Origin of the sequence: Caulobacter sp., from assembly GCF_049283275.1 — a bacterium.
In the GTDB taxonomy this organism is placed as follows: Bacteria; Pseudomonadota; Alphaproteobacteria; order Caulobacterales; family Caulobacteraceae; genus Caulobacter.
In genome coordinates, this window is sequence record NZ_JBAPVS010000142.1 from 57,672 (window position 1) to 104,427 (window position 46,756).

Annotated in this window: 40 protein-coding genes and 1 tRNA gene (1 of these 41 running past the window's edge); 15 read left to right on the forward strand and 26 right to left on the reverse strand. The window is 66.7% G+C overall.

Annotation, left to right across the window (positions count from 1 at the left end):
• Together WAL33_RS07180 and WAL33_RS07185 are read right to left on the reverse strand one after the other, a co-directional pair.
• Positions 1-3,883: the 5' portion of a translocation/assembly module TamB domain-containing protein gene (locus tag WAL33_RS07180; RefSeq protein ID WP_422179899.1), read on the reverse strand. Its footprint begins 308 nt before the window's first position; only the first 3,883 of its 4,191 coding nucleotides appear in the window; it begins with the start codon at positions 3,881-3,883; its stop codon lies off the left edge, out of view.
• Positions 3,880-5,640, reverse strand: a complete 1,761-nt coding sequence (locus tag WAL33_RS07185) for an autotransporter assembly complex protein TamA (RefSeq protein WP_422179901.1) — start codon at positions 5,638-5,640, stop codon at positions 3,880-3,882. Before WAL33_RS07185 ends, WAL33_RS07180 begins: the two co-directional genes overlap by 4 nt.
• Before the next feature lie 329 nt (positions 5,641-5,969).
• On the opposite strand from WAL33_RS07185, the gene WAL33_RS07190 reads away from it, so the two are divergent.
• The 4 genes from WAL33_RS07190 to WAL33_RS07205 all read left to right on the forward strand — a co-directional run bounded on the left by WAL33_RS07190 (position 5,970) and on the right by WAL33_RS07205 (position 10,643).
• Entirely contained in the window at positions 5,970-7,460 is a 1,491-nt protein-coding gene (locus WAL33_RS07190) for a circularly permuted type 2 ATP-grasp protein (protein WP_422179974.1), read from the forward strand.
• Positions 7,457-8,392 (forward strand): alpha-E domain-containing protein, encoded by a 936-nt coding sequence (locus WAL33_RS07195; RefSeq protein WP_422179903.1) that lies wholly within the window; start codon positions 7,457-7,459, stop codon positions 8,390-8,392. Before WAL33_RS07190 ends, WAL33_RS07195 begins: the two co-directional genes overlap by 4 nt.
• 24 nt (positions 8,393-8,416) lie before the next feature.
• Positions 8,417-9,403: a transglutaminase family protein gene (locus WAL33_RS07200; protein WP_422179905.1), complete on the forward strand. Its 987-nt coding sequence runs from the start codon at positions 8,417-8,419 to the stop codon at positions 9,401-9,403.
• A gap of 61 nt (positions 9,404-9,464) precedes the next feature.
• Positions 9,465-10,643 (forward strand): DUF418 domain-containing protein, encoded by a 1,179-nt coding sequence (locus WAL33_RS07205; RefSeq protein ID WP_422179907.1) that lies wholly within the window; start codon positions 9,465-9,467, stop codon positions 10,641-10,643.
• A gap of 3 nt (positions 10,644-10,646) precedes the next feature.
• Here the strand turns inward: WAL33_RS07205 and WAL33_RS07210 are convergent, their stop codons facing one another.
• The 6 genes from WAL33_RS07210 to queA all read right to left on the reverse strand — a co-directional run bounded on the left by WAL33_RS07210 (position 10,647) and on the right by queA (position 16,160).
• Entirely contained in the window at positions 10,647-11,666 is a 1,020-nt protein-coding gene (locus tag WAL33_RS07210; RefSeq protein WP_422179909.1) for a sulfate/molybdate ABC transporter ATP-binding protein, read from the reverse strand.
• Positions 11,667-11,684: 18 nt separating this feature from the next.
• Positions 11,685-12,545, reverse strand: a complete 861-nt coding sequence (cysW, locus tag WAL33_RS07215) for a sulfate ABC transporter permease subunit CysW (RefSeq protein WP_422179911.1) — start codon at positions 12,543-12,545, stop codon at positions 11,685-11,687.
• Positions 12,545-13,411 carry a sulfate ABC transporter permease subunit CysT gene (cysT, locus tag WAL33_RS07220; RefSeq protein ID WP_422179976.1) on the reverse strand — a complete coding sequence of 289 codons (867 nt, stop codon included), beginning with the start codon at positions 13,409-13,411 and terminating at the stop codon, positions 12,545-12,547. Before cysT ends, cysW begins: the two co-directional genes overlap by 1 nt.
• Positions 13,412-13,756: 345 nt before the next feature.
• Positions 13,757-13,831, reverse strand: a tRNA-Lys gene (locus tag WAL33_RS07225).
• 107 nt (positions 13,832-13,938) lie between these two features.
• The gene (gene tgt / locus WAL33_RS07230) at positions 13,939-15,054 is read right to left on the reverse strand and encodes a tRNA guanosine(34) transglycosylase Tgt (protein WP_422179913.1); all 1,116 of its coding nucleotides are present in this window, start codon (positions 15,052-15,054) and stop codon (positions 13,939-13,941) included.
• A complete protein-coding gene (queA, locus tag WAL33_RS07235) occupies positions 15,054-16,160 on the reverse strand; it encodes a tRNA preQ1(34) S-adenosylmethionine ribosyltransferase-isomerase QueA (protein WP_422179915.1) in 1,107 nt (368 codons plus the stop codon). Before queA ends, tgt begins: the two co-directional genes overlap by 1 nt.
• 229 nt (positions 16,161-16,389) lie before the next feature.
• Here queA and WAL33_RS07240 point away from each other — a divergent pair, with 229 nt between their 5' ends.
• A complete protein-coding gene (locus WAL33_RS07240; protein WP_422179917.1) occupies positions 16,390-17,367 on the forward strand; it encodes an endonuclease/exonuclease/phosphatase family protein in 978 nt (325 codons plus the stop codon).
• Positions 17,368-17,413: 46 nt separating this feature from the next.
• Here the strand turns inward: WAL33_RS07240 and WAL33_RS07245 are convergent, their stop codons facing one another.
• The 3 genes from WAL33_RS07245 to WAL33_RS07255 all read right to left on the reverse strand — a co-directional run bounded on the left by WAL33_RS07245 (position 17,414) and on the right by WAL33_RS07255 (position 19,685).
• Positions 17,414-17,881 (reverse strand): peptidylprolyl isomerase, encoded by a 468-nt coding sequence (locus WAL33_RS07245; protein ID WP_422179919.1) that lies wholly within the window; start codon positions 17,879-17,881, stop codon positions 17,414-17,416.
• 126 nt (positions 17,882-18,007) lie between these two features.
• Positions 18,008-18,856, reverse strand: coding sequence for a peptidylprolyl isomerase (locus WAL33_RS07250; RefSeq protein WP_422179921.1), 849 nt, complete (start codon positions 18,854-18,856; stop codon positions 18,008-18,010).
• Positions 18,857-18,869: 13 nt separating this feature from the next.
• A complete protein-coding gene (locus WAL33_RS07255) occupies positions 18,870-19,685 on the reverse strand; it encodes a peptidylprolyl isomerase (RefSeq protein ID WP_422179923.1) in 816 nt (271 codons plus the stop codon).
• A 193-nt stretch (positions 19,686-19,878) separates the two neighbouring features.
• Between WAL33_RS07255 and WAL33_RS07260 the strand changes: the two genes are divergently transcribed.
• On the forward strand, positions 19,879-20,877 hold the full coding sequence (locus WAL33_RS07260; protein WP_422179925.1) for a glycoside hydrolase family 43 protein: 999 nt from the start codon (positions 19,879-19,881) through the stop codon (positions 20,875-20,877).
• A 24-nt stretch (positions 20,878-20,901) separates the two neighbouring features.
• Here WAL33_RS07260 and coaD read toward each other — a convergent pair whose 3' ends face one another.
• Both coaD and gyrA read right to left on the reverse strand, forming a co-directional pair.
• On the reverse strand, positions 20,902-21,390 hold the full coding sequence (gene coaD, locus WAL33_RS07265; protein WP_422179926.1) for a pantetheine-phosphate adenylyltransferase: 489 nt from the start codon (positions 21,388-21,390) through the stop codon (positions 20,902-20,904).
• Between the two features lie 51 nt (positions 21,391-21,441).
• Entirely contained in the window at positions 21,442-24,210 is a 2,769-nt protein-coding gene (gene gyrA / locus WAL33_RS07270) for a DNA gyrase subunit A (RefSeq protein WP_422179928.1), read from the reverse strand.
• A gap of 122 nt (positions 24,211-24,332) precedes the next feature.
• On the opposite strand from gyrA, the gene sodC reads away from it, so the two are divergent.
• Positions 24,333-24,851: a superoxide dismutase[Cu-Zn] gene (gene sodC / locus WAL33_RS07275; RefSeq protein WP_422179930.1), complete on the forward strand. Its 519-nt coding sequence runs from the start codon at positions 24,333-24,335 to the stop codon at positions 24,849-24,851.
• 111 nt (positions 24,852-24,962) lie between these two features.
• Here sodC and WAL33_RS07280 read toward each other — a convergent pair whose 3' ends face one another.
• On the reverse strand, positions 24,963-25,859 hold the full coding sequence (locus WAL33_RS07280; protein WP_422179932.1) for a DMT family transporter: 897 nt from the start codon (positions 25,857-25,859) through the stop codon (positions 24,963-24,965).
• A gap of 13 nt (positions 25,860-25,872) precedes the next feature.
• Entirely contained in the window at positions 25,873-27,165 is a 1,293-nt protein-coding gene (locus tag WAL33_RS07285; protein WP_422179934.1) for an adenosylmethionine--8-amino-7-oxononanoate transaminase, read from the reverse strand.
• Positions 27,166-27,239: 74 nt separating this feature from the next.
• Between WAL33_RS07285 and bioF the strand changes: the two genes are divergently transcribed.
• From bioF to WAL33_RS07300, 3 genes are read left to right on the forward strand one after another with little or no spacing between them, the layout of a single operon-like run.
• The gene (bioF, locus tag WAL33_RS07290; RefSeq protein WP_422179936.1) at positions 27,240-28,394 is read left to right on the forward strand and encodes an 8-amino-7-oxononanoate synthase; all 1,155 of its coding nucleotides are present in this window, start codon (positions 27,240-27,242) and stop codon (positions 28,392-28,394) included.
• Positions 28,394-29,068 (forward strand): dethiobiotin synthase, encoded by a 675-nt coding sequence (gene bioD / locus WAL33_RS07295; protein WP_422179938.1) that lies wholly within the window; start codon positions 28,394-28,396, stop codon positions 29,066-29,068. Before bioF ends, bioD begins: the two co-directional genes overlap by 1 nt.
• The gene (locus WAL33_RS07300; RefSeq protein ID WP_422179940.1) at positions 29,065-29,958 is read left to right on the forward strand and encodes a Gfo/Idh/MocA family protein; all 894 of its coding nucleotides are present in this window, start codon (positions 29,065-29,067) and stop codon (positions 29,956-29,958) included. The genes bioD and WAL33_RS07300 overlap by 4 nt, the downstream gene beginning before the upstream one ends.
• Here WAL33_RS07300 and WAL33_RS07305 read toward each other — a convergent pair.
• The gene (locus WAL33_RS07305) at positions 29,955-30,767 is read right to left on the reverse strand and encodes a helix-turn-helix transcriptional regulator (RefSeq protein WP_422179942.1); all 813 of its coding nucleotides are present in this window, start codon (positions 30,765-30,767) and stop codon (positions 29,955-29,957) included. The genes WAL33_RS07300 and WAL33_RS07305 overlap by 4 nt on opposite strands.
• Before the next feature lie 117 nt (positions 30,768-30,884).
• Here WAL33_RS07305 and WAL33_RS07310 point away from each other — a divergent pair, with 117 nt between their 5' ends.
• Positions 30,885-31,652, forward strand: coding sequence for a DoxX family membrane protein (locus WAL33_RS07310; protein WP_422179944.1), 768 nt, complete (start codon positions 30,885-30,887; stop codon positions 31,650-31,652).
• Here WAL33_RS07310 and WAL33_RS07315 read toward each other — a convergent pair.
• Complete coding sequence (locus WAL33_RS07315; protein ID WP_422179946.1) at positions 31,611-32,687, reverse strand: fatty acid desaturase family protein; 1,077 nt, start codon at positions 32,685-32,687, stop codon at positions 31,611-31,613. The genes WAL33_RS07310 and WAL33_RS07315 overlap by 42 nt on opposite strands.
• Before the next feature lie 408 nt (positions 32,688-33,095).
• On the opposite strand from WAL33_RS07315, the gene WAL33_RS07320 reads away from it, so the two are divergent.
• Together WAL33_RS07320 and WAL33_RS07325 are read left to right on the forward strand one after the other, a co-directional pair.
• Positions 33,096-33,863 (forward strand): GntR family transcriptional regulator, encoded by a 768-nt coding sequence (locus tag WAL33_RS07320; protein ID WP_422179948.1) that lies wholly within the window; start codon positions 33,096-33,098, stop codon positions 33,861-33,863.
• Positions 33,863-34,909 carry a serine hydrolase domain-containing protein gene (locus tag WAL33_RS07325; protein ID WP_422179950.1) on the forward strand — a complete coding sequence of 349 codons (1,047 nt, stop codon included), beginning with the start codon at positions 33,863-33,865 and terminating at the stop codon, positions 34,907-34,909. Before WAL33_RS07320 ends, WAL33_RS07325 begins: the two co-directional genes overlap by 1 nt.
• Positions 34,910-35,069: 160 nt before the next feature.
• Here the strand turns inward: WAL33_RS07325 and bktB are convergent, their stop codons facing one another.
• A complete protein-coding gene (gene bktB / locus WAL33_RS07330; RefSeq protein WP_422179952.1) occupies positions 35,070-36,251 on the reverse strand; it encodes a beta-ketothiolase BktB in 1,182 nt (393 codons plus the stop codon).
• Positions 36,252-36,695: 444 nt separating this feature from the next.
• Between bktB and WAL33_RS07335 the strand changes: the two genes are divergently transcribed.
• Positions 36,696-38,243 (forward strand): MFS transporter, encoded by a 1,548-nt coding sequence (locus tag WAL33_RS07335; protein WP_422179954.1) that lies wholly within the window; start codon positions 36,696-36,698, stop codon positions 38,241-38,243.
• Between the two features lie 45 nt (positions 38,244-38,288).
• Positions 38,289-39,587, forward strand: a complete 1,299-nt coding sequence (locus WAL33_RS07340; protein WP_422179956.1) for a hypothetical protein — start codon at positions 38,289-38,291, stop codon at positions 39,585-39,587.
• A 130-nt stretch (positions 39,588-39,717) separates the two neighbouring features.
• On the opposite strand, the gene ssb is transcribed toward WAL33_RS07340, so the two are convergent.
• From ssb to WAL33_RS07380, 8 genes are all read right to left on the reverse strand, one after another.
• A complete protein-coding gene (gene ssb / locus WAL33_RS07345; RefSeq protein ID WP_422179958.1) occupies positions 39,718-40,212 on the reverse strand; it encodes a single-stranded DNA-binding protein in 495 nt (164 codons plus the stop codon).
• 141 nt (positions 40,213-40,353) lie between these two features.
• Positions 40,354-40,737, reverse strand: a complete 384-nt coding sequence (locus WAL33_RS07350; protein ID WP_422179960.1) for a hypothetical protein — start codon at positions 40,735-40,737, stop codon at positions 40,354-40,356.
• A 15-nt stretch (positions 40,738-40,752) separates the two neighbouring features.
• Complete coding sequence (locus tag WAL33_RS07355) at positions 40,753-41,421, reverse strand: hypothetical protein (RefSeq protein WP_422179962.1); 669 nt, start codon at positions 41,419-41,421, stop codon at positions 40,753-40,755.
• Between the two features lie 76 nt (positions 41,422-41,497).
• A complete protein-coding gene (locus WAL33_RS07360; protein WP_422179964.1) occupies positions 41,498-44,218 on the reverse strand; it encodes a hypothetical protein in 2,721 nt (906 codons plus the stop codon).
• 221 nt (positions 44,219-44,439) lie between these two features.
• Positions 44,440-44,994: a UDP-4-amino-4,6-dideoxy-N-acetyl-beta-L-altrosamine N-acetyltransferase gene (gene pseH / locus WAL33_RS07365; RefSeq protein WP_422179966.1), complete on the reverse strand. Its 555-nt coding sequence runs from the start codon at positions 44,992-44,994 to the stop codon at positions 44,440-44,442.
• Between the two features lie 173 nt (positions 44,995-45,167).
• A complete protein-coding gene (locus tag WAL33_RS07370) occupies positions 45,168-46,013 on the reverse strand; it encodes a flagellin (RefSeq protein WP_422179968.1) in 846 nt (281 codons plus the stop codon).
• A 170-nt stretch (positions 46,014-46,183) separates the two neighbouring features.
• The gene (locus WAL33_RS07375; RefSeq protein ID WP_422179970.1) at positions 46,184-46,339 is read right to left on the reverse strand and encodes a hypothetical protein; all 156 of its coding nucleotides are present in this window, start codon (positions 46,337-46,339) and stop codon (positions 46,184-46,186) included.
• Between the two features lie 265 nt (positions 46,340-46,604).
• Positions 46,605-46,756, reverse strand: a 152-nt coding sequence (locus WAL33_RS07380; RefSeq protein ID WP_422179978.1) for a flagellin, incomplete at its 5' end; no start/stop codon positions are given.

Here is a 46,756-nt window from a genome sequence, read left to right on the forward strand (position 1 = left end):
TCGGGGTCAGATTGGCGGCCGACGAGCCGAACAGCACCTGGGAAAGCACCTCGTCCTGAGGCAGTTCGGGTTTGGAGGTCAGGGTGATCTCTGGCTTGGCGGCGGTGCCCCCCACCTTGACCACCGCGGTCAAGGCCGAATCCTCGCGCACGGCGGTCAGGTCCAGCCGGATGCGATCCAGCTGGGTGGCCAGACGCACCGTGCCGGTCTCCTCGAACTCGAAGCGCTTGCCGGCGAAGTCGTATTCGCCGCGCACCATTCGCGCCTCGCCGTCGAGGGTCGGACTGTTGGTCGAACCACCGACATGGGCGTTGAGCGACAGCTCAACGTCCAGGCCCCGGCCGCGAACGAAGATCCGCCGAGGGGCGGTCAAGGTGACGTCCAGCAACATGCCGCTGCCGGGTTCGACCTTGCGGGCCTCGATGCCCTGGTCCAGTTCGTCCGGACGATTGCGCTCGATGACGTCCAGCGAAACCACACCGGCGGGGGTCTTGGTCTGGGCCGAGACGTCGGCGCGGTCGATGGTCAGGGCGCCGACCATCTTGACCTTGCCGTCGCTGCCACGATTGACCGTGGTCTGGCCGCTGGCCGTGGCCGTGGCCAACTCGTTGTCGATCACCCGGAAACCCTTCAGGTCCAGCTTGAAGCTGCCGAGCCCGCCGCGCGCCAGACTGATCCTGCCCGAACCCGACATCGAGCCGCCCTGGCCGTCGCCGGCCGAGACCTGGCTGACGTCGATGGCGTTGTCGGCCAGGGCCACGCGGACGATCACGTCGCGCAGGCTGAAGCCGGTTTGACCGTCGTCGACTCGGCCGCCCTCCAAGCTGGCGCGGCCGGTCAGGCGTGGATCGGCCAGGGTGCCGGCCAGATCGCCCTCTGCGTCGATCCTGCCCGACACACTGCGTTCCGAGCTGCCCAGCAGGTCCCACAGCGGCTTGATCTCGCCCTGAGCCGCGAACTGGCCGCGCACCGGACGCCGACGATCGATGGCCAGGCGGAAGGGCTTGGCCGAGGCCTCGGTCGGCAGCGTCACTTCAGCCCTGGCCTGCAGGCCCTGGCTGTTGGAGCTGCTGGCGTTGATCGTCATCAGGTTGTCGCGCAGCACGCCGCGGATTTCGGCGTTCAGCGAGAGGTCGGCTCGAGAGCCGCGCTCACGGGCTCCGATCAGGTTGGCGTCGAACTCGCCGGTCAGGGTCGTCCCCGAACCGCTGAGCGTCACGTGGGCGTCGACCTTGCCGGCCATGTCGGGATTAAGCGCGGTCAGGCTGACCCCCGTCAGCTGTGCTCGGAGCATGGCCAGATCGCCGCCGACGTCGGCGTCAAGATCAGCCGCGCCGTCGCCGACCGACAGCCGCAAGCGGGCGCCTGTGCGCGGACCGCCGAAACGGATCTGAGCGGTCTCGCGGGTCTTGATCTCGGTGCGGGCCATTGCCCCAGCGGCGTCCAGCGCCAGCAGGTATTCAGGGCCCGATTGGGTCAGCACGCCCGAACCGCTCAGATTCCAGCGACCGGCGGGCGCTTCGCCCCGCGCCTCGACCGTCAGGGGCAGACGCGTCATCGGTCCCGCCGCCTTGACCGCCGCGTGTCGAACCTTCCAGGCGCCACCGACGATATCGTCGGCGGTCAGGTCCAGCTGCGCCATAGGGCCGGCCGCCCCGTCGGTAATCTTGGCTGTGCCGCTGACTCGGCCCCGGGTGAGGAAGGCGCCGGGCCCGATCGCCACCGTCAGATCGGCCGTGGCCGGACGACCGTTGCGAAGGGACACCGCGCCCTTGGCCTTGGCCCCGCCTGCGTCGACGTCCAGGTTGGAAAGCTCCAGCCCTCCCGGCGCGAAATTGAAGGCCGCGCGTCCCTTGGCCGGGCCATACTGGCTGCCGGCTTCGATCGAGGCGACGCCGTCGGCGCCGTCGGGACGCTTGGCGAAGGACAGCATCATATGGGCGTTCTTGAGCGGCAGGCGCGGCACGTCGATGGAGTCGAAATCGGCGACCAAGTCGGCCTTTGGCGACGACAGGGTTCCGATGACCGCCCCTGTGCCGGCGGCCTTGCCGGCGACTTCGATCGGACCGGCGATGAACGGTCCCGTGGCGGTCCAATCCAGTTTGAACGCCAGCGCCGCGCCCGGACCGAGCACGCCGGAGGTCCGCACCGAGGCGGCCGTTCCGTCGAGCTTCGCCTCGGCGACCGACAGGCGGTCACCGGCCCAGGAAGCGCGGGCGTCCAGGCGTGGGGTCTTGCCTAGCAGGCGGTCCAGCTCCGGCAGACCCGTGGCGAAATTGGCGCCGCGCGCATCCACGGTCAGCATCCAGGGCTTGCCCGCGCCCTGACTGGCCGACCATTTCGCGGTGGCCTGCCCCCCCATCCCGGCATGAACCGGGGCCAGGGAGGCCACCTTCGCCTCGCCCTTGAAGGACAGGCCGCCCAGAATGCCGCGCTCGCCTTCAGCTGTAATGGTCAGGTTTGGAGCCTGGACCTTGGCCGAGCGGATCAGGAAGCGGCCGTCCTTCAACCGCAGTCCTTCGAATTGGGCCGAGGGAGAACGGCCAAGCACCGCCAGCAGCCCCTGCCCCCCGCCGCCCTCGGTCGTCGCTTCGGCCTTGATGGTCAGCTCGCCACGCTTCCAGCCGACAGTTGCCGGCCCCCTGGCCCGCGCCAGGCGATAGCCCAGCCAGGAAAGGTCACGGACGTCGACACGGCTGTCGACCAGGAAGCCGTCGCCGGTCAGATGGAAGACCCCGTCCGCGACGCCGGCCCCCATGGGCGGCAGCGGCGTGACCCGGGAGAGATTGCCGATCTTGGCGGTGAAGGTCAGACCCGCGGGAGCGGTCAGGCGCTTGCCCAGGTCGGCCGGGCCATGGGCGACCAAGTTTAGATTCTGACTGTCGATCTTGAGGTCGAGAATGCTGAACGCGCCGGCCTTGCGGCCGACGATCGAGAAGCGGGCGTCGGCCCCGAACATCCGCTCCTCGCGGTCGGTCAGGGTGGAGGCTGTCAGGTCGATATGGCCGGCGGCCGAACCGCCCTGCGGCGTCCAGGCTCCCCCCGCCTTCAGCGGCGTGGCGTCGCCGGAGCGCGCCAGGATGGTGAAGGCGCCCTGGCTGACGGCGCCATGGGCCTTGGCGTTGAGGTCGAAAGGCCTATCGGGCGACAGACCCAAGGCCCCTGCCAAGGCGCCGCCGTTGGCCTCACGCGCCTCGGCGTCGAGCAGCAGGGTCTTGTCGCGCCCAAGATCGAAGACCAGCTTCAGGTGATCGCCGGCATGCAGGCGGCTGAGCACCCGCAGATTGCCCTTCTGCCCGCCCAACCTCTGGGACTCGTAGTCGCCGCTGAGGTCAAAATCGCCGGCCCGGCGACTGAATTCGGGCCGCGTGATCAGGCGCAGGGCGACACGGTCCAGATCCACCGATAGCGGCGCGGCGCTGGACTTGCCCTTGGGGGTCAGGGTCGGGCGGCGCAGCACCACGACCTGACGGGCGGAGATGGTGTCGGCGTGGAAGCGGCGGTAGAACAGCTCGGTCGGGCGCCAGTCGACATAGAGGTCGGCGGCCTCGAGCCAGACACCCTTTTCGTCGCTGATCGTCAGGCGCCGGACGCCGAAGGCGTTCCAGATGTCGCCGGTCAGGCCTTCGATCTTCAAACGCCCGATGCGGCCCAACTTCAGGCCGCTGGTGCGCGCCTCCATGAACGCGCGTCCTTGGGGCGTGATGGCTCCAAAACGCAAACCGCCCAACAGCACGGCGACCAGCACCACAAGGCTCACCGAAACGATGATGATCAGACCGGGCCAGCCGATCTTGCGCGCGACCTTGGTCGCCGCCTCGGCTACGACTTCGGGAATGTCCTCAGGCGGTGGACCGCCAGGTGGTTGCTGGGCTTCGGTCAAAAGGCCTGCCCGATGCTGATATAGACTTGGAACGACGGATCGCCGTCGCGCTTGCTGATCGGCATGGCGATGTCGGCTCGGATCGGTCCGAAGCCCAGGTCGTAGCGCACGCCGACCCCGACGCCCACGCCGAAATCGTCGCGGCCAGGCCACTTGTCGACGCCCACGCCGCCGGCGTCGACAAAGGCCACCGCGCCCCATCTGTCGGTGAACCTGTGGCGCAGCTCGATTGAGGTTTCCAACAGCGAGAGACCGCCTTGCGGCGTGGTGGTGTCGCCAATCCGGGGACCAATCGCCTGATAGGAATAGCCGCGCACCGAACCGCCGCCGCCGGCGTATAGACGCTTGGAAGCCGGCACGTCGGGCATGTTTGCGCCGACGATCTGTCCGGCCTTGAAACGCCCGGCCAACACTGTTCGCGCGCCCGCGCCGAACGGCAGATAGGCCGTGGTCTGGGCCTGCATCTTCAGGAAGGCCATGGTCAGGTCGCCAGTGATGGCGGTGGGTTCGGCCCGCACGTCGAGCCGCCAGCCCTTGGTCGGGTCCAGCACGTTGTCGGACCTGTCCCAGGCCTGGGCGCCCAACAGCGTAAGCGTAGCGAATTTCCGCTGCACTTCAGTGGTCACGTCGTCCACGGTGATGGGAGAATCGACCTGAGATAGGTCCAACGAGGCCCCATAGGTCCGATAGACCGTCGTTTGCAGGCGTCGGGTCAGATCCGCGCCGATGTGACCGCCGGTTTCGACATAGGCGTCGGTGTCATTGTGGTAGATGGCGGTGTTGAGCTTCAGGGTCTGCTGGCTGCGTCGCCAATGCGGCAACGCCAGCTCGGCTTCCAGGCGGCTGTCGACCCTGGCCAGCCGCGCCGTCAGGGTCGTGGTGTCGGCTCGATGAAACCGATTGTAGTGGATCCATTTGGCGTCCGCGCCGGGTCCGTCAGTGGTCGAATAGTTCGCCGCCAACTCCACCGTCCTGGCCTTACGGTCGTTCAGGGTCACGATCACCGGTCGTCGGCCGTCGGCCAGTGTCTTGTCCTTGGGTGCCAGCGAGACCGAGACGGTGTCGTAGACCCCGGTGTCCCGCAGTCGACGCTCCAGCTCCGCGATGTCGTCGGGTTGATAGACGTCTCCCGGCGCCCACGGCGCCAGATGTCTGACCCAGAGAGGATTCGATCGGCCCTGGGTCACGACCTGAATCCCATCGACGTGGGTCAGGTCGCCCGCCGCGATATGGAACACCGGACGCAGCGTGTGGTCTGCATGATCAACGAAGACCTCGCGCGGCTCGGCCGCGGCGTCCGCATAGCCCATCTGCTGCACTTGGGAGACGACGCGTCCTTCCGCCGCCAGGACGTCGACAGCCCTCCCGGGAGCGCCCGGCGTCAGATGAATGACGCTCTGGGCTCGCTTGACGACGCCCTCGTCCGGCGCAGCCCCGCTCCAGGCCAGCTTGGGGTCGGCGATCACGAAGATCGGACCAGGCGTGATCTTGAGAATCGCGCGCGGAGGTTCGGCTTCGGAAACCTCGGGCTCCACCACATAGGCGTAGTAGCCTTCCGACCGCAGCACGGCGACGGCGTCGTCGCCGGCGTCCCTGGCGCGGCGGCGGGCTTCCGAGCGGCTGCGCGGCGGCTGCTTGGCTTCAGTCATGGCGCGCTGAATCGCTTCGCGCAGCGCCTTGTCCTCGACGCCGGTGATGCTGGCCGCGGGCTCGGCCGCAATGGCAGGGCCGGCGGCCAGCACGACCGCCGTGGTCATGCCAAGGGCAAATCTCTTACGCACCAAGCCGTCCAAATCCCCGCGCGGAGCGCCCCCGGAACCCCTGTAATCGCCCCCCCGCCCCCTGTCACGCGGTGAAATTTCCGGAACCGCTTCAACGCCCAGCCCTTATGACCACCAGAACGGCGCCCAAATATTGAGCACTCCCGCGCATCGGGTGTTTGCGAAGCGAAAAGCACCGCTTCCGGACTTCACGCGTTCTAGGCTGGATCGGGACGCGCCACCTCAATGCGGTGCGCAGGGCGGACAAAGTGGACACGGGCGTGGCGGCGAAAATTCAGGACATCGACAATAGCCCCACCTTGCCAATGACGGGGGCCGCATACCTGCCCGGCGCGCCCTATGACGAGATGATCGCCCAGGGCGGCGACGTTCGCGCTCACTATGCGGCTCTGCAGAGCCGCATCTCCACGCTCGGGGCCAGCGAGCTGGCGGACCGGCAACGGATGCTCGAGCGCTCTTTCCTGCTGCAAGGCATCACCTTCACCGTCTACGGGGCCGACAGCGCCACCGAACGGATCATCCCGACCGATCTGTTCCCCCGCATCCTGCCGGCTCAGGAATGGGCCAAGATCGAGGCCGGCCTGACTCAGCGCCTGCAAGCGCTGAACATGTTCCTGGCCGACATCTACGGCGAACAACAGATTCTGATGGACGGGGTGGTGCCGCGCGAACTGGTGCTAGGCGCCCCCTCGTACCGTCGCGAAATGCAGAACCTCTATGTGCCGCACAAGGCCTACGCCAATGTCTGCGGCAGCGACCTGATCCGCGGCGAAGACGGCGAATTCGCCGTGCTGGAGGACAATCTGCGGGTGCCGTCCGGCGTGTCCTACATGCTGGCCAACCGCGACGCCTCCAAGCGCACTTTCCCCAGCGCCTATCGCGACGCGGGCGTGCGGCCGGTCGAGCGCTATCCCGACCTGCTGCTGGCCACGCTCAAGAGCATGAGCGCCGACTGGCGCCCGAACCCCCAGGTCGTGGTCCTGACGCCCGGCGTCTACAACTCAGCCTATTACGAGCACGCCTATCTGGCGCGGCTGATGGGCGTGCCGCTGGTCGAAGGCCGCGACCTCGTGGTCCATGACAACATGGTCTACATGCGCACCACGACCGGCCTGCGCCGGGTGGACGTGATCTATCGCCGGGTCGACGACGACTTCATCGACCCCCTCACCTTCCGGCGCGATTCCTCGCTGGGCGCGGCGGGGCTGTTCAACGCCTATCGAGCCGGCAACGTGGTGATGTGCAACGCCCCGGGCACCGGGGTGGCCGACGACAAGGCGGTCTACGCCTTCGTGCCCGACATCATCCGCTATTATCTCGGCCAGGATCCGATCCTGCCCAATATCGAGACTTTCCTGTGCCGCGAGCCGGCCCAGCTGAGCCACGTGCTCGACAACCTGGACAAGCTGGTGGTCAAGGCGGTGGGCGCGTCGGGCGGCTACGGCATGCTGGTCGGACCGCACGCCTCGGCCAGGGAACGGTCCGAGTTCGCCGACGCCCTGAAGGCCGATCCGGCCAACTACATCGCCCAACCGACGATCCAGCTGTCGACCGCGCCCTGCCTTGTCGACGGCCGCATCGAGCCGCGCCACGTCGATCTGCGCCCCTTCATCCTGTCGGGCGAGAAGACCGTCGTCACGCCCGGCGCCCTGACCCGCGTGGCGCTGAAGCGCGGCTCGCTGGTGGTCAATTCCAGCCAGGGGGGCGGCTCCAAGGACACCTGGGTGCTTGCCGAAGAGAACAGCCACAATGGCAACGGCAATGGTCACGGTAGTGAGAAAGGCGCCAGCTCATGATGCTCGCTCGCGTTGCCGACAGCCTCTACTGGCTGGGCCGTTACATTGAACGGGCCGAGCACCTGTCGCGCCTGTCGACGGTGATGCTGAACGCCACCCTCGACCAGACCGACGCTGGCGTGGAGGCCGTGCGGATCGCCCTGTCAGCGGTCGGCGAGACCGAATTGACGGCTGGCGCCTTCGAGGCGGCCAACGGACTGGTCCTGGACCGTTCGGACTCCAATTCGGTGGTCTCGTCCCTGTCGCGGGCCCGGGAGAACGCCCGCCAGGTCCGCGATCAGATCACGACCGAGACCTGGGAACGCCTGAACCTGCTATATCTGAAGGTCATCGACCCCAACGCCGGACGCGAGTTCGCTGACAACTCGGTGACCTTCCTGCACGACATCATCGCGGACGTACACCTGTTCAAGGGCGCGGCCGACACCACCATGAGCCATGGCGAGAGCTGGCGATTCTTGATGGTGGGCATGTATCTGGAGCGGGCCCAGTTGATCGCCAGCCTGCTGGAGGCCTGCTTCGCCGAGGACAGCCCCACGGTCAACGACCACCTGGCCTTGGTCAGCGTTCTCCGGATGGGTTGCGCCCTGGAGCCCTATCTGCGGGTCTACACCGCCGAGATCGAACCGCGGCACATCCTGGAGTTCATGGTCTTCGACGAGGACTTCCCGCGCTCGATCCGCTTCGCAACCAGCCAAATCGAAAGGCACCTCAGCGAGCTGGCCCGGCACGTCGAGGCCACCGGCCGCGCGGCGCCCGAGCGGCTGGCCGGCCGACTCAAGGCCCGGCTGGAATTCGCCGACGTCGGCGAGCTGGAGAGCCAGGGCGCCGGCGAGCTGCTGACCACCGTGGCCAACGAATGCGCCCGCATCCATCAGGCCATCTACGAAACCTTCGTCGCCTATCCCCTGGAGATGCGCCTTCCCGCCTAGGGACGACGCTTAGGAATGCCGCCCGTGTTGCTCGAGATCCGCCACGTCACCCAATACCACTACGAGCGGCCCGTCCGCGAAAGCCTGATGGAGTTGTGGATGCAGCCCCAGAAGGGCGCGCGTCAGCGGCTAGTCAGCTTCGAGCTGGACATCGAGCCCGCCGCCCAGGTGTTCTCCTACGCCGACAGCTTCGGCAACGCCGTCTACCATTTCGACGTGCCCCAACCGCATGACGGCCTGACGATCATCGCCCGCTCGGCCGTCGAGACCGAGCCGGTGCACGAATGGCCCCTGCCGCTGGACATGGGCGAATGGGAAAGACTGAAGAGCGCTTTCGTGCGCGGCGAATGCTTCGACTATTTGCAGCCTCACGGCTTCGTCCAGATGACTCCCGCCCTTGAGACCTTCATCCTCGAGCACGACATCGACGCGCTGCGCCGCCGCGATCCATATTCGGCGGTTCAGGCCCTGTGCGACACGATCTACAGGGCCTTCGAGTACCAGCCCGGGGTCACCGACGCCGACAGCCCGATCGATCTGGCGCTGAGCGCCGGTCGTGGGGTCTGCCAGGACTTCGCCCATATCATGTTGGCCGTTTGCCGCGCCTGGGGCATCCCCGCCCGTTATGTCTCGGGCTATCTGTTCACAGACCGAGAGGCCGGCGACCGCTCCGACCCCGACGCCACCCACGCCTGGGTCGAGGTGTTTCTGCCCAGCTATCGCTGGGTGGGCTTTGATCCGACCAATAATGTCATGACCGGCGAGCGCCACGTGGCCGTTGCCGTGGGCCGCGACTACAGCGACGTCACCCCTTCGCGCGGCGTCTACAAGGGTGATGCCGAAAGCCACCTGGCGGTCGGCGTCTCGGTGCGCCGAGCCCGGGCGGCGGTGGCCGAGCCCGAGTTCCTGCGCCTGCCCCGCCCCGCGGCCCCCTTTGGCTCGGCCAACCGCCGCAGAGCCAGCGCCGACGCCATCCGCGAACAACAGCAGCGCCAACAACAGCAACAGTAGACCTCTCGCCGCGACGCATCCTAGGTTAGCGCTAACAAAGCGACGACCTGGGAGGGCGCGAATGTCAGTAGAGCCGAACGGGGCGTCACCGCGCCTTGCGATCGTGGACGCCTTGCGGGGCTACGCCCTGATGGGCCTGTTCCTGGTCCACATGCTGGAATATTTCGAGCTTTACTGGTCCAACCCGACTTCACATCCGGTGACCACGGCTGTCTTCACCCTGTTCATGGGCAAGACGTTCTCGCTGCTGGCCCTCTGTTTCGGCTTCAGCTTCTTCGTGATGATGGACAGCGCCGCGCGCCGGGGCGAGCCGTTCGCGGGTCGGTTCGCCTGGCGCCTGATCTTGCTGGCCTTGATCGGCGTGCTGCACGGCCTGGTCTATCGCGGCGACATCATCATCGTGCTGGCCCTGACCGGCTTCGTCCTGATCCCCTTCGACAAGGTCCGATCCAACCGCGTGCTGCTGGCCGTGGCGACGCTCTGCTTTCTGCAGCCCTACATCCTGCTGTGGATCGCGGCCGGCGCCGCCGGCGCTCCCTGGGCGCTGGGCAAGCCGCACTTCACCAACGATCCCGCGATGGCGGTCTATCTGACGGGCGACATCGGCCAGGTGTTCAGGGCCAACCTCTGGGAGGGCCAGGTCAACAAGTGGTGGTTCTTCATCGAGACCGGCCGCTGCGTGCAGGTGCTCGGCCTGTTCCTGGTCGGGCTGGTGCTGGGCCGGATCGGCTTCTTCGCGGATCCGGGACGCTTCCGCCGGGGCCGCGTGATGGCCCTGGTCTCCGTCGTCCTGTTCGCCGCCGTCTGCCATGTGATCAAGGCCAAGACCGCCGGGCCGAGCAGCGGTCCGGTGTTCTGGACCAACATGCTGGCCGGCGGCTGGTTCACCCTGTCGTGCATGGCCGCCTCGGTGTTGATCTTCGTCTGGCTGTGGCGAGCCGGCGGCGAGCGGGCGCTGGGCGCCCTGGTTCCAGTGGGGCGGATGACCCTGACCCTCTATGTCGCCCAGTCGCTGGTCTTCATCCCGCTGTTCTATCCGCTGGGCCTGGGACTGTATGAGCGGATGACCCCGCCCCTCGCCTTGGGGATCGGCCTTGTCGCCGTGGCGGTGCAGCTGCTGCTGGCCGCGGTCTGGTTTAAGGCCTTCCACTATGGTCCGCTGGAGTGGCTGTGGCGGTGCGGGACGCGACTGTCGTTCGACATTCCGTTCCGGCGCAAGCCCGAGCCCCGGGCGGCCTAGTCCCTAGAGCGGATAGACGTGGCTCCGACGGGCCGCGATCCTGATCGTGCCGGTGAACTTGGCCGCCTCGGCGCGCGAGGCGCTGATCTCGAGGTGACGGCCGTCAGCGCTGGTGGCCGACACGGCGGTCAGAGCGCCCTGGACGTGGACCCGGGCGACAGTGACCTCGAAGCCGCCGTCGTCCAGCGCGAAGTCGTGCGGCCGCACGAACGCCACGGCTCCGCCGTCGGCGGCGCCGGGGGCCGCGAACGACACCGCGCCCGAGGTGAAGCGCCCTGCCGAAACCACACCCTCGAAGCGGTTGGCCTCGCCCACGAAGCCGCAGACGAACGGCGTGGCGGGATTGTCGTGCACCTCGTCCGGCGTGCCGATCTGTTCGATGCGGCCGGCGTTGAGAATGGCCACGCGGTCAGCCAGGCCCAGGGCCTCTTCCTGGTCGTGGGTGACGAAGATGGTGGTCACGCCCGTGGCGTCATGCACGCGACGCAGCTCCTTGCGCAGCGACTTGCGGACGGTGGCGTCCAAGGCGCCGAAGGGCTCATCCAGCAGCAGCACGCTGGGCTGCACCGCCAGGGCGCGCGACAGAGCCACCCGCTGACGCTGGCCGCCCGACAGCTGCGAGGGGTAACGTTTGCCCAGACCTTCCAGCTCGACCAGCTTCAAGAGCTCCTCGACGCGGCGGGCGATCTCGGCTTTCGGCGGCTTGTCCTTGCCTTTGCGCACGTCCAGGCCGAACGCGATGTTGCGGGCCACGGTCATGTGCTTGAACAGCGCGTACTGTTGGAACACGAAACCGACGCGGCGCGCGGCCGCCGAGGCGAAGGTCACGTCCTGGCCTTCGAACAGCACCTGGCCGGCGTCGGGGAACTCCAGGCCCGCAATGGTGCGCAGCAGGGTCGTCTTGCCCGAGCCCGACGGGCCCAGCAGAGCCACGAGCTCGCCGTCGGCGATCTCCAGATCGACGTGATTCAGAGCCGGATAGCGCCCGAACTTCTTTTCGACGGAACGGATGGAGATGGTCATGGGTCTATTCGTTCCGGTCTAGTGTCCGCCGCCGCGCTTGACGTCGGGTTGGGCGATCTCGAGCAGACTCTTGAGCACCAGGGTCACGATCGCCAACAGGCAAAGCAAAGCGGCGACGGCGAAGGCGGCGACGAAGTCGTACTCGTTGTACAGAATCTCGACGTGCAGCGGCATGGTGTTGGTCAAGCCGCGGATGTGGCCGCTGACCACCGAGACGGCGCCGAATTCGCCCATGGCCCGGGCGTTGCACAGCAGCACCCCGTACAGCAGGCCCCAGCGCACGTTCGGCGCGGTCACCCGCCAGAAGGTGTAGAGGCCCGAGGCGCCCATCGAGACGGCCGCCTCTTCCTCCGACACGCCCTGTTCCTGCATCAGCGGGATCAGCTCGCGGGCGATGAACGGGAAGGTCACGAAGATCGTGGCCAGCACGATGCCCGGGATGGCGAAGATGATCTTGATGTCGTGGTCGATCAGCCGCTCGCCGAACCAGCCCTGCAGGCCGAAGACCAGCACGTAGATCAGGCCCGCCACCACCGGCGACACTGAAAACGGCAGGTCGATCAGGGTGATCAGCAGCGGCTTGCCGGGAAACTCGTGCTTGGCGATCGCCCAGGCGGCGCACAGGCCGAACAGGGCGTTAAACGGCACGGTGATCCCGGCGGTGATCAGGGTCAGCTTGATCGCCGCCCAGGCGTCCGGCGTCGAAATCGCCTCGATGGCGGGCCCCAGGCCCTTACGCAGGGCCTCGGCGAACACCGCCGCCAAGGGCAGGATCAGCACCAGGCCCAGGAAGGCCAGGACCAGGCCGACGATCACGACCTTGGCCCAGACAGGATCATCGGTCGGATGACGGAATTGCGCCTTGGTCGGAGCGACCATCAGACGAATCTCCGCGTCCAGGCCTGGATGGCGTTGATGACCAGTAGCATCAGGAACGAGACGCCCAGCATGACCAGGGCGATAGCCGCGGCGTTGGCGTATTCGAACTGCTCCAGCTGGATGATGATCAGCAGCGGCGCGATCTCGGACTTGTAGGGCATGTTGCCGGCGATGAAGATCACCGAGCCGTACTCACCCACGCCCCGAGCGAAGGCTAGGGCGAAACCGGTCAGCCAGGCCGGGCCCAGGGCCGGCAGGATGATCCGTGCGATGGTGGCGAAACGGCCAGCGCCCAGGCTGGCCGCGGCTTCCTCGACATCCGCGGAGAGGTCGCGCATCACCGGCTCCAAGGTGCGAACCACGAACGGCAGGCCGATGAAGATCAAAGCGATGGTGACGCCGACCGGATTGTAGGCCGCCTTGATGCCCAGCGGGGTCAGGTACTGGCCGACCCAACCGTTGGGCGAATAGAGCGTAGCCAAGGCGATGCCCGCCACGGCTGTCGGCAGGGCGAACGGCAGATCAACCAGGGCGTTGACCACGGCCTTGCCGGGGAACTCGTAGCGGACCAGCGCCCAGGTGGTCAGCACCCCGAACAGCCCGTTGATCACCGCCGCCACGAAAGCCGCCCCGAAGGTCAGGCTGTAGGCCGCCATGGCGCGTTCGGAAAAAGCCGCGGCGACGAACTGGGCCGGCGACAGGGCCGAGGCCTTGATGGCCACCGCCGACAGCGGGATCAGCACGATCAGCGACAGGATCGTCAGGGTCACGCCCAGTGTCAGGCCAAAGCCCGGAATCGCCGAGCGTCGACGGAACAGCGGCCGTCGTGGAGCGCGGGCGGGTGCGGAAATCGTCTCGGCGGTCATCGGGTGATCGTCGTCCAGCATCCGCGTCGGGCTCCGCAACGGAGCCATGAAAACAAGAACGCGCCAAGCCGGGAAAACAGCGAGGTGCGGGTGAAGCTGAAGCGGCTTAAATCTCTACAAGACCGGTCGGGTCAATTGAGTTCGTCGAGCGGAGCAGCCAGAAAAACTGGGAGGGCCTGCGGGGGCGCCTCAAACAGATCTCGCGCTCGCTAGAATCATTCGCCAGCACCGAGCCAGGCGACGGACCGTCCGTGGCCATCCGATCCTTACGCCGCCCCCAAGCTCACCCAAGATCGGAGCGGCCGCCGAGGCGGTGATTTTAGCTAATCTTTTCAAGGGAAGGGGTGGTGGGCCGGCTGGGATTCGAACCCAGGACCATTCGATTAAAAGTCGAATGCTCTACCACTGAGCTACCGGCCCGCATCGACACGGCGGGAGGCCGGTGGAAGCGGCGCGGACCATAGTCGGGGGGCGCTCGCGCCGCAAGCGCGCTTTCACGAAGGCCTTCTTCGTTCCTTGCCGGCCGCCTACGCGCCCTGCTGGCGCGCCGCGAAGTCGCGCCGGAACTGCTCGAACCGCCCCTCGGCGATCGCCGTACGCATGGCCGCGGTCAGGGCCTGGAAGAAGGCGATATTGTGCCAGGACAGCAGCACCTGGCCCAGGATCTCCTCGGCCTTGAACAGATGGCGCAGATAGGCCTTGGAATAGTCGCGGCTGGCCGGGCAGTCGCTGGTCGGGTCCAACGGATCCTCGTCCTCGGCGTAGCGGGCGTTCTTGATGTTGATCGCCCCGTCCCAGGTCCAGGCCTGGCCGTGGCGGCCCGAGCGGGTGGGCAGCACGCAGTCGAACATGTCGACGCCGCGATAGACCGCCTCGACCAGGTCGATGGGCTTGCCCACGCCCATCAGATAGCGCGGTTTGTCAGCCGGCAGCATCGCCGGCGCGTAGTCCAGCACCTCGCACATGGCCTCGTGCCCCTCGCCCACGGCGAGGCCGCCAAGCGCGTAGCCGTCAAAGCCGATCTCCTGCAGGCGTTCGGACGACTCCTGGCGCAGATTCCGAAAGGTCGAGCCCTGCTGGATGCCGAACAGCACCTGGCTGTCGCGCGTCCCGAAGGCGGCCTTGGACCGCTTGCCCCAGCGGGCCGACAGCTCCATCCCTTGGCGCGCCCTCGCCTCCTCCGCAGGCCAGGCCACGCACTCGTCCAGCTGCATGACGATGTCGCTGCCCAGCAGGTCGGCCTGGATCTCCATCGACCGCTCGGGACTGAGCACATGCTTGGAGCCGTCGATGTGGCTGGAGAAGGTGACGGCTTCCTCGGTGACCTTGCTGATGCCCGACAGGCTCATCACCTGAAAACCGCCACTGTCCGTCAGGATCGGCTTGTCCCAACGCATGAACTTGTGAAGCCCGCCCAGACGCTTCACCCGCTCGGCCGTGGGCCGCAGCATCAGGTGGTAGGTGTTGCCCAGGATGATGTCGGCGCCGGTGGCCTTGACCTGGTCCACCGTCATGGCCTTGACCGTCGCCGCCGTGCCGACAGGCATGAAGGCCGGGGTGCGGATCTCGCCGCGCGGGGTCTTCAGCACTCCCGTCCGGGCCGCGCCGTCGGTGGCGGAGATTTCGAAGGGAAAGGCGGCCATCAGACTTGCTCTGTCTCGGCGCGGAACAGCAGGCTGCCGTCACCGTAGGAATAGAAACGATAGCCCGTGGCGATCGCGTGCTCATAGGCCGCCTTCATCACGGCCTGGCCGGCGAAGGCGCTGACCAGCATGAACAGGGTCGATTTGGGCAGGTGGAAATTGGTCATCAGCACGTCGGCGGCGCGGAAGCGGTAGCCGGGGGTGATGAAGATCGCCGTCTCGTCGGCGAACGGCTTGATCACCCCGTCCTCGCCCGTGGCGCTCTCCAGCAGACGCAGGCTGGTGGTGCCGACGCAGACGATGCGGCCGCCGGCGGCGCGGACAGCGTTCAGGGCTTCAGCGACGCTGGCCGGAACCTCGCCGAACTCGGCGTGCATCCTGTGCTCGGACACCACGTCGGTCTTGACCGGCAGGAAGGTGCCAGCGCCGACGTGCAGGGTGACGAAGTGCAGGGAAACGCCCCTCGCCTTCAGCCGGTCCAGCAGCTCGGGCGTGAAATGCAGGCCGGCGGTCGGAGCGGCCACCGAACCGTCCTCGCGGGCGTAGACGGTCTGGTAGTCGGCCCGGTCGCGATCGTCCTCGGGGCGCTTGGCGGCGATATAGGGCGGCAGCGGCATCTCGCCGTGGGCGGCGACGGCCAGGTCAAGATCGACGCCGGAAAAGTCGAAGGCCAGCTCGATCTCTCCGCCCTCGTGCTTGGCGATCACGGTGGCGTCCAGCATGCCCGTCTGGCAGGCGCGGTCCTGATCGTGACCAAAGGCGATGCGGTCGCCTTCCTTCAGGCGCTTGCCGGGCCGCATGAAGGCGACCCAGCGGTCGGGAGCGACACGGCGATGCAGGGTGGCCTCGACCGCCACCGGCGATCCATCACCGCCGCCGGTCTCGCGTCCGGCCCGCAGGCCCATCAGCCGGGCGGGGATCACCCGGGTGTCGTTGAAGACCAGCGCGTCGCCTGGTCGCAGGAAGTCCGGCAGCTCGCGCACGATCCGGTCTTCCAGGCCTTGGCCAGGTCGGACAACGAGCAGGCGCGCGGAATCCCGCGGCTCGGCCGGCCGCAGGGCGATCGCCTCGTCGGGCAGGTGGAAATCGAAGTCGGACAGGCGCATGGGGCGGCTTCAAGGCCACGGTGGGACGTCGAGGTCAAGCGCCGAGGCGTCGCCTGGACCTGCGAACGAGGCCAAGATTCCTGAAACAGCGTTAGCCCCGACCGAGCGAAAACCGTCATCAAGGGTCAATTCCAGCTCGGCGACCATCAATGCCGCAACATGGGTTTCATGACCTTCGGGGACGACTAAGACGGCGTGAGCGCCATCCGGACATGCTAAGGGCCAGCCCATGCGCCTGATCCTGAACCTTGCGAACCTGTTCCTGCGCGGCACAGCCCTAATGCTCGGTCTGATGGGCGCGTTCGCGGGCCTAGCTTGTTGGGGCGGGATGTTCAGCGATCGACTCGACACCCTGACCCACCTGGCGCCGATCTGGCTGACCTGCGGCGCCCTGGCGTTGATCTTGGCCATGACCTTTTCGCGCGATGGCGAGCGTCGGGCGATCGTGGGCCTCGCGCTAGTGGCGGTCATCGCCATCGGCGCCCTGATGGCGCCCGAACTACTGACCGTTCTGCGTCAGACACGAGAGCCTGCAGGCGCCTCGACCGTGAAGCTCGTGCAGTTCAACCTCTGGGTCGAAAACCGGGAGCCCGGCGCGACCCTGGACTGGATCATCGCCCAGAAGGCCGATCTGGTCATCGTGGAGGAAGGCGGCGGAAGAGCCTCGCTCGTCATCAGACGACTGCGCGAGGTCTATCCAAACTACATCACCTGCGCTGGACGGCGCCGTTGCGACACCTGGATTTTCAGCCGAAGTCCAATCACCCAGGGACGCGGCTTCTATCAGGACCGTCATCCTTTGGCCGCCGCCTGGGCGACGGTCCGCGATCCGAGCGGAGACTTCACGGTGGCGGGCGCTCACTATGGCTGGCCCGTTCCGGCAGGACTGCAACGGGCCCAGAGCCGAATTTTGGTCGACGTCCTCAAGCCGTTCGCTCACGATAGCCTGATCGTGGCCGGCGATTTCAATTCCACGCCCTGGTCCTGGACATTACGCCGGCAAGACAAGGCGCTGGGCCTGAAGCGACGCACTCGCGCCCTGGCGAGTTGGCCAACGGGCGGCTTCTCCCGGATCGCCACAGCCCCGTTTCCCCTCTTGCCGATCGATCACGTCTACGCCGGTAAGGCCTGGAAGACCGTCAAGGTCGAGCGCGGTCCGAGCCTGGGTTCGGACCATCGACCCATCGTGGTGACGCTGACCCGCTAGGCGCCACGAAAAAGGGCCCCGGTTTCCCGGGGCCCTCTGTCTTCGCCTATTCGTCGGCGGCGATCTTGGCGCTGAGGATCTTGCCGGGCTCGCGGGGCGGCTCGCCGGTCGGCAGGGCGTCGACATGCTCCATGCCTTCGACCACCTGGCCCCAGACAGTGTATTGGTTGTCCAGGAACGTGGCGTCATCGAAGACGATGAAGAACTGGCTGTTGGCCGAGTTCGGATCGGGGGTGCGGGCCATCGAGCAGACGCCCCGCACGTGCGCCTCCTTGGAGAATTCGGCCTTGATGTCCGGCTTGGCCGAACCGCCGCGGCCGGTGCCGGTCGGATCGCCGCCCTGGGCCATGAAACCGGGGATCACGCGGTGAAAGACCACGCCGTCGTAGAAGCCTTCGCGGACCAGTTCCTTGATCCGCTCGACGTGGCCGGGGGCCAGGTCGGGGCGCATCTTGATCGTGACAGGCCCGGACTCGAGCGTCAGCAGAAGGGTGTTTTCGAGGTCGGCCGACATGATCATCCCTTGAGGATTGAAGTGGGGGAGGTAGAGAGTTGGAAGGCTTCTATCCCTCTTTCCATAAGGGCGAAACCGCCCGGTTGGATCCCGAGACGGATCAATTGTCACAGCCCAGCTTGCGAATTAGTTGACGTCGACCGCCAGTTCGATGTCGCAAACCGAGAAGTCGGCGCCCCGGGCCGCGCGCTTGCGGGCGATCTCGGCCCCGAACCAAGCGCTCCCCGTATCGACCACCCGGACAGTCGGGCGCTCGGTCGCCGGGATATCGGCCAGCAGGCGCACCTTGACCATCAGATCCTGCGGCTTGGCCACCGGTTCGCCCGTCTTGATGGCCCGCACGACGTCCAGGCCGGCCAGCACGCGCCCGAAGGCCGTGTAGCGCTTGTCCAGCGACGGATAGGGTTGGCGCATCAGGAAGAACTGGCTGTTGGCTGAATTGACGTCCTCGTCGCGGGCCTCGCCGATCACGCCAGGGCAATAGGTCCCCCAGGCCGAAACCTTCTTGTCCGAGGTGACCTCGGCCCAGTTCCAGGCCTGGCTGACGACCGGCAGCGACTTGAGGAAGCCGACCTCGGTCCCGGCCGGCGCGGCGGCGGCCACGAACGGCGTCGCGGCGTCGCGGCGGAAAGTGAACTCGGCCTTCAGGTTGGGCTTTTTCGTGCCGCCCTCCCCGGTGTCGTCCGGATCGCCGGTCTGGGCCATGAAGCGGTCTATGACCCGAAAGAAGGTGCGCCCGTCATAGACGCCCTCGCGGGTCAGCTCCTGGAAGCGCGCCACATGGCCAGGCGCGACCTCGGGGATCAGCTCCACCACGATTCGGCCCTTGTTGGTGTCGATCACCACCACGTTCTCGGGCGGCGGCGTCCGCCATTCCGCGGCCTTGGGCGGCGCGACCTCCGACGCGGCTTGCGCCCCGTCGATCGCCAAGAGGTTGGACAGAAAGGCGACCGAAGCGAGCAGCGGACGGATCATCTATCTCACCTGTCTATTTGACCTGTACGGGCACGGTGACGTCGCAGGGCCCGAACGCCCCGCCCATCTCGGCGCGCTTCTTCTCGACCAGGGCCGCGAAAGCCGTCGAGCGGGTGTCCATGACCTGGATGCTCGGGCGCTGGGCGGCCGGCATGTCGGACAGCACGCGAACCGTCAGCATCTTGTCCTGCGGCGCGGCCACCGGCTCGCCGCTCTTGATCGCGCGAATGACTTCAAGGCCGCTCAGCGCACGGCCAAAGGCGGTGTAAGTCTTCTCCAGCGAGGCATAGTGCTGGCGCATGAAGAAGAACTGGCTGTTGGCGCTGTTCGGATCGCCGGCGCGGGCCATGCCCAGCACGCCGGGGCAGAAGGCGCCCCAGGCGGCCACCTTGCCGTCGGCGGTCATCGCCGCCAGGGCGCTGTTTTGGCTGTAGACCGGCAGCGGACCGACGAAACCGATTTCCGTCGTTCCGGCCTTGCCGGCCGGGGCGTAGCCGGACCCGCGACGGAACAGGAATTCGGCGGCCAGATCCGGCTGGTCCGAGCCCCCGGAACCGTCGTTCTTCGGGTCGCCCGTCTGGGCCATGAAGCTGTCGATGACCCGGAAGAAGGTCAGGCCGTCATAGAAGTGGGCCTTGGCCAGCTGACGCACCCGCGCCACATGGTTCGGCGCGGCCTCGGGCGTCAGCTCAACGATGATCCGGCCCTTGTTGGTGTCGACCACCAGGATGTTCTCGGGGTCGGGCGTCCGCCAGTCGGAAGCCTGCTGGGCGCTGGCGGCGGAGGCCGCGGTGAGCGCCAGAACGGCGACGATGGACGCAAGCTTCATGGAGATCCCCGATAGAACTGGTCTGACGGCGTAGAACGCCGCCGCGCGAACGACAAGTGGCGCCGCGTTAGAGGACAAGATTCCGGCGGGTTTGGGACGGGCGACCGGCTCGCCGCTGCGGGATGGACGTCACCGTGATTGACGCCCCTTTTTGTCTGAGTAATGCTAGCGCCAGAATTTGGGGAAGATCACAATGCGTTCAGTATGGATGGCGCTTGCGCTAACGGCGACCCTGTCTGCCGCGTCGCCATCGGGGGCAAGTGACGGGGAAGGCGCTGCGCCGGGCTCCAATCCCCTCTTCCGGGACAGGTTCACGGCCGACCCGGCCCCCCTGGTCGTCGGCGATCGCCTGTATCTGTACGTCGGCCACGACGAGGCTCAGCGCGACGAGATGTTCAACATGCGCGAATGGCTGGTCTATTCGACAACGGACATGAAGAACTGGACGTCCTATCCGCCGATCATGAAGGCCACGGACTTCAAGTGGGCCAAGAAGGACGCCTGGGCGTCGCAGACGATCCAGAAAAACGGAAAGTTCTATTTCTACGCCGCCGTCGAGCATGACAGTTCGCACCCCGGCAAAGCCATCGGGGTCGCGGTCTCGGACCGACCGACCGGCCCTTTCACCGACGCGCGGGGTTCGGCCCTGATCACCAACGAGATGACGCCCAAGGGAACGCACAGCTGGGAGGACATTGATCCCACGGTGTTCACCGACGATGACGGGACGACCTGGATCGCCTGGGGCAATCGCCAATGCTACATCGCCAGGCTCAAGCCGAACATGATCGAGATCGACGGCCCGATCACGGAAATCACCCCTCCGCATTTCGAGGAAGGACCTTGGCTGCACAAGCGCGGAGGGCTCTACTATCTGAGCTACGCCTCGCTCGATCGGTCGACTCAGCGGGACGAGCACGTCTCCTACGCAACGGCGCCCTCGATTACTGGTCCATGGACCTATCGCGGCGAGCTCACCGGCTCTGGCAAATACAGCTTCACGATCCATCCCGGCATCGCTGAGTTCAAGGGCGACTGGTACATCTTCCTGCACAATGCGGCCCTGACGGTCGGTGATCAGAACGGGGCGATAGGACGCCGGGCCGTGACGGTTGAACGCCTTCTCTACAACGCCGACGGGACTCTTCGACCTGTCATGCAGACCTCGGCGGGCGTGTCGGCGCCACGATAGTGGAGGCGCCGGGCCCGAAGCGCCCTACTTCTGCAGCTTGCCCAGCAGCTGTTCAGCCACGCCCGGCGGCACAAACTTATGGACGTCGCCGCCGAGGGCCGCGATCTCCTTGACCAGGCGCGAGGCGATGGCTTGGTGGCGCGGGTCGGCCATCAGGAACACCGTCTCGATCTCGCGGTCGAGCTGCTGGTTCATGGCCGTCATCTGGAATTCGTATTCAAAGTCGGCCACGGCCCGCAGGCCGCGCACGATCATTTGGGCTCCCACTTCGCGAGCGAAGTGCATCAGCAGGCTGTCGAACGGCCGGACCTCGATCTCGGCGATCTTGGTCAAGTGGGCCGTTTCGCGGCGCACCATCTCCACCCGTTCTTCCAGCGAGAACAGCGGCCCTTTGCCGATGTTCACCGCCACCCCGATCACCAACCTGTCGACCAGCTTGACCGCGCGACCGATGATGTCGAGGTGGCCGTTGGTGACCGGGTCAAACGTCCCCGGATAGAGACCGATCCGCATGCTTTTCCCCTCACCCGGGCCTAGGCCCGTTGGTCCCTTACTCTGGGTCGCTTACGAGATCTCGTCCGCCTCGTTTTCGTCGCCCGTGTTTTCGTCGCCGCCGGTTTCGGCGAGGCGCTCGACGCTGACGACATGTTCGTCGGCGGCGGTGCGGAAGATGGTTACCCCTTGGGTATTCCGCGCTGCAACACGAATTTGCGAGACAGGCACCCGGATCAGTTGCCCCGCGTCAGTGACCAGCAGGATCTGGTCGCTGTCCTCGACCGGGAACGAGCCCACCAGCTTGCCGCCGCGCTTGGACAGATCCTGGGCCGTCAGGCCCTGGCCGCCGCGGCCGGTGCGGCGATAGTCGTAGGCGCTGGTGCGCTTGCCGAAGCCTTCCGACGAGACGGTCAGCAGGATTTCCTCGGCTGCGCCCAGTTCGGCGATCCGTTCCGGGGTCAGGCTGGCTTCGCCGACGTCCTCGTCGCTGTCTTCAACCGCCACGGGGGCCTCGTCGCCCTCCTCGCCCAGGGCTCGGGCCAGGGCCCGCTGATGCTTGAGATAGGCGGCGCGCTCGGCCGGGGTGGCGTCGACATTGCGCAGCACGCTCATCGAGATGACGCTGTCGCCCTCGGCCAGGCGCACGCCGCGCACGCCGGTGGAGTCACGGCTGGCGAACACGCGCACCTCGTCGGTCGAGAAGCGGATGCAGCGGCCCGAGGCGGTGTTGAGCAGAATGTCCTTGCTGCTGTCGCAGACGGCCACGCCGATGATGCCGTCGCCCTCGTCCAGCTTCATGGCGATCTTGCCGTTGCGGCGAACGTCCACGAAGTCCGACAGCTTGTTGCGACGCACGCTGCCCGAGCGGGTGGCGAACATCACGTCCAGGCCGTCCCAGGTGGCCTCGTCCTCGGGCAGGGTCAGGATCGAGGTGATGGTCTCGCCCGGCTCGATCGGCAGCAGGTTGACGAACGCCTTGCCGCGGCTGTTGGCGACGCCCTGCGGCAGGCGCCAGACCTTCATCTTGTAGACCTTGCCGCCCGAGGTGAAGAACAGCAGCGGCGAGTGGGTCGAGGCCGAGAACACGCGGGTGACCGCGTCCTCGGTCTTGGTGGCCATACCCGACTTGCCCTTGCCGCCCCGGTGCTGGGTGCGATAGGCGGCCAGCGGCGTGCGCTTCACATAGCCGCCCAGGGTGACGGTGATGACCATGTCCTCGCGGACGATCAGGTCCTCGTCCTCCATGTCGGCGTCGCCGTCGACGATCGCACAGCGGCGCGGGATGGCGAACTTTTCGCGCACCTCGACCAGCTCCTCACGGACCACGGCCATGATGTTGGCGCGGTCCGACAGCAGGTCGAGATAGCCCTTGATGGCTTCCGACAGCGTGGCGGCCTCGTTGCCGATCTCGTCGCGGCCAAGCCCGGTCAGGCGCGACAGGGTCAGGGCCAGGATGGCGCGGGCCTGCTCGTCGGTCAGGCGGATCAGGCCGCCGTCTTCCTGCACGGTGCGCGGATCGGCGATCAGCTCGACCAGCGGCAGCATGTCTCCGGCCGGCCAGGACTTGGCCACCAGCCGCTCGCGGGCCTCGGTCGGGTCCTTGGACGAGCGGATGATATGGATGAATTCGTCGATATTGGCGACGGCGATGGTCAGGCCGACCAAGACGTGGCCGCGATCGCGCGCCTTGCCCAACTCGAACTTGGTGCGCCGGACCACGACCTCTTCGCGGAACTTGACGAAGATGTCGATCAGCTCGCGCAGGCCCATCTGCGAGGGCCGGCCGCGGTTCAGGGCCAGCATGTTGACGCCGAACGAACTTTGCAGCGCCGTGTAACGGTAGAGTTGGTTGAGGATCACCTCGCCCGAGGCGTCGCGCTTCAGTTCGACCACGATGCGCATGCCGTCGCGATTGGATTCGTCGCGGATGTCGGAGATGCCCTCGATCCGCTTATCGCGGACCATTTCGGCGATGTACTCGACCAGGTTCGACTTGTTCACCTGGTAGGGAATGGCGGTGATGACGATGGCTTCGCGGCCCGTTCGGATCTCTTCCACGGTGGCCAGACCGCGCATGATCACCGAGCCGCGGCCGGTCAGCAGCGCCTGGCGCGGGCCGGCGCGGCCAATGATCTCGCCGCCGGTCGGGAAATCGGGACCGGGCACCAGATCGAGAAGTTGGTCGGTGGTGACGTCCGGCTGATCGATCATCAGCAGACAGGCGTCGATGATCTCGCCCAGGTTGTGGGGCGGGATATTGGTGGCCATGCCGACGGCGATGCCGCCCGCGCCGTTGACCAGCAGGTTGGGGATCCGCGAGGGCAGGACGACGGGTTCCTGCTCCTTGCCGTCGTAGTTGTCCTGGAAGTCGACCGTGTCCTTGTCCAGGTCGGCCAGCAGCGACATGGCCGGCGGGGCCATACGGCACTCGGTGTAACGCATGGCGGCGGGCATATCGCCGTCGACCGAGCCGAAGTTGCCCTGGCCGTCGATGAGCACCAGGCCCATCGAGAACGACTGCGTCATGCGCACCAGGGTGAAGTAGATCGAGGCGTCGCCATGCGGGTGGTACTTACCCATCACGTCGCCGACCACCCGGGCCGACTTGACGTAGGGCCGCTCGGGCGTCTGGCCCTGCTCGTGCATCGAGAACAGCACGCGGCGGTGCACCGGCTTGAGGCCGTCGCGTGCGTCAGGCAGCGCACGGCTGACGATCACGCTCATCGCATAGTCGAGATAGGAGCGCCGCAGCTCGTCCTCGATATTGATGGGGGTAACGTCCCCGCGGGACGCCGGCGAAGCCGGGGACCCGGGGATGGTGTTTTGATCGTCGCTCAAGGGAATTTTTCGCCGTCAGAATCGAACACGGAACCGTCAAAAACAGTTAGCATTACCCTAGCCAAGACGCCACCTTTGCGGCCTCAGCCCCCGATATCCTTAGGGCTTTCCAGGAGTTTCTCATGCGTTTGACCGCTCTTGCCTTCTCCGTCGGCCTGCTGGTCGCCTCACAAGCCTCCGCCGCCGCCACCAGCGCGACGGCTGAACTGAAAGGCGCCGACGGCAAGACGATCGGCATGGCGACGCTGACCGAGGCGCCGCACGGGGTGCTGCTCCGGATCGAGGCCAAGGGCCTGACGCCGGGCTGGCATGGCCTGCACTTCCATGAAAAGGGCGACTGCGGCGCGCCGGACTTCAAGTCGGCCGGCGCCCACGTCCACACCACGACCACCGTCGTCCACGGCCTGCTGAACCCGGACGGCAACGACAACGGCGATCTGCCCAATCTGTTCGCGGCCGCCGACGGCGCGGCCACAGCGGAGCTGTTCTCACCCCTGGTGTCGCTGAACGGCGCGGGGGGCCGCCCCGCCCTGCTCGACGCCGACGGCTCGTCGATCGTCGTCCACGCCAGCCCCGACGACTACAAGACCCAGCCGATCGGCGGAGCCGGGGCGCGGGTGGCCTGCGGGGTTGTGAAGTAGCTCTGCGCCGACTGACCGGCCCTCTTGTCTGAGACCAGAGGGCTGCGCTTCCGTTTTTGACCCGCTCATCCCGGCATTCGCCGGGATGAGCGGGTGTTTTAAGAGGCTAGGCTAAGTCGCCTCGCCCTCGGCTGGCACCACTTTCTTCGCCGTCATCGCGACCAGCGCCACGCCGGCCATGGTCGCCGTCGCGCCGATCACCAGCTGCGGCGACAGGGCGTCGCCCAGGAACAGCACGCCGATCGTGCACGACACCAAAGGCGTCAGCAGGAAATAGGGCGTCACCCGGCCGGCCTCGCGGCGCTGGACCAGCCAGAACAGCAGGGCGCTGGCCCCGATGGTCGAAACGACGCCGGCGAAGGCCACGCAGGCCCAGGCGATCGGCGCCGCCGTCTTCACCCGCTCCACGACGTTGTCCTCGAAGCCGAACGACATCACCAACAGCACCGGCGCGGCGACGATCGCGGTCAGGGCCTGGACCTGAAGCGGCTTGGCGCCCGGTGTCTGGCGCACCAGCACCGTCGCCACCGCCCAGCAAGCACTGGCGACCACGCCCAGCATGATGGCCGGCAGGTCGGCGGCTCCGTGCGGATCCAAACTCATCCAGGCTACGCCGACGAAGGCCACCACCAGGCCGGCGACGGCCAGGGGCTTCATGGTCTCGCCCAGCATTTTCCAGGCAAAAAGGGCGGTGAACGGAATCCACAGCTGGGTGGCCACCACCAGCGGGCTCAGCGACTTGGCCAGCCCGAAGGCGACATAGATAAGCCCGAAGTGGATCGGCCCCGACAGCAGGCAGATGGCCAGCAGCCGCCGCGACCACGGGAACGGCGGTTTCAGGAACGGGATCAGGAACGCAAGGGCCAGGGCGAAACGTAGGGCGCCGACCATCATCGGCGGCAGCTCGGCCGTCGCCACCTTGGCCGCGGCGTTGTTAAGGCCCCAGGTCAGGATGATGGCCGCGATGGCCAGGCGCTCAAGCGCCGTCAGAGGCGTGTTTGACGACATGGCCTCGCTTGGATCAGACCCCGCCGCTTCCTTCAACCCCGCCCGCGCCCAGCACCTTGCGAATAGCGGCGGTGAGGATCGCCAGGTCGGCGTCCGGCGTCGTGAAGGCGGGCGTCAGGTACACCGTCTTGCCCATCGGCCGGATCCAGGCTCCTTCGGCGGCGAAGGCGTCGCACAGGGCGCCGACAGCTACCGGCCGATCGAATTCGACAACGCCGATCGCGCCCAGCACCCGTACATCGACCACGCCCGGCGCGCTTCGCAGCGGCTCCAGCCCCTGGACCAGCGCTGCCGACACCCGCGCTACATTCGCCCGCCAGGCGCCGTCCTCGAACAGGTCCAGCGAAGCGTTGGCGGCGGCGCAGGCCAGGGCGTTGCCCATATAGGTGGGGCCATGCATCAGGGCCGCCCCGGCGTCGTCGGACAAGAAGGCCTCAAACACCTTGGTCGAAGCCACCGCCGCCGACAGCGGCAAGGTCCCCCCGGTCAGGGCCTTGGACAGGGTGACGATGTCGGGCTCGATCCCGGCCGCCTGCATGGCGAACAACTCGCCGGTGCGACCAAAGCCCGTGAAGATTTCGTCGAAGATCAACAGCACACCGTGCTTGTCGGCCAGGCGGCGTAAGACGCGCAGCACGCCCGGCGCGTGGAACAGCATGCCGCCCGCGCCCTGGACCAGCGGTTCGGTCAGGATGGCGGCGATCTCTCCGCGCCGCTGGGCCAACAGGGCGTCGAGCGCGGCTTCAGAGGCCGCGTCCACCGGCAGGTCGGCGATCACCTGGCTTGGCATGACGCCCGAGAACAGGCTGTGCATGCCCTCCTCCGGATCGCAGACCGTCATGGTCGCCAGGGTGTCGCCGTGATAGCCGCCCCGGAACGACAGAAACTTCGTACGCCCCGTCACGCCCCGATTGATATGGTACTGCAGCGCCATCTTCATAGCGATCTCGACCGACACAGAGCCGGATTCAGCGAAGAAGGCGTGGTTCAGGTCGCCGGGCAGCAGGTCGGCCAAGCGTTTGGCCAGGCGGTAGGCCGGCTCGTGGGCCAGGCCGCCGAACATCACGTGCGGCATTCGCTCCAGCTGATCGCGAACGGCGGCGGCGATGTGCGGGTGGTTGTAGCCGTGACAGGCGGTCCACCACGAGGCCAGGCCGTCGACCAGTTCACGCCCGTCGTCCAGAATCAGCCGCGAACCGCGCGTGGCGACGACCGGCAGAGGCGGCCGGGCGGTCTTCATCTGGCAGTACGGTCGCCACACATGAGGGGCGCCGGCCTGGAGCCAATCGGGGCTTTCAGCGGTCATAGGGCGATCCTTCGTTGCCTAGCGGGGGCGCACTGCCTATGCCCTCCCGCTGCGAGGGGCAAACAGGAACCGTGATGCACAGTCTGGACACCTACGCCGCCGACAAGATCCAGCGCCTGGAGGCCGCCAGCCTGCTGCGTCGCCTCAAGCCCACCCAGCGCTCCGCCGGAGCCATCGTCGAGCGCGATGGCCGCAAACTGCTGTCCTTCTCCTGCAACGACTATCTGGGCCTGGCTCACCACCCGGCGGTCAAGGCCGCCGCCCAGGCCGCGATCGAGACCTACGGCGCCGGCTCCGGCGCCTCGCGGCTGGTGACCGGCGACCACCCTCTCCTCTCCGAGTTGGAGGCCCGTCTGGCGCGGTTGAAGGGCACGGAGGCCTGCGTGGTGTTCGGCTCGGGCTACCTGGCCAATGCCGGCGTCATCCCCACCTTCGCCGGCAAGGGCGACATCGTGCTGGTCGACGAATTGGCCCACGCCTGCATCTGGGCCGGCGCCCAGCTGTCGGGCGCCCGGATCATCCCGTTCGCCCATAACGACAGCGACCATCTGGCCGAGTTGCTGGCCGAGCACCGGTCCAGCGCCCGTCACGCCATCGTCGCCACCGACGGGGTGTTTTCGATGGACGGCGACATCGCGCCGCTGGACTGGCTGTCGGCGGTCTGCGAGGCCAATGACGCCTGGCTGCTGTCGGACGACGCACATGGCGTGGGCGTGCTGGCCGAGGGCCGTGGCTCGGCCGCCTTGTTCCCCGAGGCCCAGATCCCGTTCCAGATGGGCACCCTGTCCAAGGCCCTGGGGTCTTACGGCGGCTATGTCTGCGGTTCGCAGGCCGTGGTCGACCTGATCAAGACCCGGGCCCGCACCTTGGTCTACACCACCGGCCTGCCGCCGGCCGCCGCCGCCGCCGCCCTGGCGGCGCTGGATATCATCCAGGCCGAGCCGGCCCTGACCGCCCTGCCCCTGGCCAAGGCCCAGGCCTTCACCAAGACCGTCGGCTTGCCACTGGCGACCAGCCCCATCGTGCCGGTGATCATCGGCGAGGCCCAGGACGCGCTGAACGCCTCACGGGCTTTGGAAGCCGACGGCTTCCTGGTCGTCGCCATCCGCCCGCCCACCGTGCCGACCGGCGAGGCCCGCCTGCGCATCGCCTTCAGCGCCGAACATCCCGACGCCGAGGTCGCCCGCCTGGCGGCCCTGGTGAAACCCTACGTCAAGGCCGCGCCCTGATGCCGACCCTATTCGTCACCGGAACCGGCACCGACATCGGCAAGACCTATGTCAGTTGCGCCCTGATCCGCGCCCTGAAGGCCCGGGGCGCGGTCGTCGACGCGTTCAAGCCCGTGGTCAGTGGCTTTGATCCCAAGGACGCGGCCGGCAGCGACCCGGCCCGGCTGGCCTCGGCCCTTGGCGATCCCGGCGCGCTATTCCGCATCGCCCCGCGCCGCTACCGCGCCCCGCTGTCGCCCAACATCGCCGCGCGGCTAGAGGGGCAGACCCTGGTCCTGGGCGACATGGTCATCGACGCGGTGGCCCGCGCCGCCGAGATCCGCAACGGCCTGCTGCTGGTCGAGGGGGCCGGCGGGGTGATGTCCCCGCTGACCGACAGCGAGACCAATCTGGACATGATCACGGCTCTCGGCGCGCCGGTGCTTCTGGTGGCCGGTTCGCATCTCGGCACGATCAGCCACGTCCTGACCGCTCTGGTCGCCCTGCGCGCCGTCAAGACCGAGATCGCGGCGGTGGTGATGAGCGAAAGCCTCGACGCTCCCGACCTGGCCCAGACCGCCCAGGCCTTGGCGTCGTTCCTGGACGGAGCGCCATTGTTCCTCGCGCCGCGCGCGGAATCCTGGGACGCTGGAGCCCTTGCCGACCACCTGCTGACGAAGACCCGCGCGCCATGACCCTTCGTATCGCCATGATCGGCCTGGGCGACATCGCCCGGAAGGCCTACCTGCCCGTGCTGGGCCCGCGCGCGGACGTCCAGCTGACCTTCGTCACCCGCAACAGGCAAGCCTTAGAGACGCTAGGCGCGGCTTGGCGGGTCGAGCGACTGCACGCCGAGCTGGACACGGCCTTGGCCGAAGGGCTGGACGGGGCCTTCGTTCACGCCGCGACCGAGGCGCACCCCGCTATTGTTCAACGCCTTCTGGAGGCCGGAGTGCCGGTCCTGGTCGACAAACCGATCGCCGATAACGCCGCCGACAGCGAAGCGTTGGTTGATCTGGCCGAGACGCGCGGCATATCCCTAATGGCTGGCTTCAACCGGCGTTACGCCCCGGCCTATCGCGACGCCGCCGCCCTGAACCTGCCGCTAGTAGTGTTGCAGAAGAACCGCCCAGGACCGCTGGACGACCTCCGCCGGGCGGTGTTCGACGATTATATCCACGTGGTCGACACGATCCGGTTCCTGGCTCCGGGCGCTGACCAAGTCGCCGTTCGTGGTCGCGCGCGCGATGGCCGGCTCGAACACGTGATGCTGTCGTTGTCGGGTGACGGCCGGGATGCCCTGGGGATCATGAACAGGGCCAGCGGCGCCAGCGAGGAGATCCTGGAGGTCTCGGGCGAAGGCCAAAAACGCAAGGTCGTCGATATCGACCAGGTCCTCGACCAGGGCGCGGCCGAGGTCCTGACTCGACGCGGAAATTGGACCTCGGTCGGCCGTCAGCGCGGCTTCGAAGCGATGTGCGAGCACTTCCTGAGCGCCGTGCGCGACGGCCGACGACTGTCGGCGCTGGACGCGCTGGCGACGCATCGACTGTGCGAGACGGTGGTGCGCGAGTTGAGCGCCTAGGCCGTCTTCCTCCACGCCGTGGGCGACAGCCCGAACGCGCCACGGAAGGTCGCGTTGAAGTGCGAGATGTCGTTAAAACCGATCTCCAGCGCGATGCGGGTAATCGGCTCGGCCGTGTCGGTCAACCGGTCGGCGGCGGCGCGCAGGCGGGCGCCGATCAGGTACTGGCGCGGGCTTTCGCCGGTCACGGCCCGGAACAGACGGATAAAGTGGAAGCGGCTGACCTGGCCCATGGCGGCCAGGGCATCCAGCCCACAAGGCTCCGCATAGGCGACGTCCAGATGTCGAACCACCTCGCGGATGCGGCGGCGCTCGACCACCGTCGGCGCCACTCTCCGCAGGCGACGTCCCAGGGTCAGGGCGCGAGCCGTCAGGTTGATCACCTCCTCCTCGCCCAGGCGCAGCCCGCCCGCCGCGCGGCGCACGGCCCCATAAAGCGGCGCGGTCTCGCGCGAAGGACCTAGGGCCGAGACCGCGAAGCCGGGCTCGTCCAGGCCGCAGTCGTTGGCCACCTCGGCCAGCAGGTCCGGATGCAGGGCGATCACCGCCCGGCGATTGCCATGGGCATCCAGGTGGCGGCAGTCGAAGGCCTCGCCGGTGTTGCCCAACAGGATGGCGCCCGGCCTCGCCCGCGTGCGCCCATGGCGACCGCCATAGTCGAAGGTTCCCGCCACCACCGCGCCGATGGCAGGACCGGCGTAGCACTTCTCGATCGCGGCCGAGGCGTCGGTGGCGCAGCGCGCCTCGCCGGCCCCGTACAGCGGTGAACGGGCGGGCAAGGCGGGGCCGTGGGTCTCGACGCGGAACATGCGAGCCTCCGTCTTATCAACACGCCCATAGAACCCGGCTCGGCGTCGCCGCGCAACAAACCCCAAGTCAGTCGACGGACGGTGAGCCAACCTGCCCTTCTGCGGATGGGAGGGTTCATGAACCGCGACGGCGTTCCCTACGGCCTCGGCGCGACGGCGCTGGGGATCATCGGTCTGGTCTTCGGCGACTTCGCCCTGCAATGGCAACCGGTCCCCAAGGGCCTGCCTGAGCACCATGCGCTGGCCCTGGCCAGCGCCATGGTCATGGTGATGCTAGCCCTTGGCGTCCTGTGGTCGCGCACCGCCCGCCCCGCTTCGGCGAGCCTGGCCGTGGTCTATCTGGGCTGGGTCGCTCTGCATGGCCCCGAGACCGCCGAGGCGCCCGCCAGCGTCGCCTCATGGCTGGGCGTGGCCGAGACCCTGTCACTGGCGGCCGGCGGCCTGGCGCTGTTCGCAATGTCGACCGCCCCGCCCAGCGACCGCCTGCGGTTGGCGGCGCGGCTGGTCTATGGCCTCTGCCCGCTGGTGTTCGGCCTCAGCCACTTCGCCTATGCCGACTTCACCGCCAAGATGGTCCCCGGCTGGATCCCCTATCCGCTGTTCTGGGCCTATGCGACAGGCGTCGGCCATCTGGCGGCGGGACTGGCAATCCTGTTCGGCGTCTCGCCCCGGCTGGCGGCGACCCTGCTGACGGCGATGATGGGGTGCTTTGTGGTGATGCTGCACATCCCGCGCGTGATGGCCGCGCCCGGCAGCCATCTGGAATGGACGATGACGGCGGTCGCCCTGTCACTGACTGGCGCGGCTTGGGCTATGCGGCAGTCCTTGCCATCTTCAGAACCGTCAGGCGCTTTGGCGTTCGACCGGGTCGGGCTCGACGGCTAGGACCGGCGCCGGTGCGCAGGCGCGCCGGAACAGCTTGCCCAGCGCCACGAACAGGCTCTTCTCCTCGACCTGATGATAGGGGGAGGTTTCCGCCAACTGCGCCGACAACCGCGCGTGGGCCTTGCCCAGATTATGGTACGGCAGGCGCGGCAGCAGGTGGTGCAGGGCGTGATAGCGCAGACCCACCGGGGCCCACAGGAACGGCAACAGAGCCGGCGGCGGGACATTGACCGAGTCGAGGAACTGCGCCTCGAAACTCATCTTCTCGCCGTCGTTCTCCCAGTAGTGGGCCGCCAGGGTGCGCAGTTGGTTGACGAAGGTCGCCAGCGAGAACAGGACGAACCACGTCACGACGAAGCGCACCGGCACGAGGCCGATGATCGTCGCCGCCGCCACGCTCCAGCACCACAACCAACACCCCAGCTCCTGGGCCAACCAGTCGGGGCGCGTCCTATCATTATCCTCGCGCACGAAGTCGGGATTGATCACCAAGGCCGACAGCTTGGCCCTGACCAGTCGCCGCACGCTGGGGATCACGAATGACAGCGGAACCAGAATGCCCGAGCGCAGGATCACGCCCAGCGGGGCCAGCAACGAGATCAGGGCGAACATCGCCAGCTTGAACGGCGAGTAGCGGCCCAACGGCAGATATTCCGGGTCACGCGCGGTGCCGAAGCGGTCCTTGGCGTGGTGCAGATTGTGTACGCCCTCGTACATCATCGACGGGGTCATCAGCGGCACGCCGATCAACAGGTTCCAACCCAGTCGGAAGCCCGGCACGTCCTTGGGGCGAAGGTGGCTGATCTCGTGGATAAAGCTGAGCCCCCTGTAGAGGGCCAGCAGGCCGACCAAGCCGCCGCCGGCGACCACGATCAGATTATGGGCGGTGGCGGCCAGCCACAGACCGCCCCAAGCCGACGTCGCTGTCAGCACCAGATCAACCCAATAGGTCATGCGATCAGGCGTCGTCAGATCAGCGGTCAGGCCGTGGGCCTGGCGCACCAGACCGGTCTCGTCTTTCTGGGATGATCCCACGGTCTAAATCCCCGATTCCGCCTTGAGGGCCCCGACGTGGCGCCGCGGCTCTCGAAATTCAATGCCCGCACGACAGAAGACGCTCATGGACATAGATCAAAACGACCGGTGTCGAAACGCTGACCGTTCTTGGCAGATCGTGCGGCGCTCGACTGAAACGGCTCCTACAGTCAAAGACCGTCTCGATGTCGCGCCGATGTCGACGATCGCGTCGAAATCGAAAAGGCTAACCGCCGCTTCGCACTATCGAGACCAACGACACAGATATTGTACAACAATCCTGACCCATAGCGCGACAAAATGCTTGCCGCGTTGTTCGGTGCGAAATAGGAATGAAGAGGTACGGAGTTGGTAAGCTCTCGGTGAAGCGCAACGAGTCCGTATGAGGATACGTCTTTGGCAGCCACAGTGAAGACATCGAGCAAGTCCAAGGGGAAGGAAGCGGCTGCAAGCGCCGCTCCGACCGCCGACGATCTGGCTCAGGCTTTGCGGGCCCGCATACAGAAAAGCGAGCTCGCGCCCGGCGAATGGCTTCGCGAAGTCAAGCTTTGCAGTGAGTTTGGCGTGGGACGCTCGATCGTGCGCCGGGCCCTGCGAACCCTCGCCGACGACGGCTTGATCGAGATCGAAGAAAACCGCGGCGCACGCGTATCCGCCACCACGGTCGAGGAGGTCTTCGATCTCTACGAGGTTCGCGCTGCGCTCTACGGCATGGCGGCGCGCTTTGCCTGCCTGCGGGGATCGGACTCCATGATCCGCAGCATGATGGCCAAGATCGATCGCTTGCTCAGCGACGCCGAGAGCAAGGCGCCGGCCGAGCAGATCATCGAAGTCAGTGAATCGATCTTCAGCGACATGATCGCGTGCGCCAGCGCCGACGCCCAGCGCATGATCGAGAGCGTGCGCCGCAAGACACGCTTCCACTTTTCCTATGCGGCCCTGGCGATCAACACCAATGCTCCGGGACCTTATGAGCATTGGCGGCACGTTCGCGCCGCATTGGCCGAACGCGACGCGGATAGGGCCAGCCAGTCGGCGCGCGACATCCTCTACTTCATGCAGGGCGAGGTCGCGCGCATCATGCTCGCCCGCGGCCCGCGGTTGATATCGGAGGCTGCAACCACGCCGAACGCGAAGCCGAAGCGCCGCTCGCCCCCAAAACGGAAACCAAGTTGATGCAAGCTGCGCTAGTCCGCATGATCGCGGCGGCGGCGGTCGCCACCCTTGCCATCGCCCCTAGCGCCTCGGCGGGCCCGGCTCCTTCCGCGATCGGCAAGACCGCACCCTCGCCTGACATGACGGACCTGCTCAACTACGTGCGCAATCACGGCGGCACCGGGTTCATTGTCATCCAGGACGGCAAGCTGCTCATCGACGAGACCTGGCCCGCGCCGGACGACGACCAGATGTTCGCCAACTTCGTCTACGGCCGCGCCGGCGATGGCGCGCTGTTCGAGGATGTCGCCTCGCAACAGAAGAGCTTCGTCGCGGTTCTGGCGGCGATCGCGATCGACAAGGGATTGATCGATCCCGAGAAGCCCGTTTCCACCTATCTCGGCCAGGGCTGGTCCAAGGCTTCGCCCGAACAGGAAGCGGCCATCCGGGTCATCGACATTTTGACAATGAGCTCTGGTCTCGACGAGAAGTTCGGCTATGTCGCGCCGCCGAGGACCGTCTTCTTCTACAACACGCCGGTCTATGCGATCAGCAAGCGCATCGTCTCGGCGGCCGCCGGCCAACCGCTGGACGCGATCACCCATGACTGGCTGACGGCGCCGACCGGGATGAAGGACACGGCCTGGCGCAAGCGCCCGGCCGTCCTGGCCTCGATCGGCAACGATACGGGCCTGGTCACGACGCCGCGCGACGTCGCGCGCTTCGGACTCATGGTGCTGCATGGCGGGGTGGCGCAAAACGGCGCGCGCGTGGTCTCACAGGCCCAACTCGACGCCCTGTTCACCCGATCCGCCACCAACCCAGCTTACGGCCGCCTTTGGTGGCTGAACGGCGGCAGCTACACGATACGGGCGGCGGCGGGACGCAGCGAGGGTCAGCTGATCCCGGCGGCTCCATCTGATCTTGTGGGCGCGCTCGGCGCGTTCGATCGCCGGCTCTATATCGTGCCCAGCCGCAAGTTGGTGGTCGTGCGCATGGGCGCGGCCACGAACGACCGAGAATTCGATCAGCAGCTGTGGCTGCGACTGATGAAGGTGATCGGCTGATCACGCCCGCGCGATCGACCACGACCAGCTTTGAACTGGAGAGACCGAGCGGCGATTTGGCTTCGCCTTGCGACGCTGAGCTCGGCGACGCCCGCCGGCGGAGTTTGCCTATCCGTTTCTGACGGCTCCCATCAGAAACGGATAGGTTCCAGGGTCGGCCTTAGACGCGCTCGACGATCAGGGCGATCCCCTGCCCTCCGCCGATGCACATGGTGGCCAGGCCGTAACGCCCCTGGACGCGCTGCAACTCGTGCACCAGCTTGGCGGCGATGATCGCGCCGGTCGCTCCGACCGGGTGACCCAACGAGATGCCGCTTCCGTTGGGATTGGTCTTGGCCGGATCAAAGCCGAGCGCATCCGCGACCGCGCAAGCCTGCGAGGCAAAGGCCTCGTTCGACTCGATCACATCCATGTCGGACACCGATAGACCGGCCCGGGCCAGCGCCGCCTCGACGGCGGGGACTGGACCCATGCCCATGAAATTGGGGTCCACGCCCGCATGACCATAGGCGACGATCCGCGCCATGGGCTCGAGCCCCTGGCGCGCAATGGCGGCCTCGTTCGCCAGGACGAGGGCGGCGGCGGCGTCGTTGATGCCCGAAGCGTTGCCGGCCGTGACCGTCCCGCCCTCCCGAAAGATCGTACGAAGCTTCGCAAGGTCGGCGGCCTGGGTGTCGCCGCGCACATGTTCGTCCACCTCGAACGTCCTGACGGCCTTGCCCGCCTTCACCTCGACGGGAACGATCTGGGACGTGAAACGCCCCTCCGTGATCGCCTGGGCGGCACGCCGATGGCTTTCGGCGGCATAGGCGTCCTGACGCTCGCGACCCACGCCATGCCGCTCGGCGACATTTTCAGCGGTCACCCCCATGAGGCCGCCGCCGAACGGGTCGGTCAGCGCCCCGTTTAGGCCGTCGATGAGCATCGCGTCGCCCATCTTCTGCCCCCAACGCGTCGCCGGGGCGAAATAGGGCGCACGGCTCATCACTTCGGCGCCGCCCGCGACCGCCACCTCGGCGTCTCCCAGCATGAGCATCTGCGCCGCCGAGACGACGGCCTGAAGTCCGGATCCGCACAAGCGGTTGAGCGTCATGGCGGGGACGCTCTGCGACAGTCCCGCCTCCAGCGTCGCGATGCGCGCCAGATAAGCGTCGCGCGGTCCGGTGGGGATCACCTGGCCGAAGACGACATGACCAACTGACGACGGATCGATCCGGCCGGTCTCAAGCACGTCGCGCGTGACCAAGGCGGCAAGCTCACTGGGGTTCCTGTCTTTAAGCGAACCGCCGAATGCGCCGATCGCCGTGCGGCGAGCGGCGACGATGAACACCGGGGCCGTCATGCCTTCACCCCGCACTGGCTCAACACCATGGCGAGCGCCGCGTCCAGGCCGCCGCCTGCGCCCGTGACGATCGCCACGCGGCTCAATGGATCGATCCCCATATTCCGTTCCTTTCGATGGTCATCAGTATTGGGCGTCCGCCTTGGGAGAGGCGCTGGACGGTTGCGGCGCGAAGCTGCGAAGGGGCCGCCGGTCTGGGCCATCACGACCCCTGAGACCCAGCCGGGAAAACCACGGCTGACGAGCAGGCAAGCAAACCGACCAAGCGTTTTAGTCTCTCCCCGAAATCTTGGCGCCGGTGTTTTCCGTGGCGGTTGAAGCGGACCATCCTCCGGCCTCACCTTCCCGTCAACATTGCACGACAATACATGTCGAATTGAGTTACCAGAGGCCTTATGAGCGCGCAGGCGACCAAGGCCTGCGGGCGCCGCGGTCGCGCGCAGGATGGACTATCTGAGCGATGGACCGGCCGTGCACGACCCTCTTGCGCGCGGGCGGCTGGAATCAGGTCCACGTCCCGGCGCCGACCCGCCAGGTCGCCACAGGACCTTCAAATGCCCTGTGCCCCTTCTTCAATTTCTGAGACCCATCCGAAGAAGAACAATTGCGCTAGTTTTGTCGTACAATCTATTGACACCCCTCGTGCGTGAATGGTGTCCTCCCTCCAAGCGTCGTCCAGAACGCCAGGGAGAGCGAATGTCAGCCTCGGATGTTTCCGCCAACAAACCGAACCTCAAGGTTGCGGTGATGGCTTCGGCGGGCGCCGCGGTGGAATGGTACGACTTCTTCATCTACGGGACGGCCGCCGCGTTGGTCTTTCCCCATCTGTTTTTTCCGGCTGACCTCCCCCCTTTCGTGGCGCAGATCGCCTCCTTCAGCACTTTTGCGGTGGGCTTCATCGCTCGGCCGGTCGGCGGGATGCTCTTTGGACATTTTGGCGACATCCACGGCCGCAAACGCGTGCTGGTCGCGGCGATGCTGATCATGGGCCTTTCGACCACGCTGATCGGCCTGTTGCCGAGCTATGCCAGCATTGGCGCTTGGGCGCCGCTGCTGCTGGTGCTGCTGCGTTTCGCCCAAGGCCTGGCGGTCGGCGGACAATGGGGCGGCGCGGCGCTGCTGGCGATCGAGAGCGCGCCGGCCGATCGGCGCGGTTTCTACGGCAGCTTCGTGCAGGTCGGCGTGCCTCTCGGCGTGGTGCTCGCCAATTCGGTTTTCCTGGTGGTCAGCGCCCTCAGCACCGAAAGCGCTTTCATGGCCTGGGGCTGGCGAATCGGTTTCGTGCTGAGCGTTCTGCTGATCGTGATCGCCATTGTCGTCCACTTCGGCGTTACCGAATCCGTGGCCGACAGCGTTTCCGAAGCGACCGCGGAACGGCGCCGGTCACCGCTGGCGGAGGCGGCGCGAGACCATTGGCGTCAGATCCTGCTCGCCGGCGGCGCGTTCGTCGCCAACAACACCTGCTTCTACATCGCCATCACCTATGCGGTGGCCTACGGCACGACGCGGGTGGGGATCGATCGCGACCTGCTTCTGTTCGCGGTCATGGCGGCCAACGTCCTGATGATCCCGGCTCTGCTGGGCTGCGGCGCCCTGTCCGACCGATACGGCCGACGTGGTATTTTCCTGATCGGCGCATTCCTGTCGGGGCTCTGGGCGTTCGCGGTGTTCCCGCTGCTGGAGAACGCCTCTCCCCTCGCCGTCCTGGCCGCGATCGCCGTCCAACTGCTGTTCGTCAGCATGATGTATGGACCGCAGGCGGCGCTGTTCGCCGAACTCTTTCCCAGGTCGGTGCGCTATTCCGGCGCGTCGCTCGGCTATCAGATCGGCTCGGTGATCGGGGGCGGGTTCGCGCCGATCATCGCCACAGCGCTGTTCGCCCGCTACCAGTCGAGCCTGCCGATCTCGATCTACCTGGCGGCCATGTGCGCCGTCTCGTTCGTCAGCGTGGTTCTGCTTGGACACCGCATACGAGCGCGGCGGGTCGATTAGGCGGAACGCCGCCATTCTTGTGTAAAAACCACCAAGGATATCAGGATGATCGACACCAGCAGACGGACTTTCCTGGGCGCGGGCGCGCTGGTCTCGTTGAGCGGCGCGAGCGCCGCCGCCTCGCCTCCTCCCGCCAGGACAATCGAGGCGGACTTGCTCAAATATGTCGGCTTCGGCGAAAAACGGGCCGGCGGGATGGGCGACACGGCCTGCGGCGAATGGCTGGCCGGCGAACTTCAGAAGGCCGGTTATGCTGTCGAACGGCAGTCGTTCTCGGTCCCGTTCTTCGACACCGGGCGCGCCGAGCTGACCAGCGGCGGGTTGAGCGCCCCGGTCTACCCGCAGCCCATCGTCATCCCCACCGGTCCCAGCGGCGTTTCCGGACCGCTCGTCAGGGTCGACGCCGCCGGTCGGTTCGCAGGGTCGCTTGATGGAGCGATCGCCCTGGTGGATCTGCCGCATGGCCGTTGGTCGTCGATGCTGGCCAAGGCCGCGCGCGGACCGATCGAGGCGGCGTTCGCGGCTGGAGCAAAGGCGGTGGTGGCGATCACCAACGGCCCCACGGGCAAGGTGATCGCGCTCAACGCCGACGGCCGCAAGCCGATGTTCGCCGGTTCAGTCGCCCTGCTCGCGCCCGAGGCTGCGGGCCCCTTCCTGGGTGCGGCCTTCAACCGCCAGGAGGCCCGCCTGACGTTCGACGGAGAAAGCGGCCGGCGGCCGGCCTTCAATTTCGTCGGCCGCATCGACCGCGGCAAGGGGCGGTGGCTGGCGGTGTCCACCCCGCGGTCTGGCTGGTTCATATGCGCCGCGGAACGCGGACCGGGCGTCGCCGCCTGGCTCGACCTGGCGCGCTGGGCCGTCGCGGCGCTGCCGGACCATGACCTGGCCTTCATCTGCAACACCGGGCACGAGTACGAGTATCTCGGCGCCGCCGAAGCGATGAAGCAGATCGCGCCGCCGGTCGCGGCGACCCGCTTCTGGCTGCACCTTGGGGCCAACGTCGCGGCGCGCGACTGGCATGAACTGCCAGGCAGGGCGGCCCCGCTGCCCAGCGTGGACAGCCAACGATTCCTCTCGATCACACCAGAACTGCTGCCGCTGGCCCGCACGGTCTTCACGGGCCAGCTCGGCTACGAAGCTCCGGTTTCGAGCGCGGTCCTGTCGGCTGGAGAGCTCGACGAGGTCATCAAGGCCGGTTACGCGCCGGCGGCGGGCGTCTTCGGCATCCACCGCTACCACCATGTGGAGGAGGACGATGAGCGGTGCCTCAACGTGCTGGCGACCATCGCCGCGACGCAGGGCTTTCGCAGGCTGCTCCAGGCGGTCGTTGGCCCGTCCGCATAACCAAGACGGCTTGATCGAAAAACAAGGTCCAGTTGGCCGACGACAAATCGGAAATGAGCAGATGCAATAAAAAAGTGACCGATTCCAACGGGAACCGGCCACTTGTTTACAGCTCGAAGTTAGAGGGCGATTAGAAGGGAATTTCGTCGTCCAGGTCGGCCGAGAAGCTCTCGCGTGGGCCGCTGGGTTGGCTGCGCGGCGCGCCGCCGCCGCCGCCGCCGCCAGCGTAGCCTTCGTCATAGCCGCCGCCCGGCGCGGCGCCGGCGTTGTCGCCACGGCCGCCCAGCATGGTCAGTTCACCGCGGAACTTTTGCAGCACGATTTCGGTGGAGTACTTCTCGACGCCCGAGGCGTCAGCCCACTTGCGGGTCTGGATCGCGCCTTCGATATAGACCGTCGAACCCTTGCGCAGATAGCTCTCGGCCACCTTCACGAGGTTATCGTTGAAAATCACCACGCGGTGCCATTCAGTCTTTTCCTTGCGCTCGCCCGAGGTGCGGTCGCGCCAGCTTTCCGAAGTCGCCAGACGCAGATTGGCGACTCGGTCGCCTGAACTGAGGGTGCGGATTTCGGGATCGGCCCCGAGATTGCCGACCAGAATGACCTTGTTGACGCTGCCCGCCATGGGGAAGTTTCCTGTTCACGCCCGGCGACCCATCGCGCCGGCATCTGCGCGGACGTTAACGGGTTCTTAAAACTGAAATCAAGCTTTGTTCTTCAAATGTTCCTGTGGACCGCCCAGGTTCTCCCCAGCTTTTCAGGCGCCCTATTGCGACGGCATGGCCCCTGGGACGGCCAGGCGGCCGTCGCCCGTGCGAACCAGTGACATGAATCTGGCCCCCTCATAGGTGTCGCCCAGATAGATGCCTTCCTTCTGTAGGAAGATGAACTTGCCCTGATAGGCGCCGGTCATTTCACGGCTCGGGCTGCCCAGACGTACGAAACGCAGGCGTGCGCCTTCCAATTCGGCCGCGCAGAGCTCCAAACTCGGCACGTTGCGCGCCACCGGATTGAACTTCAGCGTGCCGTCCTTCTGTTCGATCACGTGCATGCAGACCCCAGCCTCGAACGGAGCCTTGGTTTGCTTCTCGCAGCCGGTGAGACTGACGGTGGCGGCGATGAGCGAGAGGGCGACGATGGAAGGGCGCATGGTCTTGAAGTCTCTCTAAGCCGACGGGATGGAGCAGTTGGGCCCCAGTTCGATGATCGAGTGGAAGGTGCGGTTGTCGGACGAGGATTCAACCCTGCCTGACACCACGCGGAGGGTCTCCTCCCCCCAGCGGCCATAGGCCGCTCCGCCGGTCTTTTCGCATTTTCCGCCGGAGATCTGCTGGGCGCAGGCGTTGACGGTGATCTCGCCCGGCAGCCTGCGCCATTCGCCGCCGGCGTAGCGCCAACAGACGGCCAGGGGCGTGCTTGAGACGGTCGGGGCCGAGATGGTCGGGATCGCGGCCGGCGCGGGCCCGGTAAGCACCTCGGCGGGCGGCGGAAGCGGGGTCAGCACTGTGCCGGCCTGGTCGGCGGCGGCCAGGGCCCCGGTCTCGTCGACCCCGACGTCGAGGGAGTCGGTGGCCACGCCGTTCTTCTTGGCGCACTCGGCCAGGGTGATCTCGCCGACGAACTGACCGCTGACAAAGCAGCGCAGCGGCCGCGCGGGGTCGAGTTTGCTGTCATCGGCCCGACCGGTCTCGACAACCAGCCCGCCACGCGAAGCCGGCGGCGCGTTCGTCGGCGACTTGGCGCCGTGCATCACGGTCAGGGCGATGCCCAGGCCCGCGACCAGGGCCAGGAAGGCGCCGCCCAGCAACACGCGTCGATCTTTGAGAAATTCCATGATCCCTGGCTACGACGCGCTGATGACGCTTTCAAGTCCGGGCGCGCAGAAGGCCCAGACCCGCGCCGATCGCGGTCTAGCCGCCGGTCAGACGATTGAGCGCGGCCTGATAGTTGGCGATCTGATTGGTCAGATAAGTCGGAACCGTGCCGCCGGTCTTGCCGGGGCCGGTGCTGGTGTCGGTCGCCTTCACGCCGTTGGCCTTGTCGGCCATCTCGCGATAGGCGGTGCGCACCGCCGACAGGGCCTTGGTCATGGCCGCCGACGCCGCCTTGCGGCCGGCGTCCTCGGTGAGATCCAGACCGGTGTCCAGCGAGAAGCCGTAGATCGGGCCCTTGCCGTCGGCCGAAACGGTCTGGCCGTGGTCCATCTTGGTGTTACGCACGACCCCCGCCTTCAGGCCCAGGGCTCCGAGCACATCGGTGCCGCCTTTGCCGGGCAGGATCTCGACGGTCGAGGTGGTCTGGGACGGGCTGATCCGCAGCATGCGGTTATTGCCGCTGCTTGCGAATTCAACCTTGGCGGCGAAGCCCGTGGCCTTGCGAATCTTGTCGGCCAGGGTGTCGAGCGTGTCTTCGGCGGCGATCTTGATCGTCGTGAGCGCGCCGCGGGCCCGGGTGCGGACCTGGAAGGTGTCCCCTGCCCGCGCCGAGGTCGCCGAGACGATCTTGTCGGACTGGGTGAATTCCATCTTGCCGCGCGGAATGCCGAAAAGGTCCAGCGCGCTGGAGCCGGAGGCGTCGACGGCGATCGAGGTCGGGGTGGCGTAGCCGTCCTTGCCGGTCAGCCGTTGCTCCCAAGTCACCGCGCCCGTGGCGACCTCGATCTGAGCGACATAGCCGTCCTTCTCGCCGACCGTCGGCTGGCCCGCCAGGTCCTTGCCGGCGGAGCCCACCAGCCATGCTTGGCCATTGGAGACCGCCATGCCCGTGACGGTGTCGTCGCCCGTGCCGCCGTAATAGGCCAGGGTGTCCAGGCTCCTATCGGTCAAATCCAGCGACATCCGGGCCACGAAGCCGTCCGAGCCCCCCGAAGCGGCCCTGGCTTGGTTGTCGACATCGAGAGCGCCGTTGGTCGTCGAGCCGCCGATATAGAGCTGGCCGTTGTCGATCGTCAGACCGGCGATGTTGCCGCCCTTCAGAGAGCCCAGGTCGCGCGTCGCACCCTGGGTGAACGTCGCCGCCTTGGTGTAGGTGACCGGCGCTGTAACCCAGACTTCCTTTTCGTTCAGGAAGGTGCGGTTCTCGGTCACTATGCTGGTCGTGACGTCGAAGCTGCGAAGCATCGCCTCGCTGCCCTCCTTGCTGGCCACCAACACCTGCGTGCCATTGACCACGATGCCGGCGACGGTGTCGTTGTTCTCGCCGCCGAAATGGGTCGTGAACAGCGCCTTGGGCGTGCCGGCGATGTCGGTGGCGAAACCGGTCAGATAGCTGTCGTAGCCGCCGGCCGTGGCGCCGGTGGCCGAACCGGGCAGGTCCGATTTGGTGCGGCCGCCCACATAGACGACGCCGTCCTGGCCGAAGGCCACAGCGGTGGCCTCGTCCTCCAGCATGCCGCCACGCCGCACCGTCCAGGTCTCATCGCCCTTGGCGTTGTAGAGCGTCACGAAACTGTCGGTGATCGTGCCGGCGGAGTCGGAATTGATAGGGCCGTTGGTCGCGCCAGACAGCTTGCCGGCCACCGAACCGGCGATGGCCACCTGGCCATCGTTCGATATAGCCATGTTGTAGCCGGTGGCCGTATCGGCCGCGCCCAGCGTGCGCGCGTAAAGCAGCTTGCCCGCGGAATCGTATTTCAGCAGGGCGACGTCACGGTCGCCCTTGATGGTCTGGCTGCTGGTCGTGCCATCGACGTCGGCCAGCACGTAGAGCGAGCCGTCCGCCCCGGTCATGGTCTTGTGAACGGTGCTGATCGTGCCTTCCAGCGTGTCGGAGAACACCTTGGTGCCCGGCGCGCCGGCCGTGCCGGGGCCGTACTTGGTCAGGGTGTTTTCAATCACCGCGTCGTCGGTGGCGGGGTTCTTGTCCGGATCAGGATTGCCGGCGGCGGTGGTGATGTAGACCGCCGGCTTGGGGGCCGGGGCCGAGAAGGTCAGGGCCTCGGTCGAATCGCCGCGGATCCGCAGGGCGAAGTCATCGCCGGTGGCGGGCAACTTCACGGTCTGACCGTTGACCGTGGTGGTCCGCTCCGCGCCGACCGTGCGTTCGACCGCGAACTGGGTTTCGAAGCCGGCAGCCGCCAGCTTGTCGTTGAAGAAGGTCACGACATTGGACATCGTCCGGGAGGTCGCCCCCATCTCCGACAAATCCATCGTGACGTTCGTGGAGACGCCGAACTTCTTGACCGCCATCGTGAAGCTGACGGCGCCCTTGAAGGCGGGCACCTCGTCATCGACCTGGCCGCTGAAGATCTTGTTGGTGACGTAGTTGTAATTGTTCTTGGGTACGCCGACGCTGGACTTGTCGCTGGCCATCACAGTGCCGGTCGTCAGCCGCATGCCGTCGGTGTTGAGGTTCTGGATATAGCTGGTGACCTCGTTCAGCCCCTTGCTGAACACCGCCTGCAACCGCTTGATCTCGCTGTCGGTGACGCCCTTTTCGGACGCGCGGGCGGCGATCGCCGACAGGGTGTTGAGCGCTTGATAGGCGGAGAACAGCTTCTTGGGATCGCCGGTGATCGTCGGCGCCGCGGCCTGGGCCGCACCCTCGTCGACGAACTTGCGGCCGTTCAGGGCCGCCTTGACCAGTTCACTGGGTTCGGTCCCTCCGGTGGTCCAGGGCGCGTTGGGCACCATCTTGCTAGTCGAGGAGGAGGAGGACGTCGAGGAGGATGTGCCGGCGGTCGCAGCCGCGCTCGCGGCCTGACCCGCGGTCTTAGCCTGATAGTAGCCGAGCAACAGACTGGAATCGAAAGTGATCACAGCGGGTCCCATCAGGGCGCAATACGCCCCTTGATTCGATTGTCAGCGATGAACGCTGACGTTTCGTTAAGACGTATGAATCGCCGGACCGCGCCCTAGGCGGCGATCAGGTGGGCGTCGGTCAGCGAGCGCCGGACCTCGCCCCGCAGCTCCCGCCACTCCTCGGCCAGTATGCCCAGCAGGACGACGTCGCGCGGATGACCGTCCTTCAGCACGTGGCCCCGCAGATAACCTTCACGACGAAAACCAGAGGCCGCCTGCGCCTTCAGGGCGGCGTCGTTGTCGGCCATGACCTCGGCGAACACCTTGTGCAGGCCCAGCTCGCCGAAGGCGCGATCCAGGCCCAGAACCTGAGCGGCGCGCCCCACGCCCCTGCCCCGCGCCTCGGCCGATCCGAGAAACCAGTTCCAGCCGGCTCGGCGGTGATGGCTGAGCAACCCCGTCAGGGTCAACAGACCGGAAGGTTCGCCGGCCCGGACGATCATCCAGCCGCGCATGTCGGGGTCGGAGCGCAGAGCCTGGAACCAGGCGGCGTGAGCCTCGCGGCTCGGAAAGGCCGCGTCGGACATCCACCGATCGACTTCCGGCTCGCCCCGCCACTGGAACAGGACAGCCTCGTCGCCGTTCGTCAAATCGCGAAGCTCGATCATACCGGGTCGATTCCCCCACACAACATTGCGGAAAGTCTACCCCGCCGATCGCGTCAAGCCTAGAGCGCGACAGTCGGCCCCGGAGGCGAGATTCTGAGCCCGCCCCCAAACTAAGCGTCTGAATTTAGACGCTTTTATCAGTTTCCGACGGCTCCGCTGGAAACTATCGGGCCTTAGCCGCCGCCATTGAACAGCGACAGAATGATCTGCGGCGCCTGGTTAGCGATCGAAAGCGCCTGCGCGCCAAGCTGCTGCTTGACCTGCAGGGCCTGGAGACGCGCGCTCTCCTTGGCCATATCGGCGTCGACGAGGTTGCCCACGCCGGTCTCGAGCACATCGTTCAGCTTGGAGATGAAGGTGTTGTGGGCCTCGATCTGCTTGGCCTGGGAGCCGATCGAACCAACGGCCTGGTTCACCCGCGTCATCGTGGCGTCCAGGCGGGCCAGCACCGAAGCGGCCAGGGTCTGGGTGTTGATGGCGTCGGTCGCTACGAGGCTGTTGATCGTGCTGGACAGCGACAGGTTCTGCAGCTTCAGCGTAATGACCGTCGCGGCGTCGGCATCGGCCAGGAAGGTCATGTTGAACGTGACGCTGCCGCTGCCGTTGATGATGTTGGCGCCGTCGAAGGTGGCGCTGTTGACCACCTGGGTCAGGTTCTTCAACAGGCCCTGGAAATCGGCGTTGAGCGCCGTACGCGACGAGGTCGACAGCGAGGTGTCCTTGGCCGCGACCACCTTTTCGCGCATCTGGGTCAGCAGATCCGAGACCGATTCCCCGGCGGCCAGGGCCACGTCGGTGATCGAGGTCGCGCGATCGAGGCTCATCTTCACCGCGTTCAAGGCCGCGCGGTCGGCGCGCTGGTCCTGGGCGATCGACCAGATGGCGGCGTTGTCCTTGGCGCTGGAGATCGCCAGACCCGTGTTGATGCGGGACTGCACGCCCTCCATCTCGTCATTGGTCTTGTTCAGATTTTGCAGGGCGATCAGCGCGGGCTGATTGGTGTTCACGCTCAGCGTCATCACGGTCTCCGAATGGCGGTTCTTGCCAATAGAGCTCGGAACGCGATTCGACGGCCGAGCAGGTCAGCCGTGAAATTGGCGCAAGGGAGTAAGAATATGGTTAACGCGCGTAAACCATGTTCAGCCTGCGACGCTGCGCCGCGGCGAGCAGGACGCGGAGCCCTGACCTCTTAGGTCAAGCCGTCGAAGACTTCGCCCGGATCATAATGTTCCGCCTGCTTGAAGCGGAGCACGTCTTCGCGCGGGAACTGCTGCAGAACGTCGCCAGTCCGGCGGTCCACCGTCTTGTAGATGTAGGCGCCCGAGACCGGATCTTCTTCGATCACCAACCGCAAGTCCCCTGGCTGGGGACCCGAAGCGGCTGCGGCCTTCTGCTGAGTCCCGGAAACGTCAGGACCGCCCGCGGGCTGCCCCGGGACGGTGAAGGCGCCCGAAGACGGCGCGGGCGATTCTGGCATCGACGGTATGGGTGCGGCTTTGGTTTCCATTACTCCTGTCGCCGCATTCGGCGACCCTCTGGTGAACCCTCGCCTACGGCAACGGCCGAGGAAAAGGCGGGGGCGGACCCGAGAGCCCGCCCCCTTCTCGTTCCTATCGGAACAGGCTCAGGATCGAGCCGGTCGACTGGTTGGCGATCGAGAGCGCCTGGATGCCCAGTTGCTGCTTGGTTTGCAGCGACTGCAGCTTGGCGCTTTCCTTGGCCAGGTCGGCGTCAACCAGGTTGCCCACGCCGGCGTCGAGGC

Excerpts from the sequence above, each read along its gene's own strand:
- WAL33_RS07185 (WP_422179901.1), bottom strand. The coding sequence starts at position 5,640 with ATGACCACGGCGGTCGTGCTGGCCGCCGGCCCTGCCATTGCGGCCGAG.
- WAL33_RS07190 (WP_422179974.1), top strand. The coding sequence starts at position 5,970 with ATGACGGGGGCCGCATACCTGCCCGGCGCGCCCTATGACGAGATGATC.
- WAL33_RS07195 (WP_422179903.1), top strand. The coding sequence starts at position 7,457 with ATGATGCTCGCTCGCGTTGCCGACAGCCTCTACTGGCTGGGCCGTTAC.
- WAL33_RS07205 (WP_422179907.1), top strand. The coding sequence starts at position 9,465 with ATGTCAGTAGAGCCGAACGGGGCGTCACCGCGCCTTGCGATCGTGGAC.
- WAL33_RS07210 (WP_422179909.1), bottom strand. The coding sequence starts at position 11,666 with ATGACCATCTCCATCCGTTCCGTCGAAAAGAAGTTCGGGCGCTATCCG.
- cysW (WP_422179911.1), bottom strand. The coding sequence starts at position 12,545 with ATGGTCGCTCCGACCAAGGCGCAATTCCGTCATCCGACCGATGATCCT.
- cysT (WP_422179976.1), bottom strand. The coding sequence starts at position 13,411 with ATGACCGCCGAGACGATTTCCGCACCCGCCCGCGCTCCACGACGGCCG.
- tgt (WP_422179913.1), bottom strand. The coding sequence starts at position 15,054 with ATGGCCGCCTTTCCCTTCGAAATCTCCGCCACCGACGGCGCGGCCCGG.
- queA (WP_422179915.1), bottom strand. The coding sequence starts at position 16,160 with ATGCGCCTGTCCGACTTCGATTTCCACCTGCCCGACGAGGCGATCGCC.
- WAL33_RS07240 (WP_422179917.1), top strand. The coding sequence starts at position 16,390 with ATGCGCCTGATCCTGAACCTTGCGAACCTGTTCCTGCGCGGCACAGCC.
- WAL33_RS07245 (WP_422179919.1), bottom strand. The coding sequence starts at position 17,881 with ATGTCGGCCGACCTCGAAAACACCCTTCTGCTGACGCTCGAGTCCGGG.
- WAL33_RS07250 (WP_422179921.1), bottom strand. The coding sequence starts at position 18,856 with ATGATCCGTCCGCTGCTCGCTTCGGTCGCCTTTCTGTCCAACCTCTTG.
- WAL33_RS07255 (WP_422179923.1), bottom strand. The coding sequence starts at position 19,685 with ATGAAGCTTGCGTCCATCGTCGCCGTTCTGGCGCTCACCGCGGCCTCC.
- WAL33_RS07260 (WP_422179925.1), top strand. The coding sequence starts at position 19,879 with ATGCGTTCAGTATGGATGGCGCTTGCGCTAACGGCGACCCTGTCTGCC.
- coaD (WP_422179926.1), bottom strand. The coding sequence starts at position 21,390 with ATGCGGATCGGTCTCTATCCGGGGACGTTTGACCCGGTCACCAACGGC.
- sodC (WP_422179930.1), top strand. The coding sequence starts at position 24,333 with ATGCGTTTGACCGCTCTTGCCTTCTCCGTCGGCCTGCTGGTCGCCTCA.
- WAL33_RS07280 (WP_422179932.1), bottom strand. The coding sequence starts at position 25,859 with ATGTCGTCAAACACGCCTCTGACGGCGCTTGAGCGCCTGGCCATCGCG.
- WAL33_RS07285 (WP_422179934.1), bottom strand. The coding sequence starts at position 27,165 with ATGACCGCTGAAAGCCCCGATTGGCTCCAGGCCGGCGCCCCTCATGTG.
- bioF (WP_422179936.1), top strand. The coding sequence starts at position 27,240 with ATGCACAGTCTGGACACCTACGCCGCCGACAAGATCCAGCGCCTGGAG.
- bioD (WP_422179938.1), top strand. The coding sequence starts at position 28,394 with ATGCCGACCCTATTCGTCACCGGAACCGGCACCGACATCGGCAAGACC.
- WAL33_RS07300 (WP_422179940.1), top strand. The coding sequence starts at position 29,065 with ATGACCCTTCGTATCGCCATGATCGGCCTGGGCGACATCGCCCGGAAG.
- WAL33_RS07305 (WP_422179942.1), bottom strand. The coding sequence starts at position 30,767 with ATGTTCCGCGTCGAGACCCACGGCCCCGCCTTGCCCGCCCGTTCACCG.
- WAL33_RS07310 (WP_422179944.1), top strand. The coding sequence starts at position 30,885 with ATGAACCGCGACGGCGTTCCCTACGGCCTCGGCGCGACGGCGCTGGGG.
- WAL33_RS07325 (WP_422179950.1), top strand. The coding sequence starts at position 33,863 with ATGCAAGCTGCGCTAGTCCGCATGATCGCGGCGGCGGCGGTCGCCACC.
- bktB (WP_422179952.1), bottom strand. The coding sequence starts at position 36,251 with ATGACGGCCCCGGTGTTCATCGTCGCCGCTCGCCGCACGGCGATCGGC.
- WAL33_RS07335 (WP_422179954.1), top strand. The coding sequence starts at position 36,696 with ATGGACTATCTGAGCGATGGACCGGCCGTGCACGACCCTCTTGCGCGC.
- WAL33_RS07340 (WP_422179956.1), top strand. The coding sequence starts at position 38,289 with ATGATCGACACCAGCAGACGGACTTTCCTGGGCGCGGGCGCGCTGGTC.
- ssb (WP_422179958.1), bottom strand. The coding sequence starts at position 40,212 with ATGGCGGGCAGCGTCAACAAGGTCATTCTGGTCGGCAATCTCGGGGCC.
- WAL33_RS07350 (WP_422179960.1), bottom strand. The coding sequence starts at position 40,737 with ATGCGCCCTTCCATCGTCGCCCTCTCGCTCATCGCCGCCACCGTCAGT.
- WAL33_RS07355 (WP_422179962.1), bottom strand. The coding sequence starts at position 41,421 with ATGGAATTTCTCAAAGATCGACGCGTGTTGCTGGGCGGCGCCTTCCTG.
- WAL33_RS07360 (WP_422179964.1), bottom strand. The coding sequence starts at position 44,218 with ATGGTGCCCAACGCGCCCTGGACCACCGGAGGGACCGAACCCAGTGAA.
- pseH (WP_422179966.1), bottom strand. The coding sequence starts at position 44,994 with ATGATCGAGCTTCGCGATTTGACGAACGGCGACGAGGCTGTCCTGTTC.
- WAL33_RS07370 (WP_422179968.1), bottom strand. The coding sequence starts at position 46,013 with ATGACGCTGAGCGTGAACACCAATCAGCCCGCGCTGATCGCCCTGCAA.